The sequence below is a fragment of the Paraglaciecola sp. 25GB23A genome (assembly GCF_040012495.1).
GTDB lineage: Bacteria > Pseudomonadota > Gammaproteobacteria > Enterobacterales > Alteromonadaceae > Paraglaciecola.
In genome coordinates this window covers 57,672-99,927 of record NZ_JBDYKM010000014.1, presented here as the reverse complement: position 1 = coordinate 99,927, position 42,256 = coordinate 57,672, and the positions used below count along the sequence as shown (strand labels likewise).

Sequence of the window (42,256 nt, the reverse complement as noted above, 5' to 3'; positions counted from 1 at the left end):
AAAGAGTGACGAACGCAGCGCGAGACACAGTGGTAATAAGGAGTATCAATAAGACTGATTTGGCTTTGACGTGATTGTGGCATTACAGACCATCCGTGGTTGTTTGAACCTTTAAAGCGTAGTTCAAACCTGTTTTTTTGCCAGTTTATGATGGCTGTCTCAATAGAAGTGCTTTTGGAAAAGTTATGATGTACCCATAGTAAAAAAGCCTCACGAGAGGCTTTTTTTATAACAAATATTTTTAGTGTACTAACTTAGCGTATCAAATAATGATTCTAGATTGAGGCCTTTATGGCCGAGCATGTCGCGTAATCTGCGTAAGGCTTCTACTTGAATTTGTCTTACTCTTTCACGTGTTAAGCCAATTTCGGCTCCCACATCTTCAAGGGTCGACGGTTCGTAACCTAATAAACCAAAACGTCTTGCGAGTACTTCGCGCTGTTTGGGATTGAGATCTTCAAGCCAATGCACAATGTTGGCGCTCATATCGTTTTCTTGCAGTTCTTCTTCTGGACCATGTCCTCGTTCATCTGCAATGACGTCTAGTAAACCTTTGTCACCATCACTACCAATGGGTGTATCAATTGAGCTTATGCGTTCATTCAGTCTCAACATTTTGACTACATCAACTACTGGTTTATCAAGTGATACTGCTATTTCTTCTGCGCTTGGTTCGTGATCTAATTTTTGGGCCAATTCTCGTGCCGCACGCAAGTACACGTTTAACTCTTTGACTACATGGATTGGCAATCGAATCGTACGAGTTTGATTCATAATAGCGCGTTCAATTGTCTGCCTGATCCACCAAGTCGCATAAGTAGAAAATCGGAATCCACGCTCAGGATCGAACTTTTCAACCGCACGAATTAAGCCTAAATTACCTTCTTCGATTAAGTCTAACAAGGCAAGGCCCCGATTATTGTATCGACGGGCAATTTTAACGACAAGGCGTAGATTGCTAACAATCATACGTTTACGGGAAGCTTCATGGCCTTTGAGCGCTTTACGCGAAAAATAAACTTCTTCTTCTGCGGTCAATAGTGGGGAAAAGCCAATCTCACCTAAATATAGTTGGGTTGCATCTAGATTTTTAGTTATTTCATCTTTTTTGACTAAGATGTCTTCTAATTCGGTATCTTCTTTCTCTGATTTGTTGTCTTCAAACTCGATCAAAGCTTCAACATCGTCCAAAACTTCAACATCAGCTACTTCAATTTTTTCTTGATACATTATAGTGACTCCTGAAAAAACATTGTTGTTCCTAATACATCTCCTTGTTTCCTTATAATTATTTATTGTTATTATTTTTTAGGTAAAAATATCAAAGGATCAATTGATTTTCCTTTGAACCTCACTTCAAAATGAAGCTTGACCGAATCGGTTCCACTTTTACCCATAGTGGCAATTTTTTGCCCAGAGGTTATCCATTGCTGTTCTTTAACCAAGATTTTGTCATTATGAGCATAGGCCGTTAAGTAGGCATCTGAATGCTTGATGATGACCAAATTACCAAATCCACGCAGCGCACTGCCCGTGTATACCACTTTTCCGTCGGCTGCCGCCAAAATTGGCTCACCACCATTCCCTGCAAAGTCTATCCCTTTATTTCCGGCCTCTGTCGCTGAAAACATACTCGTTACAACATTTGAGGTAGGCCATATCCATTGGGATACTTGGTTGGGAAATTCACCGACCGAAGGAACAATAGAACCTTCGTTAACATTTTTTTCACTTTTACCATACGCCTGCTTTTGTGGAGGGTCAACTGGTTGATTTGACTTTATTTTTGAGGTTTGACCAGTTTGCTGATTTTTGTTGGACTTACTCGCAGTCTCTTGCTTTCTTAGCGATATTATCTGTCCAGGAAAGATATTGTATGGTGTTTTGATGTGATTTATTTTGGCTAAATCCCGATAGTCGTTACCGCTAAACCAAGCGATTGAAAACAAGGTATCGCCTTTTTGAACTGTATATTTTTTACCATCAAAGGTATCGGCTTGAAAGTCTCTAAATGTTTTACCTTGATAGATCTCAACCACGGGTGCCGGTTGTTCTCGAGTGGAGCATGAGAGCATTAACAAAGCACTTAAGCCCACAGTGAAATACGACCGATTCCGCTGTAAATATCTTATGCTGTTTGACTTAATATGCTTGTAACAAAATTGCCACTGTTTCATTATTTTTGGTCTGTTTTAGTGCCAAAACGTTCGAGCAAGACTACCGCAACAACCCCTAAACCTATGAGTAATAAGGTATACAGCAAGTAGGCAGGTTGTTGAGTATGGGCTTCGAATGCTGCCGGCAGCACATTCTCTTGCAATAGCGGAATGACTTTGCCGTGACGGTCTATCACTGTTTCGAGGGTGATTTTCCAAGGCCATACTTTATTTAACGAACCCAACATAAACCCGCCAAGTAAGGCTAAAGTGGGTGTTTTATGATGTTGAAACATCCAGCTTAGTACATGAGAAAAACTAATTAGGCCTGCCACACAGCCTGCAGCAAAACAGCCTAGAGTAAAGAACTGAAATTCTTTGATAGCATTCATCATTGGGCCATACATGCCTAATAGAAGAAGAATAAAACTACCAGAAATACCCGGTAAGATCATGGCGCATATCGCCAACATGCCAGAAAAAAAGACTATCAGAGGCGTGGATTCAATAGACGTTGGCGAAATCATGGTGATCCAGTAGGCACCAACAGCACCAAAAACAAATGCGCTTATAACTGGCAACGACCATCTATCTATATGACGGATGACTGACCACACTCCAGCCATGATTAAGCCAAAGAAAAAAGCCCATAACAAGGCGGGATAATTATCGAGTAGAAAAACCACAAGACGAGAAATACTCACTAGACTGATAATCACACCACTGAATAGGGTCAGTAAAAATGAGCCGTTGATATGCAGCCATGTGGCATTGATACCTTGGGTGAATAAGATCTTTGGCGCACTACTGCATTTTTTTAACGAAGAAATTAGCTCTTCATAGATACCCGTCATGAACGCTATTGTGCCGCCTGACACACCCGGAACAGCGTCCGCAGCTCCCATTAAAACCCCACGTGCTGCAATCCCAACAAAATCTTTCGCTGTTCGCTTGGTACTCATTGTTTACCCTTTCTGTCGGTATTTTTTAGTTAATTTAAATAATATTTCCAGGGACTAAAGGAACGAAGCGCACCGCTTCTATTATCTGAGTTTCAAATTCGTCTTCGTGTCTGGTTATGCATTGTAGTTGCTGGTTTTCTTGGCCAACCGGAATAATGAGCCGTCCGCCTTGGTTAAGTTGAGCAAATAGTTGTTCAGGAATACGACTGGCAGCGGCAGTGACGATTATCGCATCAAAAGGACCTTTACTCGCCCAACCTTGCCATCCGTCTCCGTGCTTCATGGCAACATTATGTAAATTTAATTGGTTCATGCGCCGCTTAGCTTGAAATTGTAAAGTTTTTATCCGCTCAACTGAAAATACTTTCTGAAAAAGCTGGGCCAATACAGCCGTTTGATAACCCGAACCTGTGCCAATTTCTAATACATTTTGCGGGCTATTTTCTGATTGTAAAAGTAATTCAGTCATACGCGCTACAATATAAGGTTGCGAAATTGTTTGTCCTTGACCAATAGGTAATGCAGTATTTTGATACGCTTTGTGCCGCAATGCGTCCGGGATAAAAAGCTCCCGTGGAATATTGGCAATGGCACTAAGTACTTTGGTATTTTTGATCCCTTCTTGGGATAATAGTTGGGCGAGGCTATCACCTTTGCGAAACGTGGCTCTCATTGTTATGGCTAATCCAGAGTCAAATGTTAGTTAAATTTATTATTGTTTTGTTTGAAAATGCGAAGTCCAGTGACGCAAATCTTCTAAGCCTTTATAGGCCCCTTACTTACCGGCCTTGGGGTAATGGAACATTATCCCTTAACTCAGGTATAAAAATATATTTTTTCTCCAGCATTCTGTTTTTGGCTTGTCTGCTGCTTGTATCGAAGTCAGTTTTTTGTAGCTTAAATCACGAACGTCAATATTCAAAGTCTGTTCGGTGGTTAAATAATGTGACGTTTACATATCAATCATCTCGGTAGTCACAATCGTGGTCTAGATAAAACGGCAAGGTTTAAATCGCTACCAAGGGGCACTCTATTCTGGGCAGAAACTTCGTCATCATTGCTTGATAGGATGCGCATGCTTAGTCCACTTCATAATGCTGATTAATATCGACAATTTCTCTGATCACAGATGTTGCAAAAGCCCCAGCAGGTAGGTCAAAACTGACTTGTAATAGATTGTCTTGTACTTCCCATTGCATATTTTCAGGTAACAACCTTAAGGCGCGTCGTTCCTGCTTGAGCCCAAGTTTTTCAAGGGTTAAGGTAATAGTTGCATGATCATTAGCTATGTTTTGCTCTAATGCTAGCGCTTTGCCTTGTGAAGCAAGTGGACCTTGTCCCCACAAAGGTGCCGATAATTGAATATCACGACTGAGTAATCTTTGCTTAATTGTTTCATCAATGCTGTCGGCGCAAAAATAACTGGCACTGCCGGCGAGCAACATAATATCGCCATTTAGCGCTTGATTAAATAAGCCATCTTCAATTCGGCGGCTGACAAATTCATTAAACAACCAAGACCTTAGGGCAGATATGGCCATTGAGCGTTTATTACGATTACGAATCTCTTCACCGTTAAGCATCTTTTCGGCGAGAACTAAGTTACCGCCCCTTGCATCATAGCGGCTATCGCCAAAACGCTGTGCACCGTAGTAGTTAGGCACACCGTTTTTTTCTACATAGTTCAAACGTTTGCTTAATGCCTTTGTGTCACTAATATTGCGCACCGAAATTACAAAGCGATTGCCTTTGAGTACGCCGGTACGTAATTTTTTATCATGGCGAATGGCTTTTAGCACTTCTGCACCATCAACGGCTAATTTTGACCAGTCAAATTCTGCTTTACCCGGTTTGTGCACACTAAACCATTGTAAGGTTACTGCGTATTTATCTTTGCGGCCTGCATAGGTTACGTCACGCAAAGGAACACGGGCAAACTTGGCTATTTCTTCTGCTAAGAAAGCAGTATTTAAGCCTGTCTTTTGCACCCATAAGTAAATGTGTTCACCCTGACCAGTAGGCTCATAGCCAAGTTTCTCAGTAACATGAAAGTCTTGTAACTCAACTTTTAATTGTCCACTGGCAGTAGGGGCAGGCATTAAATAACGCCAATGATGAGTTTGCATTAGTTAGCCTGCAATGATTGATTAACTAACAGCACCACTGCATAAGCAGCAATACCTTCTTTGCGTCCGGCAAAGCCAAGTTTCTCAGTTGTTGTGGCTTTCACATTTACCTGAGATGCCTGGGTTTGTAAGTCAGTCTTCAGATGTTGCACCATTATATTGATATGAGGCGCCATTTTAGGCGCCTGAGCCACAATAGTAATATCAACATTACCGATGATATAGCCTTCACTGATCATTAAATCGACTACGGTACGTAATAAGTTGCGGCTATCTACGCCAGCTAAAGCTGGATCAGTATCAGGAAAGTGACGGCCTATATCACCCTTGGCCAACGCGCCAAGTATCGCATCACACAATGCATGTATGGCTACATCACCGTCTGAATGGGCAAGCAGTCCTTGTTCATAATCAATACTAACGCCGCCCATTACAATGGGACCAGGTCCGCCAAATTTATGAACGTCATAACCATGACCAATGCGCATATTCATGTTTGATTTATTTCCTGGGGTAATTGCGTGAGATAAAAATGAGCGAGCAATAAATCTTCGTCTTGGGTCACTTTAATATTGGAGGCGCGGCCGATGACGATTTTTACCTTGCCACCAAATTGTTCAATCGCTGAGGCTTCGTCAGTAATATTGAGTTTCAGTTGTTGAGCTTGGCTTAGTGCCTGATACAACATTTGCGCAGGAAAAAACTGCGGAGTGAGGGCGTGCCAAAGGTTATCCCGTGACTCTGTTTTTTCTACAAATTGCTGGGTATTACTGCGTTTCATTGTATCTCGTACAGGTGCCGCTAAGATCCCGCCTACCTCGCCTTGCTCAGCCAGTTGTAGCAAAGCACTGAGATCATCCGGATGTAAACAAGGGCGGGCCGCGTCGTGAACTAATACCCATTGTTCATCGGCAGCAACCATGGCCAGGCCTGCTAACACCGAATCACTGCGTTCTTTGCCGCCAGTGACGGTGATAATATTGGCAGACTGAGCAATAGTTAATTGGGTAAAATGGCTATCTTGAGGATGTAAAACAACAATTATTCTGCCAATTTGAGGGTGACAAATTAGACGTTCAAGGGTGTGCTCTATGATCGTTTTTCCGGCAATAGTTAAATATTGCTTAGGTAAATCCCTATTCATTCGTTTACCAATACCAGCTGCAGGGACAATTGCGGTAAAGCTTCTATTTGATGTCATTATCTATTAATTTTCAGAAGGTAAGATGCGATAAAACGTTTCACCTTGTTTGATTAGACCGAGATCATTACGTGCTCTTTCTTCTGCGGCTTCAAGACCAATTTTCAAATCTTCAATGTCGGCTTTTAACAAACTATTACGTTGTACCAGATTAGCGTTTTGTCGCGCTTGCTCCTGTACTTCTTTTTGCATACCTATATAGTCTGGCATGCTATTTTTACCAAACCACAAACGATATTGCAGCAAAACAAGCAGGCAAAGTAACAAGGGCGTTACCCATTTCATGACTTTGTCCTCCTCGTTTAGTTATTTTGTCTATTATGCCGAGCTTTTGTCAGATCCTCCAGCGAAACGCATTCACTAAACAGCGCTAAGTCTTCGAAACCAATCTTTTACCGCAAACCACTATAGAACTAGACAATTGCGCTATCTTCTTTTAATAACAAAACCACTAAATAAATAAGCGCAAAGGGAGGCAAAAACGATAACAAAAAACCAATGATTGCACACAGTTTTGCATTGTCACTTTTAGTTGTGCCCAACTTATAACTTAGCCAAGTTACAGATATAACAAATGCGATAAAAAACAGAGGTAGTATCAGAGCAAACATTGCACCTTCCTTTATTTGAGTAATTTCATTATAAGCTAGCCGTTAATATATTATTAATCAACTATTATTTGTTGTTTATCGATAATCTTTAATCTATTATCGATAATTATTGAATGTCGCTAGTTTAATGCACTCTGTGTCTTACCACTAAGCAAAAAAACGGAATCAAATGAAACTCAAAGTTAATTTAGACTTACTCTTAGTACAGCGAAAAATGTCATTAACTGAGCTATCAAATGAAGTGGATATTACGCTCGCGAATTTATCCAAACTTAAATGTGGCAGAGCTAAAGCAATTCGATTTTCAACCTTACTCGCTTTGTGTAAAGCACTAAAATGTAGCCCCGGCGATTTATTTGAATTGGAATAAAATAATATCGATATAAAACGCATCAATAAAACGTTATATTTTTAAGCTATTAGTATTTATCACGCCACCTAAAATGAGTATCAGTTAGTTTACTTTTTCAGTGTGACTCAATACTCATATGCAGTCGTAATCACCAACCTAGTTTTTAGCAAGGCAACTAAGCTGTCGCGATTCATTAAAGTTGAGGATTACCAACTAAAACGCCGCTTCATATACAAGGAAACAGGAATGGGAATTAGGACCAAAATTGCTGAAACTAATGTCGAATTAGACGCGTGTTACAAGCTGCGGCATAAAGTTTTTGCCGATATTGAAGGCTCATATGAGAAACAAGCAGATGGTCGTATCATTGACCGTTTTGACGCTTTTACCAACTCGGTGACCTTTTTCGCCGCAGACGAAGACAATGTGGTAGGTACTATCCGACTGACCTTACAGGATAATTGCGTAGGCATACCGGCAGACGATTTTTTTAACTTTAAACCCTACCTCAAGGGAGACGTTGGCACTTTAGCCAATGTGGGACAGCTTGTAGTGGACCCAGACAGTCGAGGTCAATTAAGAATTACCAATGGCCTTTTTATGCTGATGTACTATTGGGCCAATGATAAAAATGTCACACATGTAGTGGCGCCCTTTAATCCAGCGCTGACTAAATCCATGCAACGTATCGGATTTATAAAGGCCGGGGAGGTGGTTAAATCAGCACACCACAACCTTGATATTCAGCCGATGGTGCTTAACTTGCACGAAATCCGTGAAAGTTTTATTAATTTTGTTGCTCAGCAAGATATCTTTAATTTTATGGAGCCCTACTGCCGAGAGTACTATCGCGCAGGTGAATCCATTATTACTAAAGGTGACATGGGAGAAGACGCTTACTTTATTGTTGATGGTATTGTTTCTGTACTCTTGGGCACAGCAAAAAAAGACAATGAAGTCGTCGAGTTAGCAAGGGGAGAAGTATTTGGTGAGTTGGCTTTACTGGTTGACGTACCCAGAACAGCCGATATTGTGGCAAAGTCTGATGTCGCACTAATTGTATTAAGTAGACGACAGTTTTTGACTTGTATTAAAAATAATCCAGAAAACGCCCAATTCATTTTACAAACGCTGGGTAAACGTCTTGCTAAGGCGATTAGCAGCGAATAGTCAAATACCATTTAATAATGGTAGGAAGGGATTAGGCGGATTTAACACTTTATTTGCTTAGCCCATTTCTACATGTCGAGCGCGACTGTTTGCTCAGCGCTAAGAGTAAAGATGGGCTCTTATTTAAATCGGCATATTATTGGGGCTAGCCACCAAATAATTTGCCTTTTAATTTATCTTTAAGCTCATCTTTTTTATTGTCGATGGCATTGTTCATTTTCGAATTAAGCATTTCTTCTAAGCTGCTAATGTCACCATCCGCGAGTTTTTCCCAGTCAAGCCACTCACCCAGTTGCGCATCTTGGCTACCTAAGGCTGCTTGCATCTGGGTGTTTAGTTTGGCTTTTAATTCGTCCAATTTACCCTGTTCTTCTTTGCCTATATTAGCCAATAAAGCGCTACCAAGTTGTCGGTTTAAATCTGAACTAAAGGATAAGTCCAAATCACCGATCACCCCGCCAACATCCGAATTAATGCTGAGTTGTTCCAATTGGTTGAGGGTATTGGCCACAATATTAGTCATTTTATTGCTGCCTTGAGCTTGCATGGTAAGGCTAGTTAAATTGATCACACCATCACCAATAACGGTATTTTCTTTCACCTTAATACTACCGTTACTTGACATTAAACCGGTGAGTAATTTACTGCTTAGTTTGTCTTGATTGACCAAGTCGATATTGTCGAGTTTTAAGCCAGCTAATTGCCAGTTTTGTTGAGCAAGTATGCCATTTTCTTTCAGCCAAAAATCGCCATTTAACTTAAACGACTGCCAAAGTTTACTTTTGCTAGAGTCAACCTTAAATGTGGTAGCACGGCCAATAATATCGTGCTGATAGGTGATGTCATGCCAAACACTTAACAGGTTTTCTTGTTGCCAACTTACCGAAATATCGGCGTTTTTAATCCACAACTCAGGTAGTCCTGATTCATCATCAAAGCTAAGCCAACGACCGGCTGAAACTGCTTCCTCGCTTTGTTGTTCTTTATTTTTTAACATAGGAGCGACGATATCAAAGGCGGCTAGACCATATTCAGCCCATTGTGCTGCTTTTTCACCAAACACCATAGTGGTCACATCACTGATGGCACCAGCATCACCAGCTACTAAGGCTTTTAACTGCTCATAATCTTGGCCTGGTGCCGCTTTTAATTGTGCTATTTTAGGAGATAGCTCTTGTTTTGCTTGGCTTACCGAATCTTTAAAATCAGTTAAAATTTGTTTGTCAGCTCTAATTTCTTGTTTCAGTAAATCGAATTTTTCTTTGGCTGCCAGTAATTCACTTGGATTTTTGTAATTAGCTTTTGATAAGGCTTCAATCTGCTTTTTATATTCTGCTAGTTTATCTTTACTGGGTAGGTTTTTATATTGAGTTGCTATTCCCTCTTTGTGACGGTCATAAGCCGCTTGCACTTCTTCGATAGCTTTGGTTGTTTTTAAGGGGGAGCGAGCTAGAACCTCATCTACACTGGGCAAATCTTCTTTATTCGGGAATAACTCTTCTAATACAGATCTCTCGCCTTGTGCGTTTGTTTTGCGAAATACCTCGCCTTCTCTAGCGCGCTCTGTACCAAACTGCACACCAGACACAATTAAGTTGTCGATAATGACTTTACGTAATAATAATGGCGATAACTCAATATCTGCACTGATTTTCGCTGCTTGAATCTGGTTAGTGGCTGGCTTATTAGGGTCGGTTAGTTGTACATCAATTAAACTGACGCCAAAAGGTGAGAATGTGTGTTCGACCGCACTAATATTAACTTCTGCTCCCGTTGCAACTTCGAGTCCTTTTTGGGCGGCAAGCTTAATCCAAAAATCAAAAAATAAAATGATAATGGCTGCAATGCTACCTGTTATCAAAACAAAGGCGATAAGGCCAGGCCATCTGATGATATTTTTCATTGCATTATTCTCCTAATGCCTGATAAAGGCGGTAAAAATTACTTCCTTTTATAAATTGCACTAATTTGATTTTATTTACCCAAACCATCACTTTTACACGGTATTGAATAACTAAATATTTGCTTGCGAATAATAAGACAGGCGATAAAAGCAAGGTAAAGATAAGACTTCCTAGGGTGAGTGTGTGATAAAACTGGGTCAGTTGACCAAAGGTACTGCTGTATAAAGCGGTCCAAAACGGCTGAAGGCTTTCAGTGGTCAACAAGGACTCACCTATTGACGCCATTAAAGAATCGAGTGGTAAAGTAAAAAGTGCAAATAAGGCCCAAGCCACTAAAAAGCTAGAAATATTGACTCTAAAAAATAGTACAACAAATACTAAGATTAACGAATGCAAACCCAATATAGGGGTTAAACCCATTATCATTCCAAGGGTAAAGCCAAAGGCCAACTGCCACGGGCTTGAATCTGAATTGAGCGCTTTTAATAGTTTAGCTAAGATACCCATCGTGCTTTCCTTGTTAGAGGTTAAAATAACCCAATAATTTAAATTAAAAATTTTAAACTTTCGTCATACACAATAAATCCACCAATGGTGAATAACAACAACGCAGATAAGCGATTTTGCCATTGTTCAGAGTGCGGATGAGCACTCATCCAGCGCCCTATTTTACCTGACAATGTTGCCACACAAAGGTCGCTCAGCAAACCTATTAAGGCATAAATTGTGCCCAAAATAAGCAATTGTAATGTCATGTGGCCTTGGCTGGGCTCTGTAAATAAAGGCAAAAATGCAATAAAAAATAAAGCCGTTTTGGGATTAGTTAGTTCGACAACTAAACTTTGTTTAAATATGCGTCGAGAACTTAAGGTATTAAGTATTATTATTCCCTGACTGTGACACTTGGCTAAGCGCAAATACTGAATAGATAAGTATATTAGATAGGCTGCGCCAGCAAGTTTGACTAAGGTATATGCCAAGGGCAAATAAATGAAAATGGCGGCCAATCCAAAGGCACTGGCGATAACGTAAATAAATGAGCCTAAAGCCATGCCGGACGCAGCGATCATGCCTGCTTTTTGACCCTGACTAATACTGCGTGCCATGATGTATAAATTAGAGGGGCCGGGAGAAATACACAATAAAAAAGCGGCAAGACTAAATGCGGTTAAGGTATCAATCGAGAGCATAACTACCTGTCAGTCGCGATTGCCAACAATGTAGCAGCTTGTGCTTTGGTCTCTACAATGTCGATGCGCCAAGTTGTACGTGACAAAGCCTGTTGATAAGCCTCTGCTCGTGGTCTGCCATTGGGACCGCTCAGCACAATAACGATATGCAGTATGCTCAAGAAGGTTGCTTCAACTTTGGCAACGACAGACAACTGCCTAACTTCATCAAGACTCATATTCAAATCTGTAGTTTGTGAAAAGTCAAAAACAAGGCGCTGCAATTTGGCTACATTGGGTAAAAATAGTGGCTCGCTCATCAAAGAAATTAAATCTAATGGGTCACTATCACCGGTAAAAGTGACGTAAACAACATGTTCTAATATATCGATAGAGTAACTCATGGGAGTTTATGCTGCGCCAATCTTGCCTGTTTTTGAGAAACACTAGCTTAGCCAATTTAGTCTAGTTTTGCATTTAGTTTATGCTGCAAGAACCTTTGGCTATTTGTTATCGTCTTAGCCAGTAAATAGGAGTTGGTATTATATGCAGCAGGTAGAATTGGATATGTGGGTTATAAAAGCCCAGCAAGGCGATGAAAAAGCCTTGCTGGGCTTATTTCTACATTATCAAACACAACTTATACATTTTGCATATGGCATCACTCGAGATAGAAGTATGGCACAAGATGCCGCGCAGGAAGCGTGGTTGACCATAGTAAAAAACATCAGACGTTTGCAAGAAACAAAGGCTTTTCGCAGTTGGATTTATCGGGCAGTGAGGTGGGCTGCTCTTGATCAACTGCGCATTGCAAAAATATATGCTAACGCTGTTTGTGAGCAAGATGTTGAAACACTAACGGGTAATGAGAAAAATCAAGAAGAGGGGCTAGTAGCAACTATCAAACAACTTCCTCACGATGAGTATCAAGCAATCTACCTATTTTACTTTGCTCAACTCTCACTAGTGGAAATTGCTTTAATCCAAGAGGTACCGGTAGGTACAGTTAAAACAAGGCTGTTTCGAGGTAGAAATAAGTTAAAAAATATATTGGAGACTAAAAATGAATATTGATGATCAAATAACCCAAGCGCTTAATGCTGAAGTTAAACGCCTCGAACCCTTGCTAATTGACAATAAAGGTTTGTTCAATCGTCTTTTACCCATCTATCGTGGAGGCATGCGTCGCTGGGTTTGGTTAGTAAATGGTTTGGCCTTGATAACTGCGGGATTAATGTTTTGGTCAGGTTTCGAATTTTTCACCGCACAACAAACTGAGCAACAAATCTTTTGGGGTATTTGTTTAATTGTTGCCGTTCAAATGCAAGTAGCGATGAAAAATTGGTTGTTTATGGAGATGAATCGCTCGTCTTTGTTGCGCGAACTAAAACGAATTGAAATCGCCTTAATACAGTTAGTCAAAGGGCCATAAGCTGAGTTTATTATTTTTTACGGCAATAACAATCACCAGAAGCCCACTTGAAGGTGATTGTTATTTGACTCTACATCCAGTTGTCGTTACGGCGACGTTTTTTAGGTAGGTAAGTTAGGATGATACCTAATAGTAGACTGATTACCGCGACGATTCCTCCACGAGTAAACCATTCGATTTGGGCGCTTTGATCGTGTTGCTCTAACTCAAGTTTGATTTTTCTATTAGCTTCTGTCACTTCAGTTAACTTGCGGTTAAGAGCAGTATTCTCTGAGCCGAGAGCAATAATCCTCTGATTTAACAGATCATTATCAGTAGCTTGCTGCTGGAGAGTTATATTTGCCTCATTAAGTTGTTGTTGTAATTCGGGCACTCTTTCTCTAAAACTTTGAGTCTTGCTAATAAATTGTGAATCGACCCAACCGGTGCGTTGTTGCTGGTCGATAATTTCGATCCAGTTGGAATTAGCATCTCCTTGTAACACTTTAACCGGTGTGCCGGCAATGATAGGGCCTAAAAAGCGATATTGATCGCCAGGACCAGAGCGCAAAAAGGTAAAAAGGTCGTCAGAAATATAACGAATATCGCCTTCACTGTCGTTAGGCTCTTGGGCCATGCTTAATGAGCCGAAAAGTGAAGTGGACACTATAATAAAAAATAATACTAACCGTTTGCGCATAATCTTAAAACTTGCCTCTATAATATGTCGCAAATGGTATTGCCTGACAAAGTGAAAGGCAAGCTTACATTAAAATAGTCTAGTTAAATCATCTAATCAGCCACTATTTGAGTTAATTTACTCAACTAAGATGATTGTTGAGGCATCTCAATTGAACTCACACCGGAGAATTGAACAACGTTATGGAAGTTGAAATAGAGTTGAAATTGAGCACCCAGGCCCTTGCAGGGCCCATTATAATTGAAAAACTACTACCTCAACTCGATGCCACTATTGAGCAAAGTGAAGTTGAATTAAGCAATAGTTACTTTGATACGCTTGATCGTGACTTTAGAAAAAATGACATGGGTTTGCGTATTCGTGGTTGTCAACATCACTACGAACAGACCTTAAAAACGGCAGGAAAAGGTGTCGCAGGTTTGCAACAAAGACCAGAATACAATATATCCCTAGGGCTACATCTGCATAGTGTTCCTGAAAAGCCTGATTTAAGTTTATTTCCGGCTGATGTATGGCCAAGCTTCTTTAATCTGCCTGAAGTACAAAATACCTTGATTTGCCAGTTTTCTACGCAGTTTATTCGCTCAGTATTTTTATTAACTTGGTCAGATCGCACGCAGGTAGAGTTAGTATGGGATAGAGGGCAAGTATTGGCATGCGGTCGCAGTGACGCAATTAATGAAATTGAATTAGAGTTAAAACATGGCAATGTTGATATCTTGTTCAGTTTAGGTCAACAGATAGCGGAGTTAATGCCCGTCACTATTGGTTTGCTTAGTAAGGCTGCACGCGGTTACCGTTTAATGGATGAGACTAAATCTGAAGTCAGTCAAAAACAGCCTAAACCCTTAACACTTATATGTAATGAAGATGATATTAAACAAGGCGACAAAATCGTGTTGTCTGCCTATCTGGCTAAGACACTAAGACAGTGGCAAAAAATGAGTATGGTCTTACCTAATTCGCAGGAAGCTCATATTCAGTGGGGTCATGAGTTAAAGTACTACCTGTCTTTACTTGAAAAAATAATGCAGCAACTCAGTGCAAAACAGCAAGACCCCCCTTTGCAACACACTATAGTAAGTTTACATGAGATCCTGTTGAGCTTAGAAGAACTGCAACATGAGGGTGTGGATAATCTGACTAATGAACAGCAGACAGTAGTCGAGCAAGGCTTGCTCGCTCTGGTATCTGATAAAAAATGTATCAAAGTGCAACTTCAAATCATGCAATGGTTGAGCAAGGCATAGTGATTATTGATTGTTTTTAATGCCATTGGCGGAGTATTTTTACCAAAGTATTTTGACTTGCAACAAAACAAGCATAATTAATAACCAAACAACTCGGTTTGCTGGTTGACATATAGACGTCTATACGGCAAATTGCGCACATGAAAATAAAAATAATACGCACCACCGGCATGATGATTATTACCACCCTCTATGAGGTGGTCGCTGGCTAGTGCTCAAGCATTAAACAAAAAAGCCCGCGACCTAAAGCGGGCTTTTTTGTTATTGGGTGTCGTAAAAATTCAGAGCGCCAAACCTTAGGTCTTGGTTATAAAATTAAAGGAGCAAATAAATGAAGGTGTTGAAGTTTGGTGGGTCATCTTTAGCGGATGCTGAAAAATACTTAATGGTAAAAGACATTAGTATGGCCTGCCATCAGGTTAGTGGCGCTGCTGTTGTATTATCTGCTCCTAAAGGCGTAACCAATGCCCTGTCGTTGTTATGTGATGAAGCAGCCCTCGGCAAAGACTATGGTGAGTTATTTGCTAAGTTAAACATGGTGTTATTCGGTATCTTAGATGAGCTACAAGAACGTATTCCGACTATTAACCAAGTCAAACTAGCTGACTATGTTCATCTTATCCTAAAAGAGCTAAATCAAAATTTAGAAGGATTTGCTTTACTGCAATGTGCGCCCGAATCGGTGGTGGCAAGAATTTTGAGTATCGGCGAATACGTTAGTGTGAATATCTTTAGTGAAATACTGACGGCACTAGGTCACCAGAATCAAATTATTGATCCAGTCGATTACGTGCTGGCCGAAGGTGATTATCTCGATAGCATCGCCAATGTTGCTGCGAGTAAAGCGCGTTTTACTGATGTAGATAGTTCCGGCGATATAGTCCTTATCATGCCTGGTTTTGTGGCGGTTAATGCTGAGGGTGAAAAAGTAACACTAGGGCGCAATGGTTCAGATTATTCTGCTGCTATTTTAGCGGCTTGTATTGATGCAGAGTGTTGTGAAATCTGGACTGATGTTGACGGTGTTTACAATGCCGATCCTAATCAGGTGGAAGGTGCAGTATTACTCGATAAATTGACCTACCAAGAAGCCATGGAACTTTCTTATTTTGGTGCCAAGGTATTGCATCCTAAAACCATTGGCCCAATTGCTCAACACCATATTCCTTGTTTAATTCGCAATACTCTCAATCCTAGTGCACCCGGTACCCTGATTAGTAATGAAGCCAGCACAGTGTGGACCAGTGTTAAAGGTATTTCTCATCTAGACAATATGGCAATGTTTAACGTTGCTGGTCCTGGTATGAAGGGCATGGTCGGTATGGCGAGTCGAGTTTTCGAAGTCATGTCGAATGCTAATATTTCTATCAGTCTGATTACCCAGTCATCTTCAGAATACAGTATTAGCTTTTGTATTCACGACAAGGACGCTAATCGGGCTTTAGCCTTGTTAGAAGATTCATTTACCCTAGAGTTGAGCAATCACTTACTCGATCCGATTGAAGTGCGTCATAAGTTGGCGATTGTCACGTTAGTCGGCGATGGAATGCGTCACACTAAAGGCCTCGCCGCCAAATTCTTTAGTTCGTTGGCCCAGGCAAGAGTGAATAATGTGGCCATTGCTCAAGGTTCTTCAGAACGCTCTATTTCGACGGTTATTGAGATGGATAAAGCCAAAAAAGCAGTCAAAATTGTGCATCAAAACTTTTTCTCTAATCTGCATACTATAGATGTATTTTTAGTAGGTTGTGGCACTGTAGGTAAAGAGCTTTTGAGTCAGATTGCTAAACAGCAATCTGCTTTGTTAGACCGCAAAATTAGCGTCAAAGTATATGGTATTGCTAATAGTAAAAAATTACTTTTGCAAGGACGCGGTATTGATTTGAATAAAGCGTGGGCCAATGATTTGAGCCTTAGCGAAAGAACGTTCACTCTGTCTACCTTGCAACAGTTTGTTGAAGACAATAGTTTGGTTAATCCAGTTATTGTTGATTGCACCAGTAGTGAGTTGATTGCGAATCAGTATCCACAAATGATGTTAGATGGTTTTCATGTGGTTACACCAAATAAAAAAGCCAATACAGCGTCAACCGAATTTTACCAACTATTACGCGATACCGCCCAGCAAACCAATCGTCAATTTTTGTATGAAACCACGGTTGGAGCCGGTTTGCCAGTGATCGATAACTTGCAAAAGCTTATTTATGCGGGTGATGAATTGGTTCGTTTTGAGGGCATCCTATCCGGCTCATTGTCGTTTGTATTTGGCAAGCTGGAAGAGGGTTTGAGCTTATCAGAAGCAACCGAAATTGCTAAGAAAAACGGCTTTACTGAGCCGGACCCAAGAGATGATTTAAGCGGTTCTGATGTAGCGCGTAAACTGCTGATAATGGCACGTGAGGCTGACCTCAAATTAGAGCTTAGTGACATTAAAGTGGAACCGGTTCTGCCAAGTTTTTTTGATGCCAGTGGTTCAGTTGACGACTTCATGACGCGCCTTCCAGAGCTGGATGATTATTTTAATAAAAAAGTCCAAGCGGCAAAGCAGCAAGGTAAGGTTTTACGTTATGTTGGTTCAATAAGTAAAGGCAATTGCGTAGTTTCAATCGAAGCAGTGGATGCCTCACATCCTTTATATATGATTAAAGAAGGTGAAAATGCCTTAGCTATTCATAGTCATTATTATCAGCCTATCCCCTTTGTTATTAGAGGCTACGGTGCCGGTGCTGCAGTAACTGCCGCTGGTGTGTTTGCTGATGTATTGCGCACCATGCCGTGGAAACAAAATCTGTAATGAGTAGGTCAACGATGCAACAAAAAACACTTACGGCTTATGCACCTGCTTCAATTGGTAATGTCAGCTTAGGTTTTGATTTACTGGGGGCTGCTCTTAAGCCGATTGATGGTAGCTTGCTGGGTGATGAAGTTAAAATTGAATTAGCTGAGCAATTTGAGCTAAAGGTCGAAGGCCGCTTTGCTGATAAACTGCCTGCTGACCCTGCAAGCAACATTGTAACGCTGTGTTATCACCATTTTATCCAATGTTTAGCCAAGCAAGGTTGTGATGTTAAATCATTGCCCGTAGTGGCCATGACGCTGTATAAACATTTGCCCATAGGCAGTGGTTTAGGCTCTAGTGCTAGTTCAATTGTTGCGGCTTTTCATGGACTTAATCAGTTTTTTAGTACTGTTTTAGGTGAGACTCCATTTAACGATAGCAAGTTGTTGTTGATGATGGGTGAATTAGAGGGACAAATTAGCGGCAGTGTACATTATGACAATGTCGCACCGTGCTTTTTAGGCGGTTTGACCTTAATGGCAGAGCACAGGGACCAAGTTGCCTTATCTTTGCCCACCTTTAAGCAGTGGTATTGGGTATCGTGTTATTCGGGCATAACAGTATCTACTGCCGCTGCTCGCGCCATTTTGCCTAAAGAAGTGCCAATGGCCACAACTATTCAGTTTGGTCGGCAACTCGCGGTATTTGTTGATGCTTTGTATCGACAAGACGAAAAACTGGCCGCAGCAATGATGTCGGATGTTATTGCTGAGCCTTATAGAAAATCACTTTTGCCGCGGTTTGATGAATCCCGTGAATTTGCTGAAAAACAAGGAGCTTTAGCTTTTGGAATATCCGGTTCCGGCCCCTCAGTTTTTGCCGTGTGTGATTCATTAGAACAGGCTATAGTTATCAACCAATGGTTGGCGGATAATTATATTCAAAATGACACTGGCTTCAGTCATATTTGCCAGTTAGATCAGCAAGGCGCAATCATTTATTGAGCCCCCATTGCTAACAAGTAAAGATAAGGTAGTTTAATTTTGGAACTCGAAAATTTAAAAGACGCTTCAGATATCGCTAGTTTTGCAGAAGCAGTTAAAAAAGGTTTAGGTAAAAATCAAGGTCTATACTTTCCCAAAAAGTTGCCTACGTTCGATGATATTGAAACATTGTTGGCCAAGCCATTTGTCGAGCGCAGTATAGAAATTCTCAGCACGCTAATCGGTGATGAGTTACCTCAAGATACCCTAAAAGGCATCGTTGAACGTGCATTTATGTTTCCCGCTCCCCTCGTTAAAGTGACTGATAATATTTACAGTCTAGAGTTGTATCACGGTCCAACATTGGCTTTTAAAGACTTTGGCGGTCGCTTTATGGCCCAGACCCTGACTGAAATTGCCAAAGGTGAAAAGATTACGATCCTAACGGCTACATCGGGAGATACCGGTGCGGCCGTTGCACATGCCTTTCATGGTATTGAAAATATCGATGTGGTTATTCTGTACCCCAAAGGTAAAATCAGCCAGTTACAGGAAAAACTTTTCACTACCCTCGGTGGCAATATACACACCGTTGCTATTGAAGCCGATTTTGACGCCTGTCAGCAATTGGTTAAGACCGCCTTTGATGATGTGGATGTGCGTGTTGGTTTGCATTTAAACTCTGCAAATTCTATTAACATCAGTCGTTTGGTCGCTCAGGTATGTTATTACTTTGAGGCCCTAGCGCAGCTTACTGTTGAACAGCGTAAAGACGTTGTGGTGTCTGTGCCAAGCGGTAACTTTGGTAATTTAACCGCCGGTATGATTGCAAAGGTAATGGGTTTACCGATAAGTCATTTTGTGGCTGCCACTAACCTCAATGATACCGTTCCACGTTATTTGAAAACCGGTGAGTGGCAACCTAAAAGCACTATCGCAACTTTATCCAATGCTATGGACGTGAGCCAACCTAACAACTGGCCGCGCATTGAAGCCATCATAGAGCAAGGTTATCTAGATAAATCTGTGCTCAGCGGTGATACGGTTGATGAGGAGTACACTCAAGTTGCGATGCGTCAATTGGCGCAGTTAGGTTATGTGAGTGAGCCCCATGCTGCGATTGCTTATAAAGCATTAGTAAGAAATATGGAGCCAGGTCAAACCGGTATTTTCTTAGGCACTGCGCATCCAGCGAAATTTCGTGAAACGGTTGAAAACGTCTTAGGTCAGCCTATTAGCTTGCCCCAGCCTTTGGCTGATTGTGTAGGCAAAGAGAGCTTCTCCGTTGAAATAGCGAATGATTATGCCGCTTTAAAAGCGCATCTTTTTGCTCTTTTAGGATAAGCAAAGTGGCGACATGGTCGACTTTGTTAGCGGAAGAAAAGCAGCAGGCTTATTTTCAGCAAATAATCGCTTATGTCGCCGAGCAACGAGCTGCGGGAAAAACGATTTTTCCGGCACAGTCCGATGTTTTTAACGCCTTTAAGGCCACTGAATTTGAGCAAGTAAAAGTGGTTATTTTGGGCCAAGATCCCTATCACGGACCGAATCAAGCCCATGGTTTGAGCTTCTCTGTGTTGCCTGGTATTAAAACGCCTCCCTCTTTGGCCAATATGTACAAAGAACTGCTAACTGATATCGAGGGGTTCAGCCTACCTAGTCATGGTTTTTTACAGCAATGGGCAGAGCAGGGAGTCTTATTGTTGAATACGGTTTTAACCGTCGAGCAGGGTTTAGCCCATTCCCATAGTAAAATTGGTTGGGAAAGATTTACCTCAAGGGTGATTGAACTGTTGAATCAACATACTCGTGGTACGATTTTTTTGTTGTGGGGTAGTCACGCGCAGAAAAAAGGCGCAATGATTGATACAACACGACATCATGTGCTACACGCACCTCATCCATCGCCATTATCGGCTTATCGGGGCTTTTTGGGTTGTAAACACTTTTCGCAAACCAATAAATTGCTACTTGCACAAAATAAAACACCCATTAATTGGCAAGTTTAACGGGTGAAAATTCAGTCTATTGACGTCTCTTTATAACCACTGCGGTGCGCAAACGCTCTTTGCCAAAACATGACATGCTGTAAAAGTCTTGTTTAGCGATGGGAATATGCTGGCAATCCAGCGATTCAACATCATGATCATCAGGATCCGGATCATGAGAATATAGGTAGTCATCATCAATTTCTGTTACACACACCCAATGGGGCGCTTTTTTGTCATCTAGTTGATAAGTACTAATTAAACTGATGACACCAGCACCTTGGCGAATGTGATATTCCAAATCCTCAGGGCTAACATCAGTGAAACGAACTTCAATATTAGCTTCTTCAACCTGAGTACGAAACTGATTTTCGACCGCTTGCATGATGTCTTTTTTATGCTGACTACGCACTCCACCGATAAACAAAGGTCCGGTAAGATTGACATAAACCAGCACCTCAAACCCACGTTTATGGGCGGCCAAAGCTAAACCATAAGGGTGGCACCCACCGTGGCCTGAGGTCATATAAATGGTGGTAGCTTCGCGCCAGATATCCAGTTCAAGTGCCTGATTTAAGGTTACTTGAGGATCGAGCTTAGCCATGGCCATCATTAATGACGAGGGGCCACAGGTAAATTCTGTGGTTTGTTGATACCAAGGATAGGGGGTCAGTTGTTGCAATGATTGCATCTGCCTGACGTTTTTTTGCATCCGTAAGGCGTCGGTATTGTCTTCATAGTAAGCTTCGTAGCTACCAAAAATTTTATAACCCAGCCCTTTGTATAGATTAATTGCGGTGTCGTTGTTTTTCGCTACTTCAAGTCGGATAAACATCTTGCCCTGTTCAAGGGTTTGTTGCTCTAAGGCAAGCAGTAGTTTTTTGCCAATACCTAGACCGCGAATTTCTTTATCAACTGCAATGGAATACAAACGTGCTAAATGCGTGCCCTTACGCATAATCACTAAACCATAGGCAACCACAACTTGATCAAGCAATATGACTTGAAACACACAGTTGGGGGCCTTTAACCAATGTTGAAAGCTACGTTTACTTAAACGATCACCAGCAAAACAGCGGTTTTCAAGGGCCATCAATTGCCCTAAGTCCGAGTACTTGGCATCTCGGACTAGGATATTTTGACTCGGTATCACAACTTGAGACAAGTGCTGGTTGAGTGCTTGCAATCTAGCGGCCCCGATATTCAAGGCGATCAGCAAATTCTTGCATGATGACGCGATATAGCTCATCGCCTAAATATTTGTCTTCTACTTTGCTATCCAAGTTAGGGTTGTCATTCACTTCAATGACATAAACTTTGTCATCAACTTGTTTTAAATCAACACCATATAAACCATTTCCGACTATTTCACAGGACTTAATTGCCGTTGCTAATACGGCGCGTGGTACCTCAAATGTGGGTATGGTTTCAAAGTTACCTGCGGTATTGCGTTTAGAACTGTGGTTATAGATTTGCCAATGATTGCGCGCCATAAAATAACGACATGCATAGATAGCACGGCCATTTAGCACGCCAATGCGCCAATCATATTCGGTGTATAAATATTCTTGAATTAGTACTAAAGCTGATTGTTTCAGCATCATTTCTAATTTAGTGCTCAATTCTGTTCTGTCTTTGGCTTTAAATACGCCAAGAGAAAACGAACTTTCGGGCAATTTAAGTACGATAGGGTAACTAAATTCAATCTCTAAACGATCAAGCGTGTCTTTGTCAGACTTAGACACAAAATGGGTTTTTGGTGCTGATATGTTGTGGTAACTAAAGGCATCGTGCAAAAACACCTTATTACAGCAACGCAAAATAGACGTTGGATCATCCATCACAACCATACCTTCTTTTTCGCCTTTACGCGCCATCTCGTAGGTGTGGTGTTTTATTGATGTTGTCTCACGGATAAACAAAGCATCATATTGATACAACTGCGCACTTTGGGCGGCAGTAAATGTTTCTGCATCGATACCGACTTTACTCGCCGCTTTAATAAAAAGCTGGATTGCTTTAGCATCGCTGGGCGGCGTTTTTTCATCAGGATTGACTAGAATGCCCATATCCCAACGAGCACGCTTGCGGCCAGGAGGGTTGCGCCATACTTTTAAAGTAAAGTGCTCTAAGCTAGCAGTAAACTGATCCCACAATTCGGGCGCAATGGCATTAACACCAATTGCACTGCAAATAAGTTGAGTTTGATGCTCATCACGGGAGACTGACAATTTAAGAATAGGCGCAGGAAATTTTTCAAAAGCAAATTTAGCTAATTTGCGTAATGTTTCGTTTTTGGTCCAGCCAAAAAATACCACAAACTCTTTTTCGTCAGCAGTGACGGTTGCCGGGATTTGACTTTTACTTAAGGGGATTTCTACCCACTCTTGATCCTTTGGTGGCATCAAGGACAAGTCATTAATCGTATTTACGCTAGGCAAGACTTTGTGCTGACGAGCTTCAGCCAAGAGGGAGCAATAGTAGCCCTGACTTAAATACTTTTCAGTATTGCATAAGTTTAGAATGCGAATTTTAGGTTCACCTGCTTTAGGATATTCAGCAAGGTATTGTTCAAAATTAACAATGGTTAATTCGCTATTGGGCAAGTTGAGTGGATGGTCAACAACAACTAAGGTTTTAAACATGATTTACCTTTTTAAAGTGCAGATTTCGGGGCTGCAAATGGGACGATATACATTTGCATGAATGGTACTCTTATTAAGCGTAGCAATATGTAAGTAGTTGAACAAAATTTTTTCATCATGACGTTCAATTTATTTCACTTTGCATTTACACTAAGTGCTTTAGAATCACCTTGTGTTAGCAACCGTTGATAAAGTTATGGGTAAAGATAATCGCGTTAGTTTAGAAGAATTTGATGAAGACGATTTTGATGATTCAGCTAAAGAAAAAAAATCCGCTAAAGTTCGTGCTGAACTTGAGAAAAAGCAGCGGGAAAAAAGACAAAAGAATATTGAGTCAAAAAATAAACATTTAACTCCTGAATAACAATCCCTGTTTAAACAGGTTTGTCGTTGGTCTTGGTTAGAGAGAATTTTGAGTGCTCGGTTATAAGGCGCATCAACAGGTGACTGTTTGATGCGCCTTTTGTATATCTGGCCATTATTTTGGTCAGGTTGAACTATTACATTGCGGAGAAAGCATGAAAACTGTTGCATTATTATTGGTGGGTTTGTTAAGTTTTTCTTCTTATGCCGAAGAGCAGCCGGTGGCTGACCAAGCATTGTTAAAAGAATTAAAGCAGTTCTGTACAGAAATGGCTGAGGACGACGGAATCACGGCAGATAAAATGGCCCAATATCTTTTGACCTGCGTAAATGAAGAATTAGAGTCAGAAGGTTATGCTCCTATCACTAAGTTACCAGACTAATTCTGTGTAACTGAACAATACTTAACATGGTTATGCTAAAAACCCATGTTAAGTATTGAATTTCAGCCCTAATCAAGGTATGAATTACTTATCAACCCAGCAACAAGCTTTATCTATGGATGTGCGTTTCCTCGTTACCTTTCTTGAAGTGGTTAAAACTCGCCATTTTGGTAAGACGGCAGAAAATCTTTATCTTACCCCGTCAGCGGTAAGTGCCCGAATTAAACAACTCGAAGAGTATTTTAATAGTCCCTTATTTATACGAAACAGAAATAGTATTCAGTTAACGGTGGCTGGACAAAAACTTGTTCCTTTCGCTGAAACCTTAGCGGCGACCTTGAACGATGCCGTAAAGGCGATCAACAATTTTAATGTACAGCATATTGCATTAGCCGGCACACCCAATGCCTGGGAGTTATATTTAAGTAATGCCTTAAATTGCATTAGCGAATATTTTCCAGCTTTGACAGTGCGTGCTGAAATTATGACTAACGAGCTATTGTTACGCCAGTTACATAACCGGACGATTGACTTAGCCGTGGTTAGCGAACCACTCAAATCAGACCAAATAGAAACTTTACCCTTATTAACCGTACCGCTGGGTTTATATATAAAGCAGGTGGGGGGAGAGGATATTGATTCAACCGCTAAGCGCTATATTAGCTTAGATTGGCATGGCAAGGCCTGTGACGAAGTAGAAAAACTTTTTCCTAAAACGAAGGAGGCAAAGTTTAATACCAGTTCTATTCGTATTGCCTTAGATTTACTGTTGACTCAGGGCGGTATGGCTCTATTACCGGTATCAATAGCGGAAGAGTATGTAACAAAAGGCCTGCTGACTAAGGTGGATGATTGTGGTGACTTTAGTTGTTCGTTAAACGTGGCGTTTTTGAAAGAAGTGAATCATGTGGGGTTGACTGAGTTCATCGAATTTTTGCTCAATCTTCCCAAGCAAGATGAAATATTAAGCATAGCGGTCAATCAGTCGTAGTTAATATGTAATGAACGATTGTCAAGCAAAAAGGAAATGGCATATGCGCATGGTGTTTATAGGATTATTGCTCAGCTTTATTCTGGGTTGTCAAACAAGCACGGTAGCACAGACACCAGAAGACTTAGTCGGTGATGTCACTGCCCAGCAATTATTATCTAGCTATCCAGGTTTTTTGGCGGAATATCAAGTTTATCAACCTAGTCCAGCGGAAATTATTGCCGCCCAGCAACTTGAAGGTAAGTCTATCACTGTGCTATTTGGTGCATGGTGTCACGACAGTGAACGAGAAGTGCCCAGATTACTCAAGTTGTTAGACGCCGCCAAATTAAGCCAACTTAACTTAAAGCTCATGGCAGTGAATCATAACAAGCAAGAGCCTTCTGGGACTTATCGTCGTTTAGATTTGCGCTATACGCCGACTATTATTTTATTTGATGGTGAAAATGAACTAGGGCGAATTATCGAAAGACCCGTCACTAGTCTCGGCGAGGACTTAGCTGGTTTACTGCCTTAAGTTTAACTCTTAAGGCTCTGTGGTTGATTACCACTCGGTAAATTTATCAGCATAAGCAAATAATGCTGGATTGCCGCCCGTGTGCCAAAACAAGACGTTGGCAGATGCGGGCAATTGTTCGCTGCGCACCAGGTCAATCAAACCTGCCATAGCACGCCCGGTATAAACCGGATCAAGCAATATGCCTTCACTTTTAGCGAGCAAGCTGATGGCTTCTTGTTCGGCTGAACCTAAAACACCGTAACCTTGGCCCGTGAAGCCCTCCAATAAATCAATGGAGTCGAGTTCAAAACGACAGTCTTTGCCAAGAAAGCTTGCCGTTTGATTAGCTAAGTCGACAATAACCTGCTTAAAGGGTTTTTTTGCATCTTCGTCTTTATCAATATTGATACCAATCAACTGATAGCTCTGTTGTAGTAATGCTTTGCCAACCAACAAACCAGCATGGGTTGCACCCGATGAAGAGGCAAACACAATATGGCTAATTGGTGTGTTAACAAGCTGATGCTGTAATTCTTGCAGGGCATTAACAAAGCCAAGTGCGCCTACTTCATTAGAGCCACCATATGGCACGACATAGGGTTTATGACCTTGCTGGGTGAGCAAACTAACTAAGTCAGGGATACCTTCACCTTTACGGTGTTCTCCTTGCCAATATATCTTGCTGCCTAATAGATAATCTAATAGTAGGTTGCCGTTAACTGTTTGTGGTTTTTCACCACCTAATAACAAATGACAAGGCAGTTTTAATAAAGCTGCGGCCGCAGCCGTTTGACGACAGTGATTTGATTGCACGGCACCAGCGGTGATTATGCAATCGCAGCCATTATTTAAAGCCTCCGCCAATAAATATTCTAACTTACGTGTTTTATTACCACCGAAGGCTAAGCCGCTAAGATCATCACGTTTAATGAAAATTTTAGGTCCGCCGAGAACCTCACTAAAATTAGCTAAATAGTGAAAGGGAGTGGGGAAAAAACCCAAAGATTGACGTTTAAAGCTATCAGTAATAATTGGCGAATCAGACATTATTTTCTCGTTTTGGGACGACGATTATAGTGAGCATTATTTGTTCACCGGGTTTTTAATCATATCGGGGTTTAAAATAGTGACTTCACGTTGTGGGAATGGCATATGGATGTCGTGTGCTTTTAATGTCTCTAATATGCTCAACATTAAGTCTCCCCCTACCCGATTTTTACCGTCATCAACCCCTTGCATCCAAAATTCTACAAACATATTAATGCCTGAATCACCAAAGCTGTCTATTTCACAATCAGGGCGTTCCTCGAATGGCACGTCTTCCCCGCTGATCACTTGGGGATGCTCAGCCACTAGGACTTTGATGATTTCAACCATGGCACGTACATCAGTAGCATAGGGTACTGAAAAGTCGACTCGATAACGTTGTTTCGGATCTTTGTGGGTCCAATTAATAAACTGCGATGAAATAAACATTTCATTGGGGACAACAATATCTTTACCGTCATAGGTTTCTAGCACGGCATAACGCATGCGAAACTCGCGCACAAACCCTTTGGTATTTTCATCTAATTCAACATAGTCGCCAACTGTCAATGAGCGGTCGAGCAAGATAATAATGCCTGAAATAAAGTTAGACGCAATGGACTGTAAACCAAGACCAAGACCGACACCTACCGCTCCGCCAAATACGGCTAAAGTGGTTAGATTAATTCCCATTACATTGAGTAGCAGCAAACATACAACACAAAATAAGGCGACCTCAAACAACTTTGAGAAAACCTCACGAGTAGGTACGTCAAGATGTTCTTGTTTACGAATAATATCTTTGCCAAGACTGCTGGATGCACGGCCTAGCCAAAAGAGTAAGGTGCCAAAAATTAATACGCGCAATACGCCGTAAGCCGAGACACTGACATTGCCTACTTCGAGTGATATTTCTTCTAATTCACTAATGAAAATCGGCAAATAGCCTAAAAGATGTAAAATTAATGTGGGTAAACCTACCCATCTAAATAAATTAGCGGCAAAGCGATTGGTCACAAAGGCTTTGATGCAAAAATGAAAAAACAACAGGACAGCGATAAAATAAGCGCTGTTGATGACCCAAGCAGAATGGGCAGTGTGTCCGCTTATTTCAGTGGAGATACGCAGTAAGGTAATGGAAACCAAAGGATAAATAATCCCACCTAAACGAAAGGCGAGCTTATGCAGAGGGTGGGCGGTTTCAGAAGGAATATTATGGGTTATACCAATACTGTTGCGGATTTTTCTTGCTACAAAATAAGCAAAAACGTAGACCAACAAAACAATACCTATCTGCGTGTAGGTATATGGCGTGCTTAGAGCCTGCTGAGCTATGCGCAAACCTTCATCTATATATGGACTGAATAAGTCTGTATTCATTCTTTACCCGGTATTCCCATTTTTACTTAATAGTACTACGTCATCCTTGCTTTTTCATGCTTTGAATTCGTTGGTGGTTTACCAAGGTAGTGGTAGTCTTCAACTACGTTTCTACCAACGCCGTTAGGACCTGCCCCCTTCTATCAAATGTTTAGCTTACCTTTTCCTTCAATGGACGCATTGCAGCAAACCTTGGCTAGTCCAGCGATGCAAATTGTGGCCGCTGATGCAGTACGCATTTCTTCTGGCGGTGCACCGCAAGTATTAGTCGGCACGGCAAATTAAAGCTGTTTTACTTTTTTTAGCAGTAAAGGTAGTAATAGATGTCAGGGAAACTGAATGGATTGCGTACGATCGCCATATTGGAGGCCGCTAAAGGGGGGCTGGCGTTTATTGTCGCCTTAGGGTTACATGTATTGGCGGGTCAAAATTTGCAGCTTGTTGCCGAGCGTTTAGTCACACATTTACACCTCAACCCTGCCAGCCACTATCCTAATGTGTTAATAACGGTCGCTGCTCAAGTCTCAGATAAAAATGTTAATTTAGTGGCTGCTGGCGTAATTCTTTATACCTTAATCCGCTTTATTGAAGCTTATGGATTGTGGCATCAAAAACCTTGGACAGAGTGGTTTGCGTTGATTAGTGGCGCGGTTTATATTCCTTTTGAGATCCGTGAAATCATCATCTACTTTAATTTTCTGACCGTGTCAGCCCTGTTGGTTAATCTTGTGGTTGTGGTTTATCTAATGCATTTAATGTTTAAATCACCCCGTTCCGAGCGCTGAAACCCCGCTAATCAAAAGGGCTGGGCATCAGCGTTGGGTATCGTTAAATTCAGTTTTGGGTGGATGCAATGGCCAATAAGGATGCAAACAACTGGCGATCACTTAACAAGGCTAATTTTTCTTTATCCGTCATCCAAGCGATAGCCTCTTGTGGTGATTGGGCATCAGCAATTTTGTGTTCAACACTGATTTTATCTAAAGGAGGATGACCACGCACAGGTACAAGAGGTGCTTGAGTCATTGAAAAGTGATTCTCCCTGTGCAAGGGGTGACTCAACAAATACTCAATATTAAGTTCAGCGACTTGTGCCGAAAATAGTTGTTCAAACTCATCTCTTTGTTGCATCAAAGCAGGCATATTTACTTCTTCAGGAATGCTAAGTAAGCCACAAAACTTCAGGACTTTTGCCAGTATGCTGCTGCCACTTAAAGCTGAAAGTGGTATCGACAGTAGCAAGCCGATTAAAGTTGGGGCCAACCAAAACAGTAAAGGCGGAGAATAATAAACTAAGATTGCAGTCATCACGACGCCAATTAAGGTATGCCAAATATGCATTCGAAACAGGTGCAGCCAATCCGTACCCTTATGTTGACGTTGCTGGGTAGACCAGCCAGAGTCACGCCCGCGAAAAATATCAAGCATGTGTTTACTGTGGATTAGCATAAAGATGGGTGCGTAGAGTACTGAAAAAACAATTTCTATTATCGCGCCGAGCAATAGACGGATAATTCCCAAAGGCTGTCTCAGTTGTTTAGTGAATATGGCGCGCAGTAAACCCAAAATTTTGGGTACTAACAGTATACCCATGGTCAGCACAAACAATTGAATCATGCGCTCAGAATCAAACACAGGCCAATGAGGGAATAAGCTGAGCTCATCGGAAAAATACTCGACATTGACATAATGGATTTGCACGGCCATTACAATACCGATCAGGATCAAAGCAAACCAAATAGGTGAGGCCATATAGCCCATAATGCCCGTTAGCATATGAAAACGATTGGGCCATCTTAAACCCTTGGCCGACAGTACCGCCAAATGTTGTATATTGCCCTGTGCCCAGCGTCTGTCTCGAATTGCGACATCTGATAAACTCGGTGGACTTTCTTCCCACGAACCTTTTAAGTCAGGTAGCATGCGCACAGACCAGCCTGCACGACGCATTAATGCCGCCTCAACAAAATCATGAGACAGTATGTCACCACTAAATGGTTTGTTGCCGCCCAAGGTGGGTAAACCTGCCGTTTGCGCAAAAGCATTAACGCGAATAATGGCATTGTGGCCCCAATAGTTGCCATCGTCACCTTGCCACGCAGTAATACCTTTGGCTACGATTGGGCCATAAATGGTGCCAGCAAACTGCTGTAGCCGAGCAAACAAGGTATTACCCCGATAAAGGCATGGTAAGGTCTGAATAATTCCACTGTGCGGATCAGAGGCCATTTCAGTCATTAGGGTGCGTAAGGTTGATGCTGACAATAAACTATCAGCGTCGAGTATCAGCATATAGTCATAATGCCCACCCCAGCGACTAACAAATTCGTGCACGTTGCCAGCTTTTTTGGCTTTATTGTTAAATCGACGTCGATACCATACCTTAATGTCACCATGTAAAGCGGTTTGCAGTTGATGCACCGCTGCTGTTTCTTTGACCCACACCTCGGGTTTATTTGAGTCTGAAATGATAAAAATTTCAAAATGCTGGCCGACACCCTCAGCAACCAGTGCTTTGCCCATACTCATTAATGCCGCACACGTTTGCGCAGCATCTTCGTTATAAATGGGCATCAGCAATACGGTTTTTTTACCTAGAAGACTGTCTGCTTGTGGACTGGGTATTTTGTTTGGAAAAAATAATCCTGCTATTGCTCCACATGCAGCTAAGGCAATCCAAACAAAGGTTAGGGCAAAAAATCCAACCATCAACCATTGCAAAACCGTGACTTCAACCTGTGACACTATTAATACCATTTGGTATGTCGCAAATCCGGTTAAACTAGTGGCTCCACCAAAAGTAATTAAGCGCGCCAGCCAAGTTGTCCAAGCTTGGCGTCGATAAACGATTTTACTGTGCCGCTTAAAATCCTGTGGTGGCATATCTAACGGGCATTCAGCTGGTGTGGCAAGCCGATGCATATTATTTTGCTCACCTTGCATATTTAACGGTTCCATCGGTACAGCCACGTTTCGCCCCAAGTTTGGTTTTTGCTGGATAAGGATACCCGAAGTTCAGAAAGATCTTCTCGGCCTGGTTCAAATTTAATTACAACCCGATACAAACCAGTTTGATGCATAAACTTCTGGATGGTACCGACAATTTTGCCAGTGCTGGCTGTAGCATGAATCTCTATATTCTCTGGCAGATTCATCGAATCATAATCGATAACAAAATCTCGGATATTTTCACTTCCTAGTGATTTACCGGTAGCTGTCGACAGGATACGGCCGCCCTTGTCTTCAGCCTTAAAGAGCGAGCCCCAAGAGATCTTATATTCAAAAGAATAGGCTCTGTTGGCTTTTAGCGGTTCAGAGGGTTGCCAAAATGCGACTATATTATCGTGAATTTCAGAATTGGTCGGAATTTCAACCAGTTCAACATGGCCAGGTCCCCACGTGCCTATAGGCTCAACCCAAGCAGAAGGCCGTGCTTCATAGTTGGCCTCCATATCTTCAAAGTCAGTAAATTGGCGATGACGTTGAAACAAACCAAACCCTTTGAGTGCAGTATCTTGAAATACTGATACTTGCAACTTACGAGGGTTAGTCAGTGGACGCCAAATTCGTTCATTCTGTCCGTTGATCATAAATAAACCATCAGAGTCGTGCACCGCAGGTCTAAAATCATCGAAACGGGTTCGGTTTACATCATTGAATAAAAACATAGAGGTTAAAGAACCGATGCCAAATGCCTCAATTTGTTTTCTAGGATACAAGGTGCTTGATACTTCAATAACGGTATTTTCGCCCGGTGTCGCTTTGAAGGTAAAGGCGCCGGTGAGCGAGGGGCTTTCTAACAAGGCATGGATTACGATAGTTGTCGCCTTTTCTTTTGGTCGCTCTATCCAAAACTCAGTGAATGAGGGGAATTCTTCGCCAGAGGGCTTTGCCGTATTGATGGCTAGTCCGCGGGCTGATAAGCCATACCAATTATCCTTACCTAAACCACGAAAATAAGAACCACCTTGAAAAACTAAAAATTCATCCCAAATATCTGGTTTGTTGATAGGGGTGGTTAGTTTAAACCCAGAATAACCCCCAGCTTGTGTTTCTTTGGCCGCTTTTTGTTCTTTATCATAATTGAATATTTCACTGGTATATAAAATACGTCTGGAAACTCCGCCCACGATAAGATTCAGTTTTACTGGCTGTTTAAATAAAAAGCCTGGGTGCATAGGACTTAATCGAAAGTTACGATCTTCGTTTTTCCACACAGTAGCACTGCGTTGAAATTGAATTTTGCGATAGTCATCGTAACTCAGATTGTTAAGCGGACTGTCGACGGGGAGCTTTTGTTCAACATAAGGTTCAGAGGCGAGTTGTTTAGCTTGCTCTTCGAACCATTGCCTATTGAAAGAGTAGGTTGGTCGATCATCTTGGGCTTTGACCAAGCTAGATAGCATAAGAAGCATGCTAGACATTATTAGAGAATAAAAAAATTGACTGCGCAAAATAAAATTTCCTTGCTACAAATGTTAATTAACCACTTACTTGTGGGTGTTTAAAGCAGAATGTGTACCAACTCTAAAAGTTATCCCGGTTATTTATAGTAATGTCGCTTTGCTGCAACAATGTCGCGCATTTAACACAGAAGAAATGTAGCTTCATCGTGCTTAAAGCCGCATTGTCATCTTTTAGTGGGAGATATTATTATCATTATTGGAAAATTTGTATCTAATTTGAGACAGCTAACCTAGGCTGAAGTATAAACTAAGCCCCTTGATTTGGTTGATAGGTTGGCATGGTTCAGTCTTGAAATACAGATACTTAGCCCACATTTTTAAAATGGAGGGTAAGTATTACTTGGTTATTTATGACAATTTGTTTTTAAAGTCTTCGTAAGTGAATTTACGCACTAACTCAAAGGAGCCATCTTTGCGCAGTATGCCAATAGATGGATGCTCAACACCATTAAAAAAGGTAGTTTTAACCATAGTGTAATGGATCATATCTTCAAAGATAATGCGTTCACCAATTTGCAGTTCATGGTCAAAGCTATATAAGTCAATTGCATCGCCGGTTAGGCAAGAATTACCACCAAAGCGATAGGTATAAGCTAACTCACCGGCTTTGCCAGCGCCACGTACCTCAGGGCGATAAGGCATTTCAAGTACATCTGGCATGTGTGCAGTAGCAGACATATCGACTATGGCAATTTTGTCACGGTTTTCGACAATATCAATCACTTCACAAATTAAGGGGCCTGTTTGCCATGCTACTGCAGAGCCTGGCTCTAATATGACGTTAAGATGGGGGTAACGGGCTTTAAACGCTTTTAATGTGGCGATGAGATGCTCAAGGTTGTAGCCCTTTTTTGTCATCAGGTGACCGCCACCAAAATTTATCCATTTAATTTGGCTAAAGTATTGAGCGAATTTTGCTTCTACCGCCAAGATAGTACGTTCGGTGGCATAAGAATCACATTCACAGAGGTTGTGAATATGAAAACCCTCAATACCAGTTAAATCTACATCAATTAGATCTTTGGCTAATATACCAAAGCGAGAACCGGGCGCGCTTGGGTCATACAGTTCGGTTTCGGCTTCACGATGTTCTGCATTTAATCTAATCCCGGGTGAAACCGATGAAGCTAATATTTGTTGTTTGTAACGCTGCCACTGGCCCCAACTGTTAAAAGAAATATGGTCGACTAAATCGACGAGTTCATCAATATCTGCGGGTTTAAACGCGGGTGAAAAGGCATGAACTTGTTTACCAATGGTTTCTTTACCTAAGCGCGCTTCCCATACCGCGCTGGCGGTAGAACCTTGTAAATATTGTTTGACCAAATCAAATGTGGACCACATTGAAAAGGCTTTTAAGGCCAATATAATTTCAACGCCGCTTTCCTCTTGTACTCGCTGCATCAATTTAAGATTAGCTTCGAGCTTGGCTTCTTCACAAACATAACAAGGTGAAGGTATCGCGGGGTTCAACATAGGATCATTCATAGGATTAACTTATTTAGCTTCGGTGAGGACCAATAAGGTCCGAGATCATTGATCTGTTAAAGAAAAAAGAGCAAGAAGCCTTGAGCTGCGAACGCAAAGATTTTAGTCTTTTTCGCAGCTCGCAGCTCGCAGCTCGCAGCTCTTAGCTTTAGCCTTATTTTTTAAACGGGCTTTGCTCAACTTCAATTACTTGCCAGGGTAGGCCATGTACATTGAGTAATTCCATGAAGGGATCTGGGTCTAATTGCTCCATATTCCACACGCCTGGTTTTTTCCAGGTTCCGTTAAGCATCAACGCTGCACCAATCATTGCAGGTACACCAGTCGTATATGAAACCGCTTGGGCACCTACTTCTTCATAACAAGCGGCATGATCACAATTGTTATAGATAAAAATAGTTCGCTCTTTACCGTCTTTCATACCGGTAATGTAAGTACCGATACACGTCATACCGGTATACCCTTCTGCTAATGAACCAGGGTTTGGTAACACCGCTTTTAAAAACTCTAAAGGTATAATTTGCTGCCCTTGGAAGTCAATCGGCGCAATACTTGTCATGCCAATGCCTTCCAATACACGCAAATGAGTTAGATAAGCATCGCCGAAGGTCATCCAAAAACGCGCACGTTTTAAGCTTGGAAAGTGCTTAACAATGGACTCTAATTCTTCATGGAACATCAAATAAGAAGCACGTACGCCGATATTTTGATAATCCAGATCTTCACGCACGCTCAAGGGGTCGGTTTCTTTCCACTCGCCGTTTTCCCAGAAACGACCACGTTGTGTAATTTCACGAATATTGATTTCAGGATTAAAGTTAGTGGCAAAAGCTTGTCCGTGATCACCACCGTTACAATCAACGATATCGAGGTAATGAATTTCGTCAAAATAGTGTTTTGCAGCGTAGGCGGTATATACGTTAGTAACACCGGGATCAAAACCACTGCCTAACAAAGCCATTAAACCGGCTTTTTGGAATTTTTCTTGGTAAGCCCACTGCCAAGAATATTCAAATTTAGCCACATCTTTGGGTTCGTAGTTAGCTGTATCTAAATAGTGCACGCCTGTTTCTAAACACGCATCCATAATAGCTAGGTCTTGGTATGGTAGGGCAAGGTTAACCACTAAGTCTGGTTTGACTTGCTTAATCACCTTAACTACTTCACTGGCATGATCAGCATCAACTGCAAATACACCTTTGATGCGTTCGGCACCCAGCTCTTTTTGCAGGGCTTCGCATTTTGATACGGTCCGACTGGCCAAGTAGATTTCGTCAAAAAACTCAGGTAAACGAGCACATTTTTTAACAGTAACCGCAGCAACGCCGCCAGCACCAATGATCAAGACACGAGACATAGGATGATCCTTTTAGGTTTAAAGATATAAAAAAACGCGCATGCTATCAGTAAATTTTGAGCATGCAAGCGCTGCATTAAAATAGCTGTTTTTATTTGTTAGTTCCAGTTATACGCAGCAACTTTCTAGCCCATGATTATGGCATAGTGATGTTAAAACTGCATTTATTCTCTGTTCAAGCGAACCGGATACGTATAGATGTTTGATGTTATTTTGTGCTAAATATTGTTTTATAAAACGTTGAAATTCATGTCTGTTAGCATCACCTGAGCGTTCCCAAGTATCGTCGTAAGGTATGTCATCACCACAGAGCACCACGAGGTCATAACGAGCCCACGAGTTATTGGCTAACTTAGTTAATTCTGGCAGGGCTTTACCGTGGTAGTGCAGGGCAAAGTGCCAAGTGGTAAAGGCATTGGTATCGCATAACAATAGTGCGTTTGCTTTTGACAGTGCTCTGTCTTCCCATTCATTTTGGGTTTGTGCGATATGCAGCAATTGCTCAGGGCTTAGACGTCGGTCTACTTGATGCTCTAACCAGTATTCTCGACCATATTCAGCCACTGTCAGAGTATTCAACTGTTCAGCCAGTGCTTCACACAATGTGGTTTTTCCAGTGGAAGGCCCTCCGAGGAAAACGATTTTTTTGCTCATTATGCTTAAGGTTCTTTATTGTAAGGCATTAGTTGCCATTAAATCATTGAATACCAGTGGAGACAAAAAGTCTTGGTATTGAGTTATATTTTTTCTAATCATCGTTGCACTGACGGGTACACTCGCTCGATTTTGATCAATGCGAATGTCTTGGCAATTAAATGCTTTACTAATATGTCTACCATAAGGTTCACTACTGAAGAACATATCAAATTGGTAACCGGTTAATAAGCATAAGAGATACTGTTCCTGAGCGCCCATTATTGCCGGGCTATAACCGGTTTCTTTAGGGCCATCTGGTGCAAGTATCACCGTTATTTGCGGATAGAGCGATGTAAGCCAAGCAGAGCGCATTGAGAGAGGGCATTGTGGTAATTCATCACAGGCATAAATAACTACCATCAGTTGATCAACCTGAGATAAGGCCGTATCAATAAGCCATTGATGACCTTTATGCAAAGGGGCAAATTTTCCTAAAGTAAAACCTAGCTTCATCTAATGCACAGCTTTTGATGCATCACGCCATGAGCGGTACCACTGAACCTGGCCAATCATCGCCATGACTAAAAAGCATAAATACAGGGCAGAAGTTGGGTACAGTTGTTTTTGCCAATAAATAGTAATGGCGACAACATCAACCACAATCCATAGAAGCCAATTAAACAGCCTCTTGTGACTTAACAACCACTGCGCGACTAAACTAGCACAGGTGGTAAATGCGTCTGGATACGGGAAACTAGCATCGGTATTTTTGGCCATAATAGTACCCACTATGCTTGTACTAATTACCACGACGCCAGCCCATAAAGCATATTGCTGGTTACTACCGCGTATCACCACTACTTGATTATGCTCATCTTGCGCGCGGCGCCAAATAAACCAGCCATAAAATTGAAAACCGATATATAACACGTGCAATATCATGTCGGAGTAGAGTTTTACCTCATAAAAAATCCAGGCATAAATGCTGACTTGTATCAGGCCAAAGAAAAAACTCCAGATACTGCGTTTAATCAATAAATAAACGCATAAAAAGCCCGCAATAGTTGCAGTCCATTCAAGGGGCGATGCACCGGCAAAACCTTGTAGCCACTCAGTTAGATTCATTTTTACTCAATGGGAAATGTTTGAATTGTGTTTAAGAAGGGCCCGCTAGGTCCAATGTTACCGCCGATGACATAAATGATGTTATTTAAAACCGTGGCAGCATTATGTCGACTTGGCTGATAATTAAAGTTTGTCTTTTGCCATGTCTGCAATGTGGCATCGTAAACATAACTCGCGCTCAGATCTTGGTAATCACCAAAGGTGTATATTTTATCCTGATTGGCAACCACGGAATGAGCACTCAATACTTGCGGTAAAGCAGGTAAGCTAATCCACTGTGCTGTTTGATAGTTATAGCGAGCAAAATGATCTGAGGCGACACTGCCATTAAATCCACCAATCGCATAAATTTCTTGGTTTAGTACAACCGTTCTAGTGCTTTGTGGGTAAGGTAAGTCTGCGCCTTTTTTCCAAGTATTGGCGGATATGTCATAGATTGCCACTGTGTCAGTCGCTTTGACTCTGTCGTTGGGCTGGCGGCTAAACATCTCACCTCCACTGACTATAATCTTACCGTCGATAAAAACAGCACTGCCAAAACGTCTTGGAACTGGCATTTCGCCGATGATTGTGACTTTTTTACTCGGTATATCATAAACCTCTATCGATGGTTGCAGCGATAGTCGTTTATTCAACAAGCTCACTCCGCCTAGAATATAAATTGAGTCTTGCCCATCCCAAACGGCTGAATGATATCGTCTTGGCAGCAATGAATCGCTCAAGTGCTCGATTTTGCGAGTGTTTGGGTCAACTATATAAATATCTCTAGCAAAACCTTTGTTTCCAGAGCCACCGAACACAAAAAGCTTTTCTCCATTATTCACCACAGCATGACCAAAGAGTCCTTGTGGTAGGCTGAATTCATTGTTGGTATTTTGCTTATAAGGGCTTGCACATGCGGATATGAACAATAGGAAGATTCCAATATAGAGTATTCGCCATTGATGTTTTGCAGACATTTTTTCTTCCTTGAAAGATAGTTAAAGAACTTATTTTGAATAGCTTACAAGATATACCATGAACCCGGCAAGTCACTCAGAAAACTGGTTTATGGGTTTAAGCGACTGCCTTGCAATCCACCCGTGTGTAAAACTAAAATTTTACTGCCTTTGGGGAAATAACTTTGTTCTAACAAATCCTTAAGAGCGTAGAGTAATTTGCCGCTATACACAGGCTCGATTGGGATGTTGCTTTGTTGATAAAAATTTGCGCAAAAATCAACTAACTCATCTGTTCGTTTGGCGTAACCACCAAAATGATACTCATGACAAATAGACCAATGAGCATAGGTCTTGGGTAATAAACATTGTACCAGCTCTTCCAGATAACCTTGGCCTTTTAGTACGCCAATACCCAATACTTGTGTCGCGGTGTTGTGGGTTGCAGCGATCAACCCTGCTAAAGTGCCACCACTGGCAACGGGAGCGATAATATAGTCATAAGAGCTGACTAACTCGCTTATGATTTCTGCTACACCTTTTAGTGCTGAGTCATTTGAGCCGCCTTCAGGAATGATCATTGCGTGTGGAAATTGTTGCTGAAGTTGCTCAAGGTAATTTGGCTCGGCGCGTTGCTGATAGGTGAGTTTATTCACATAGTGAATGTTAGCTTGCCAAGCAGTCAAGTCCTGTAACATAGGACTGGGATTGGCGGAATAATCACCGCGTACTATGGCGCTAAACTCGATTTTTAAACGATGACAACAGTAAGCCAAAGCGTGTAAATGGTTGGAAAAACCACCACCAAAACTGATGATATGCCTTACCTTATGCTGTTGCGCGTAGGCCAAAGAATATTTGAGTTTACGCCATTTATTGCCTGATATTATGGGATGGAGCAGATCATCTCGTTTTATATGCAAGCTGATATTTTCGATATTGGGCCATACTAGCTTGATGTTGTGCACTGGCGTGGGCTGCAGTATTGCCATGGACTGGGTGAGCTGATTCAAAAAAGCAGGAGTGTAATTTGGATTGCTGCTGTCCATTAATGCACCCACATAAAGCCTAACATACCAAATAGAAAACCGAAGACGGCGCCCATGGGTGGAAACCAGTGCTTTTCTAATTTTACCTGCGGTGCGATATCTTGAAAAATCGAATACAGAATGCCTCCTGAGGCAAATAACATAATGGCAGCAACGGCATGTTGATATTCGGTCAACCATAAGTAGCTAGTTACCCCTGCCACTGGGCCTAAGAGCGCCAATAAGCAAAATGCTAATAGTATTTTAGTTGCAGCAAACTGCCGCGAAGAGCGCAATTCACGAAAGGCATTAAACCCTTCTGGAATATTTTGTAAGGCGATAAGGCCAGCGAGTAAATAGCTACTGGGACTATCAAGGGCAATGGCGGCGCCAAGCGCAATAGATTCTGGAATGAAGTCAGCGAGCATTGCGGCCAATTGACTGGCAGGTGTACGGTGTTTTCGCAGCCAAATATCAAGGCTCATAAATGCCAAACTACCGGCCAAAAAATACACACTAGCTAAGACCATAGACACATGCTTGATGCTTTCAGGAACGAGTACTAAGGCCACTGCAGAGAGCAAGGCTCCTCCACCAAAAGCCATCACACCATGACGAAATTCTTGAGCTAACCAATTGGATTGAAAATGTTCTAAGTTAGCAATGAGGCCGCCTAAAGGCATGCCCAAACCCGCCAAGGTCGTGGCTAAAATGACCATTAATAAAGAAGACACAACATTACTACCTTGTATAAAAATAACTTAATTTCTAAGTGAAAAATGGGGTAAGTACTATTTTAAAACTCACTCTAGTTGGACGTGATTAAAGTAACAAAAAGCTTAGCTAAACTTTTTTAAAACTGAATACAGTATGTTTTGTTCTATTGGTTTCGATATGTAGTCATTCATGCCCATGGCGTAACATTTCTCACGTTCGCCAGTCAGGGCATTAGCTGTTAGGGCAATAATAGGTAGACTTGCCAAAGGAAGTGGTAATTGCCGGATCAGCTTTGTTGCTTCATAACCATCCATATTAGGCATTTGGCAATCCATCAAAACTAAAGAATAAAAGCGCTTATGCTTGGCTTCATGCTGCAGTATGGCTAGGGCTTCGAGTCCGTCACTGGCAATATCAAAATCAATATGCTGTTGTTTTAACATTTCACCTACCACAACTTGATTTATTTCATTGTCTTCTACCACTAAAATACGCAAACCTTGCAAATCTAGTGAGTCTGAAGCTTCTACTAGGGGCTTAATCTTGTTTGGTCCATTGGACGAAATCTCTAGCTCAAGAGTCGCGCTAAAAACACTGCCTTTGTTCAGTGTACTCTCAACCGTCACATCACCATTCATGAGTTTACACAAACTTTTGATTATAGATAAACCCAAACCGCTTCCACCAAATTTACGGGTAGTAGAGACATCTGCTTGGCTAAAGGGTAAAAACAGTTGAGCAAGTTGTTTGCTGGATATGCCAATGCCAGAATCTGCAACTCTAATAGTGAGTAAGGCTTTAGTTTTGTCAATTACGGTCAGTTTAGTGCTTATTGTAACCTGACCTTGATGGGTGAATTTAATAGCATTTGATAGTAAGTTTGAACAAATTTGCCGCAGGCGAGTGGGGTCAGCAACAGCGATAACATTTTGAATAGAATCAAACTGTTTAATCATCTTAATTGATTTGTCTTGTGCTCGAGGGTTGAAAATATCGACACAGTTATTCAGTAATTTATCTAAGTCTACTGGTACTTTTTCGAGTGTTAACTTGCCAGAGTCAACCTTAGAAAAATCTAAGATATCACTAATAATGCCCAATAAAGACGTTGCACTATCTTTGGCTAAACCTAAAAAACGCTGTTGCTCTTTATTTAGCGAAGAGGCGCCCAATATTTGTAACATGCCCAATACACCATTGATAGGTGTGCGAATTTCATGGCTCATATTGGCTAAAAACAAACTGCGAGCTTCAAGTGCTAAAGTAAGTTCTTTATGTCTTTTTTCTAATTGATCGCGATAATAGACCTGTTCGGTAATATCTTGAAAGGCGCCGATTAGCCTTATACATTGTCCATTATACATTTCAGCTCGGCCCTTGCTTGCCACCCATTTAGCATTTCCTTGGTGGGTAACAATTTCAAATTCGTCAGAAAAATGACCACCTTGTGCTATTATCTTGCTAACTAAGGCGGTAATCCGTTCTCGATTTTCGCCTTCTTTATAAAAATTGATGCCTGTGCTTAATGTAGGCTCATAATCCGTGTCTACTTCATGAATTTTTCTGGTGACCTCTGACCAATATACTTTTTGTTGAACCAGATCCACTTCCCAAGCACCCACTCCGGCTAACTCGCCCATTTGTTTTAAAATATCTTGCTGGCGAGCCATTTTATTTTGTTGGTCTAGCAGCAATGACTGTTTTTCATGTCGTTCTATTTCATTGCTGACCCAGTGGCAGAGTAACTCAATAAAGTCATGTTCTTCTTCATTGAAAGGCTGTGTTCTTGGAGCTTTAGCTGAAAAGTTTATAGTACCGAAACGTTTGCCATCAACCCAAATTGGAGCGCCTATATAGCTTTCTAAACCAAAGTTTAGGTAGCATGGGTGTTGAGCAATTCTGCTTTTGCTCGCGTGATGAAAGGACAGGGCATGATTAGTCGCTAAAGTATGCACACAATAGGTATCGCCAACGGAGAAAGTGGTACCGGCTGTTAATCCATTGTCAGGTGATATGGCGTGGCGAACAATATAGTCATCGCCATCTATCTGACTAATTATGCCAAGTTCAAGATCGAAATGCTCTAATCCCAATTGAAGCAGTGATGTCATCTTTTGCTTATGTGACAAGTTGCTATCTGAGGTGATTTGATTCAATTGTTTTAGATTAAGCATCGTAATCTTTATCCTTCTTTAAACTTAGCCTGAGCTAAATTAAACTTTACTTCTATTTTATTAGAGTCAAGTAACGCTTGGTTATATGGTGTTATTTTAAAAGCCACTAAGAGGTGTTTTTTACTATAACATCAGGCATGTTTTACTATAATGGCATGGACTGCAAATGTTGCCACTAACTCTTTTACATTCACAAACTATTATTTTATCGAGGTTGTTATGTCACTGGTTTTAATCTGTTTACTGATAGCGGTAATAATGCCCATATTGGCTAAAGC

At 41.4% G+C, this 42,256-nt stretch carries 45 protein-coding genes and 1 pseudogene (1 of these 46 running past the window's edge); 16 read left to right on the top strand and 30 right to left on the bottom strand.

Translation table 11 applies throughout. The features are described 5' to 3' along the window. From ABKW31_RS16355 to ABKW31_RS16310, 10 genes and pseudogenes are all read right to left on the bottom strand, one after another. Window positions 1-83 (bottom strand): annotated as a pseudogene (locus tag ABKW31_RS16355) (Type I secretion system protein TolC); the annotation flags it as partial. A gap of 166 nt (window positions 84-249) precedes the next feature. Continuing rightward, window positions 250-1,230, bottom strand: a complete 981-nt coding sequence (gene rpoS / locus ABKW31_RS16350) for an RNA polymerase sigma factor RpoS (protein WP_348617640.1) — start codon at window positions 1,228-1,230, stop codon at window positions 250-252. 71 nt (window positions 1,231-1,301) lie between these two features. Then, a complete protein-coding gene (locus ABKW31_RS16345) occupies window positions 1,302-2,075 on the bottom strand; it encodes a peptidoglycan DD-metalloendopeptidase family protein (RefSeq protein WP_348617639.1) in 774 nt (257 codons plus the stop codon). A 101-nt stretch (window positions 2,076-2,176) separates the two neighbouring features. Continuing rightward, on the bottom strand, window positions 2,177-3,118 hold the full coding sequence (locus tag ABKW31_RS16340) for a DUF368 domain-containing protein (protein ID WP_348617638.1): 942 nt from the start codon (window positions 3,116-3,118) through the stop codon (window positions 2,177-2,179). A gap of 34 nt (window positions 3,119-3,152) precedes the next feature. Continuing rightward, window positions 3,153-3,791 (bottom strand): protein-L-isoaspartate(D-aspartate) O-methyltransferase, encoded by a 639-nt coding sequence (locus ABKW31_RS16335; protein ID WP_348617637.1) that lies wholly within the window; start codon window positions 3,789-3,791, stop codon window positions 3,153-3,155. Between the two features lie 406 nt (window positions 3,792-4,197). Then, window positions 4,198-5,244 (bottom strand): tRNA pseudouridine(13) synthase TruD, encoded by a 1,047-nt coding sequence (truD, locus tag ABKW31_RS16330; RefSeq protein ID WP_348617636.1) that lies wholly within the window; start codon window positions 5,242-5,244, stop codon window positions 4,198-4,200. Next, window positions 5,244-5,738, bottom strand: a complete 495-nt coding sequence (gene ispF, locus ABKW31_RS16325; protein WP_348617635.1) for a 2-C-methyl-D-erythritol 2,4-cyclodiphosphate synthase — start codon at window positions 5,736-5,738, stop codon at window positions 5,244-5,246. Before ispF ends, truD begins: the two co-directional genes overlap by 1 nt. Beyond that, on the bottom strand, window positions 5,735-6,445 hold the full coding sequence (gene ispD / locus ABKW31_RS16320) for a 2-C-methyl-D-erythritol 4-phosphate cytidylyltransferase (RefSeq protein WP_348617634.1): 711 nt from the start codon (window positions 6,443-6,445) through the stop codon (window positions 5,735-5,737). Before ispD ends, ispF begins: the two co-directional genes overlap by 4 nt. Window positions 6,446-6,451: 6 nt before the next feature. Continuing rightward, window positions 6,452-6,730, bottom strand: a complete 279-nt coding sequence (gene ftsB / locus ABKW31_RS16315) for a cell division protein FtsB (protein WP_348617633.1) — start codon at window positions 6,728-6,730, stop codon at window positions 6,452-6,454. 128 nt (window positions 6,731-6,858) lie between these two features. Next, complete coding sequence (locus ABKW31_RS16310) at window positions 6,859-7,056, bottom strand: hypothetical protein (protein ID WP_348617632.1); 198 nt, start codon at window positions 7,054-7,056, stop codon at window positions 6,859-6,861. Window positions 7,057-7,225: 169 nt separating this feature from the next. On the opposite strand from ABKW31_RS16310, the gene ABKW31_RS16305 reads away from it, so the two are divergent. Further along, entirely contained in the window at window positions 7,226-7,426 is a 201-nt protein-coding gene (locus tag ABKW31_RS16305) for a helix-turn-helix transcriptional regulator (protein ID WP_348617631.1), read from the top strand. Window positions 7,427-7,654: 228 nt separating this feature from the next. Continuing rightward, window positions 7,655-8,578 (top strand): cyclic nucleotide-binding domain-containing protein, encoded by a 924-nt coding sequence (locus ABKW31_RS16300; RefSeq protein ID WP_348617630.1) that lies wholly within the window; start codon window positions 7,655-7,657, stop codon window positions 8,576-8,578. Between the two features lie 145 nt (window positions 8,579-8,723). Here ABKW31_RS16300 and ABKW31_RS16295 read toward each other — a convergent pair whose 3' ends face one another. Genes ABKW31_RS16295 through ABKW31_RS16280 form a run of 4 tightly spaced genes read right to left on the bottom strand, consistent with a single transcriptional unit; the run spans window position 8,724 to window position 12,055 of the window. Next, the gene (locus ABKW31_RS16295; protein ID WP_348617629.1) at window positions 8,724-10,481 is read right to left on the bottom strand and encodes a TIGR03545 family protein; all 1,758 of its coding nucleotides are present in this window, start codon (window positions 10,479-10,481) and stop codon (window positions 8,724-8,726) included. Window positions 10,482-10,485: 4 nt separating this feature from the next. Further along, on the bottom strand, window positions 10,486-10,989 hold the full coding sequence (locus ABKW31_RS16290) for a TIGR03546 family protein (RefSeq protein ID WP_348617628.1): 504 nt from the start codon (window positions 10,987-10,989) through the stop codon (window positions 10,486-10,488). A 38-nt stretch (window positions 10,990-11,027) separates the two neighbouring features. Further along, window positions 11,028-11,672 carry a LysE family translocator gene (locus ABKW31_RS16285; RefSeq protein ID WP_348617627.1) on the bottom strand — a complete coding sequence of 215 codons (645 nt, stop codon included), beginning with the start codon at window positions 11,670-11,672 and terminating at the stop codon, window positions 11,028-11,030. A 2-nt stretch (window positions 11,673-11,674) separates the two neighbouring features. Continuing rightward, the gene (locus tag ABKW31_RS16280; RefSeq protein WP_348617626.1) at window positions 11,675-12,055 is read right to left on the bottom strand and encodes a hypothetical protein; all 381 of its coding nucleotides are present in this window, start codon (window positions 12,053-12,055) and stop codon (window positions 11,675-11,677) included. Window positions 12,056-12,197: 142 nt separating this feature from the next. Here ABKW31_RS16280 and ABKW31_RS16275 point away from each other — a divergent pair, with 142 nt between their 5' ends. Both ABKW31_RS16275 and ABKW31_RS16270 read left to right on the top strand, forming a co-directional pair. After that, the gene (locus tag ABKW31_RS16275; RefSeq protein ID WP_348617625.1) at window positions 12,198-12,725 is read left to right on the top strand and encodes a sigma-70 family RNA polymerase sigma factor; all 528 of its coding nucleotides are present in this window, start codon (window positions 12,198-12,200) and stop codon (window positions 12,723-12,725) included. Next, a complete protein-coding gene (locus tag ABKW31_RS16270) occupies window positions 12,715-13,083 on the top strand; it encodes a DUF6768 family protein (RefSeq protein ID WP_348617624.1) in 369 nt (122 codons plus the stop codon). The genes ABKW31_RS16275 and ABKW31_RS16270 overlap by 11 nt, the downstream gene beginning before the upstream one ends. A 70-nt stretch (window positions 13,084-13,153) precedes the next feature. On the opposite strand, the gene ABKW31_RS16265 is transcribed toward ABKW31_RS16270, so the two are convergent. Further along, the gene (locus ABKW31_RS16265) at window positions 13,154-13,762 is read right to left on the bottom strand and encodes a TIGR04211 family SH3 domain-containing protein (RefSeq protein ID WP_348617623.1); all 609 of its coding nucleotides are present in this window, start codon (window positions 13,760-13,762) and stop codon (window positions 13,154-13,156) included. 182 nt (window positions 13,763-13,944) lie between these two features. Here ABKW31_RS16265 and ABKW31_RS16260 point away from each other — a divergent pair, with 182 nt between their 5' ends. The 5 genes from ABKW31_RS16260 (at window position 13,945) to ung (ending at window position 20,783) form a co-directional block, all read left to right on the top strand. Further along, window positions 13,945-15,012: a CYTH domain-containing protein gene (locus ABKW31_RS16260; protein ID WP_348617622.1), complete on the top strand. Its 1,068-nt coding sequence runs from the start codon at window positions 13,945-13,947 to the stop codon at window positions 15,010-15,012. A 331-nt stretch (window positions 15,013-15,343) separates the two neighbouring features. Next, the gene (gene thrA, locus ABKW31_RS16255; RefSeq protein ID WP_348617621.1) at window positions 15,344-17,806 is read left to right on the top strand and encodes a bifunctional aspartate kinase/homoserine dehydrogenase I; all 2,463 of its coding nucleotides are present in this window, start codon (window positions 15,344-15,346) and stop codon (window positions 17,804-17,806) included. Between the two features lie 14 nt (window positions 17,807-17,820). Further along, window positions 17,821-18,795, top strand: a complete 975-nt coding sequence (thrB, locus tag ABKW31_RS16250; protein ID WP_348617620.1) for a homoserine kinase — start codon at window positions 17,821-17,823, stop codon at window positions 18,793-18,795. A 39-nt stretch (window positions 18,796-18,834) separates the two neighbouring features. Then, on the top strand, window positions 18,835-20,118 hold the full coding sequence (gene thrC, locus ABKW31_RS16245; RefSeq protein WP_348617619.1) for a threonine synthase: 1,284 nt from the start codon (window positions 18,835-18,837) through the stop codon (window positions 20,116-20,118). Between the two features lie 5 nt (window positions 20,119-20,123). Further along, the gene (gene ung / locus ABKW31_RS16240) at window positions 20,124-20,783 is read left to right on the top strand and encodes a uracil-DNA glycosylase (RefSeq protein ID WP_348617617.1); all 660 of its coding nucleotides are present in this window, start codon (window positions 20,124-20,126) and stop codon (window positions 20,781-20,783) included. Between the two features lie 16 nt (window positions 20,784-20,799). On the opposite strand, the gene ABKW31_RS16235 is transcribed toward ung, so the two are convergent. Together ABKW31_RS16235 and ABKW31_RS16230 are read right to left on the bottom strand one after the other, a co-directional pair. Continuing rightward, complete coding sequence (locus ABKW31_RS16235) at window positions 20,800-21,855, bottom strand: GNAT family N-acetyltransferase/peptidase C39 family protein (RefSeq protein ID WP_348617644.1); 1,056 nt, start codon at window positions 21,853-21,855, stop codon at window positions 20,800-20,802. A gap of 94 nt (window positions 21,856-21,949) precedes the next feature. Continuing rightward, window positions 21,950-23,407: a RimK family protein gene (locus tag ABKW31_RS16230; protein ID WP_348617616.1), complete on the bottom strand. Its 1,458-nt coding sequence runs from the start codon at window positions 23,405-23,407 to the stop codon at window positions 21,950-21,952. Window positions 23,408-23,579: 172 nt separating this feature from the next. Here ABKW31_RS16230 and ABKW31_RS16225 point away from each other — a divergent pair, with 172 nt between their 5' ends. From ABKW31_RS16225 to ABKW31_RS16210, 4 genes are all read left to right on the top strand, one after another. After that, window positions 23,580-23,771 carry a hypothetical protein gene (locus ABKW31_RS16225; RefSeq protein WP_348617615.1) on the top strand — a complete coding sequence of 64 codons (192 nt, stop codon included), beginning with the start codon at window positions 23,580-23,582 and terminating at the stop codon, window positions 23,769-23,771. A gap of 154 nt (window positions 23,772-23,925) precedes the next feature. Then, the gene (locus tag ABKW31_RS16220; protein WP_348617614.1) at window positions 23,926-24,153 is read left to right on the top strand and encodes a hypothetical protein; all 228 of its coding nucleotides are present in this window, start codon (window positions 23,926-23,928) and stop codon (window positions 24,151-24,153) included. A 79-nt stretch (window positions 24,154-24,232) separates the two neighbouring features. Then, window positions 24,233-25,144 carry a LysR family transcriptional regulator gene (locus ABKW31_RS16215; RefSeq protein ID WP_348617613.1) on the top strand — a complete coding sequence of 304 codons (912 nt, stop codon included), beginning with the start codon at window positions 24,233-24,235 and terminating at the stop codon, window positions 25,142-25,144. A 43-nt stretch (window positions 25,145-25,187) separates the two neighbouring features. Next, window positions 25,188-25,661 (top strand): thioredoxin, encoded by a 474-nt coding sequence (locus ABKW31_RS16210; RefSeq protein WP_348617612.1) that lies wholly within the window; start codon window positions 25,188-25,190, stop codon window positions 25,659-25,661. Between the two features lie 27 nt (window positions 25,662-25,688). On the opposite strand, the gene ABKW31_RS16205 is transcribed toward ABKW31_RS16210, so the two are convergent. Together ABKW31_RS16205 and ABKW31_RS16200 are read right to left on the bottom strand one after the other, a co-directional pair. Continuing rightward, window positions 25,689-26,690, bottom strand: coding sequence for a D-cysteine desulfhydrase family protein (locus ABKW31_RS16205; RefSeq protein ID WP_348617611.1), 1,002 nt, complete (start codon window positions 26,688-26,690; stop codon window positions 25,689-25,691). A 36-nt stretch (window positions 26,691-26,726) separates the two neighbouring features. Beyond that, complete coding sequence (locus ABKW31_RS16200) at window positions 26,727-28,049, bottom strand: mechanosensitive ion channel domain-containing protein (RefSeq protein ID WP_348617610.1); 1,323 nt, start codon at window positions 28,047-28,049, stop codon at window positions 26,727-26,729. A gap of 147 nt (window positions 28,050-28,196) precedes the next feature. On the opposite strand from ABKW31_RS16200, the gene ABKW31_RS16195 reads away from it, so the two are divergent. Together ABKW31_RS16195 and ABKW31_RS16190 are read left to right on the top strand one after the other, a co-directional pair. Continuing rightward, window positions 28,197-28,334 (top strand): hypothetical protein, encoded by a 138-nt coding sequence (locus ABKW31_RS16195; protein WP_348617609.1) that lies wholly within the window; start codon window positions 28,197-28,199, stop codon window positions 28,332-28,334. A 38-nt stretch (window positions 28,335-28,372) separates the two neighbouring features. After that, window positions 28,373-28,834 (top strand): DUF2127 domain-containing protein, encoded by a 462-nt coding sequence (locus tag ABKW31_RS16190; RefSeq protein WP_348617608.1) that lies wholly within the window; start codon window positions 28,373-28,375, stop codon window positions 28,832-28,834. Between the two features lie 49 nt (window positions 28,835-28,883). On the opposite strand, the gene mdoH is transcribed toward ABKW31_RS16190, so the two are convergent. The 11 genes from mdoH to ABKW31_RS16135 form a co-directional block, all read right to left on the bottom strand. Beyond that, window positions 28,884-31,007, bottom strand: a complete 2,124-nt coding sequence (mdoH, locus tag ABKW31_RS16185) for a glucans biosynthesis glucosyltransferase MdoH (protein ID WP_348617607.1) — start codon at window positions 31,005-31,007, stop codon at window positions 28,884-28,886. Beyond that, window positions 30,995-32,455 (bottom strand): glucan biosynthesis protein, encoded by a 1,461-nt coding sequence (locus ABKW31_RS16180; protein ID WP_348617606.1) that lies wholly within the window; start codon window positions 32,453-32,455, stop codon window positions 30,995-30,997. Before ABKW31_RS16180 ends, mdoH begins: the two co-directional genes overlap by 13 nt. A 408-nt stretch (window positions 32,456-32,863) precedes the next feature. Further along, the gene (gene nspC, locus ABKW31_RS16175; protein WP_348617605.1) at window positions 32,864-34,003 is read right to left on the bottom strand and encodes a carboxynorspermidine decarboxylase; all 1,140 of its coding nucleotides are present in this window, start codon (window positions 34,001-34,003) and stop codon (window positions 32,864-32,866) included. 154 nt (window positions 34,004-34,157) lie between these two features. After that, window positions 34,158-35,360, bottom strand: a complete 1,203-nt coding sequence (locus ABKW31_RS16170) for a saccharopine dehydrogenase family protein (RefSeq protein WP_348617604.1) — start codon at window positions 35,358-35,360, stop codon at window positions 34,158-34,160. A gap of 108 nt (window positions 35,361-35,468) precedes the next feature. Beyond that, a complete protein-coding gene (locus ABKW31_RS16165) occupies window positions 35,469-36,014 on the bottom strand; it encodes an ATP-binding protein (protein ID WP_348617603.1) in 546 nt (181 codons plus the stop codon). Between the two features lie 15 nt (window positions 36,015-36,029). Beyond that, on the bottom strand, window positions 36,030-36,509 hold the full coding sequence (locus ABKW31_RS16160) for an adenylyltransferase/cytidyltransferase family protein (RefSeq protein WP_348617602.1): 480 nt from the start codon (window positions 36,507-36,509) through the stop codon (window positions 36,030-36,032). Continuing rightward, window positions 36,510-37,121: a nicotinamide riboside transporter PnuC gene (gene pnuC / locus ABKW31_RS16155; RefSeq protein ID WP_348617601.1), complete on the bottom strand. Its 612-nt coding sequence runs from the start codon at window positions 37,119-37,121 to the stop codon at window positions 36,510-36,512. Between the two features lie 2 nt (window positions 37,122-37,123). After that, window positions 37,124-38,080, bottom strand: coding sequence for a kelch repeat-containing protein (locus tag ABKW31_RS16150; protein ID WP_348617600.1), 957 nt, complete (start codon window positions 38,078-38,080; stop codon window positions 37,124-37,126). Between the two features lie 89 nt (window positions 38,081-38,169). Beyond that, the gene (locus tag ABKW31_RS16145) at window positions 38,170-39,108 is read right to left on the bottom strand and encodes a pyridoxal-phosphate dependent enzyme (RefSeq protein WP_348617599.1); all 939 of its coding nucleotides are present in this window, start codon (window positions 39,106-39,108) and stop codon (window positions 38,170-38,172) included. Further along, on the bottom strand, window positions 39,108-39,821 hold the full coding sequence (locus ABKW31_RS16140; RefSeq protein ID WP_348617598.1) for a divalent cation transporter: 714 nt from the start codon (window positions 39,819-39,821) through the stop codon (window positions 39,108-39,110). Before ABKW31_RS16140 ends, ABKW31_RS16145 begins: the two co-directional genes overlap by 1 nt. A 105-nt stretch (window positions 39,822-39,926) precedes the next feature. Next, the gene (locus ABKW31_RS16135; protein WP_348617597.1) at window positions 39,927-41,978 is read right to left on the bottom strand and encodes an ATP-binding protein; all 2,052 of its coding nucleotides are present in this window, start codon (window positions 41,976-41,978) and stop codon (window positions 39,927-39,929) included. 219 nt (window positions 41,979-42,197) lie between these two features. On the opposite strand from ABKW31_RS16135, the gene ABKW31_RS16130 reads away from it, so the two are divergent. Continuing rightward, window positions 42,198-42,256, top strand: partial view of an MAPEG family protein gene (locus tag ABKW31_RS16130; RefSeq protein ID WP_348617596.1) — the start only. The gene runs 331 nt beyond the window's last position; only the first 59 of its 390 coding nucleotides appear in the window; the start codon lies at window positions 42,198-42,200; its stop codon lies beyond the right edge, outside the window.

What these genes read in the sequence shown, in the direction of transcription:
- ispF (WP_348617635.1), bottom strand. Translation starts at nt 5,738, where the DNA reads ATGAATATGCGCATTGGTCATGGTTATGACGTTCATAAATTTGGCGGA.
- truD (WP_348617636.1), bottom strand. Translation starts at nt 5,244, where the DNA reads ATGCAAACTCATCATTGGCGTTATTTAATGCCTGCCCCTACTGCCAGT.
- ABKW31_RS16280 (WP_348617626.1), bottom strand. Translation starts at nt 12,055, where the DNA reads ATGAGTTACTCTATCGATATATTAGAACATGTTGTTTACGTCACTTTT.
- nspC (WP_348617605.1), bottom strand. Translation starts at nt 34,003, where the DNA reads ATGAATGATCCTATGTTGAACCCCGCGATACCTTCACCTTGTTATGTT.
- ABKW31_RS16200 (WP_348617610.1), bottom strand. Translation starts at nt 28,049, where the DNA reads ATGAATACAGACTTATTCAGTCCATATATAGATGAAGGTTTGCGCATA.
- ABKW31_RS16260 (WP_348617622.1), top strand. Translation starts at nt 13,945, where the DNA reads ATGGAAGTTGAAATAGAGTTGAAATTGAGCACCCAGGCCCTTGCAGGG.
- ABKW31_RS16235 (WP_348617644.1), bottom strand. Translation starts at nt 21,855, where the DNA reads ATGGCCCTTGAAAACCGCTGTTTTGCTGGTGATCGTTTAAGTAAACGT.
- rpoS (WP_348617640.1), bottom strand. Translation starts at nt 1,230, where the DNA reads ATGTATCAAGAAAAAATTGAAGTAGCTGATGTTGAAGTTTTGGACGAT.
- ispD (WP_348617634.1), bottom strand. Translation starts at nt 6,445, where the DNA reads ATGACATCAAATAGAAGCTTTACCGCAATTGTCCCTGCAGCTGGTATT.
- thrA (WP_348617621.1), top strand. Translation starts at nt 15,344, where the DNA reads ATGAAGGTGTTGAAGTTTGGTGGGTCATCTTTAGCGGATGCTGAAAAA.
- ABKW31_RS16300 (WP_348617630.1), top strand. Translation starts at nt 7,655, where the DNA reads ATGGGAATTAGGACCAAAATTGCTGAAACTAATGTCGAATTAGACGCG.
- ABKW31_RS16210 (WP_348617612.1), top strand. Translation starts at nt 25,188, where the DNA reads ATGCGCATGGTGTTTATAGGATTATTGCTCAGCTTTATTCTGGGTTGT.
- thrB (WP_348617620.1), top strand. Translation starts at nt 17,821, where the DNA reads ATGCAACAAAAAACACTTACGGCTTATGCACCTGCTTCAATTGGTAAT.
- ABKW31_RS16180 (WP_348617606.1), bottom strand. Translation starts at nt 32,455, where the DNA reads ATGCTATCTAGCTTGGTCAAAGCCCAAGATGATCGACCAACCTACTCT.
- ABKW31_RS16195 (WP_348617609.1), top strand. Translation starts at nt 28,197, where the DNA reads ATGTTTAGCTTACCTTTTCCTTCAATGGACGCATTGCAGCAAACCTTG.
- ABKW31_RS16150 (WP_348617600.1), bottom strand. Translation starts at nt 38,080, where the DNA reads ATGTCTGCAAAACATCAATGGCGAATACTCTATATTGGAATCTTCCTA.
- ABKW31_RS16305 (WP_348617631.1), top strand. Translation starts at nt 7,226, where the DNA reads ATGAAACTCAAAGTTAATTTAGACTTACTCTTAGTACAGCGAAAAATG.
- ABKW31_RS16145 (WP_348617599.1), bottom strand. Translation starts at nt 39,108, where the DNA reads ATGGACAGCAGCAATCCAAATTACACTCCTGCTTTTTTGAATCAGCTC.
- ABKW31_RS16340 (WP_348617638.1), bottom strand. Translation starts at nt 3,118, where the DNA reads ATGAGTACCAAGCGAACAGCGAAAGATTTTGTTGGGATTGCAGCACGT.
- ABKW31_RS16215 (WP_348617613.1), top strand. Translation starts at nt 24,233, where the DNA reads ATGAATTACTTATCAACCCAGCAACAAGCTTTATCTATGGATGTGCGT.
- ABKW31_RS16295 (WP_348617629.1), bottom strand. Translation starts at nt 10,481, where the DNA reads ATGAAAAATATCATCAGATGGCCTGGCCTTATCGCCTTTGTTTTGATA.
- ABKW31_RS16170 (WP_348617604.1), bottom strand. Translation starts at nt 35,360, where the DNA reads ATGTCTCGTGTCTTGATCATTGGTGCTGGCGGCGTTGCTGCGGTTACT.
- mdoH (WP_348617607.1), bottom strand. Translation starts at nt 31,007, where the DNA reads ATGGAACCGTTAAATATGCAAGGTGAGCAAAATAATATGCATCGGCTT.
- ABKW31_RS16220 (WP_348617614.1), top strand. Translation starts at nt 23,926, where the DNA reads ATGAAAACTGTTGCATTATTATTGGTGGGTTTGTTAAGTTTTTCTTCT.
- ABKW31_RS16230 (WP_348617616.1), bottom strand. Translation starts at nt 23,407, where the DNA reads ATGTTTAAAACCTTAGTTGTTGTTGACCATCCACTCAACTTGCCCAAT.
- ftsB (WP_348617633.1), bottom strand. Translation starts at nt 6,730, where the DNA reads ATGAAATGGGTAACGCCCTTGTTACTTTGCCTGCTTGTTTTGCTGCAA.
- ABKW31_RS16310 (WP_348617632.1), bottom strand. Translation starts at nt 7,056, where the DNA reads ATGTTTGCTCTGATACTACCTCTGTTTTTTATCGCATTTGTTATATCT.
- ABKW31_RS16265 (WP_348617623.1), bottom strand. Translation starts at nt 13,762, where the DNA reads ATGCGCAAACGGTTAGTATTATTTTTTATTATAGTGTCCACTTCACTT.
- ABKW31_RS16135 (WP_348617597.1), bottom strand. Translation starts at nt 41,978, where the DNA reads ATGCTTAATCTAAAACAATTGAATCAAATCACCTCAGATAGCAACTTG.
- ABKW31_RS16275 (WP_348617625.1), top strand. Translation starts at nt 12,198, where the DNA reads ATGCAGCAGGTAGAATTGGATATGTGGGTTATAAAAGCCCAGCAAGGC.
- ABKW31_RS16270 (WP_348617624.1), top strand. Translation starts at nt 12,715, where the DNA reads ATGAATATTGATGATCAAATAACCCAAGCGCTTAATGCTGAAGTTAAA.
- pnuC (WP_348617601.1), bottom strand. Translation starts at nt 37,121, where the DNA reads ATGAATCTAACTGAGTGGCTACAAGGTTTTGCCGGTGCATCGCCCCTT.
- ABKW31_RS16285 (WP_348617627.1), bottom strand. Translation starts at nt 11,672, where the DNA reads ATGCTCTCGATTGATACCTTAACCGCATTTAGTCTTGCCGCTTTTTTA.
- ABKW31_RS16160 (WP_348617602.1), bottom strand. Translation starts at nt 36,509, where the DNA reads ATGAAGCTAGGTTTTACTTTAGGAAAATTTGCCCCTTTGCATAAAGGT.
- ABKW31_RS16165 (WP_348617603.1), bottom strand. Translation starts at nt 36,014, where the DNA reads ATGAGCAAAAAAATCGTTTTCCTCGGAGGGCCTTCCACTGGAAAAACC.
- ABKW31_RS16335 (WP_348617637.1), bottom strand. Translation starts at nt 3,791, where the DNA reads ATGAGAGCCACGTTTCGCAAAGGTGATAGCCTCGCCCAACTATTATCC.
- ABKW31_RS16290 (WP_348617628.1), bottom strand. Translation starts at nt 10,989, where the DNA reads ATGGGTATCTTAGCTAAACTATTAAAAGCGCTCAATTCAGATTCAAGC.
- ABKW31_RS16345 (WP_348617639.1), bottom strand. Translation starts at nt 2,075, where the DNA reads ATGCTCTCATGCTCCACTCGAGAACAACCGGCACCCGTGGTTGAGATC.
- ABKW31_RS16190 (WP_348617608.1), top strand. Translation starts at nt 28,373, where the DNA reads ATGTCAGGGAAACTGAATGGATTGCGTACGATCGCCATATTGGAGGCC.
- ABKW31_RS16205 (WP_348617611.1), bottom strand. Translation starts at nt 26,690, where the DNA reads ATGTCTGATTCGCCAATTATTACTGATAGCTTTAAACGTCAATCTTTG.